Source organism: Streptomyces fructofermentans (assembly GCF_014651055.1).
Lineage (GTDB): Bacteria > Actinomycetota > Actinomycetes > Streptomycetales > Streptomycetaceae > Streptomyces > Streptomyces fructofermentans.
This window is the reverse complement of the sequence record NZ_BMWD01000034.1, coordinates 1-57,223: the sequence shown is the minus strand read 5'-3', so window position 1 is coordinate 57,223 and position 57,223 is coordinate 1. Positions and strand designations below refer to the sequence as shown.

The 57,223-nt window shown below is 72.4% G+C and carries 45 protein-coding genes, 10 tRNA genes, 1 other RNA gene, 1 pseudogene and 1 riboswitch (1 of these 58 cut by a window edge); of the genes and pseudogenes, 26 read left to right on the top strand and 31 right to left on the bottom strand.

The annotated features are described in order from the left end of the window. The 3 genes from lhgD to IE265_RS33405 all read left to right on the top strand — a co-directional run. On the top strand, positions 1–179 hold the 3' end of the coding sequence (lhgD, locus tag IE265_RS33415; protein WP_190039509.1) for an L-2-hydroxyglutarate dehydrogenase. It extends 1,033 nt beyond the left edge of the window; 179 of the gene's 1,212 nt are visible here — the last part of the coding sequence; the start codon falls outside the window, past its left edge; its stop codon occupies positions 177–179. A gap of 73 nt (positions 180–252) precedes the next feature. Next, positions 253–1,062 (top strand): tRNA (guanosine(46)-N7)-methyltransferase TrmB, encoded by an 810-nt coding sequence (gene trmB / locus IE265_RS33410; RefSeq protein ID WP_229916811.1) that lies wholly within the window; start codon positions 253–255, stop codon positions 1,060–1,062. A gap of 140 nt (positions 1,063–1,202) precedes the next feature. Beyond that, entirely contained in the window at positions 1,203–2,552 is a 1,350-nt protein-coding gene (locus tag IE265_RS33405; RefSeq protein ID WP_190039507.1) for a PrsW family intramembrane metalloprotease, read from the top strand. A gap of 31 nt (positions 2,553–2,583) precedes the next feature. Here IE265_RS33405 and IE265_RS33400 read toward each other — a convergent pair whose 3' ends face one another. The 5 genes from IE265_RS33400 to IE265_RS33380 all read right to left on the bottom strand — a co-directional run bounded on the left by IE265_RS33400 (position 2,584) and on the right by IE265_RS33380 (position 7,710). After that, positions 2,584–3,528, bottom strand: coding sequence for an aldo/keto reductase (locus tag IE265_RS33400; protein WP_190039506.1), 945 nt, complete (start codon positions 3,526–3,528; stop codon positions 2,584–2,586). A 62-nt stretch (positions 3,529–3,590) separates the two neighbouring features. Next, positions 3,591–4,625 carry a M23 family metallopeptidase gene (locus tag IE265_RS33395; RefSeq protein ID WP_190039505.1) on the bottom strand — a complete coding sequence of 345 codons (1,035 nt, stop codon included), beginning with the start codon at positions 4,623–4,625 and terminating at the stop codon, positions 3,591–3,593. A 10-nt stretch (positions 4,626–4,635) separates the two neighbouring features. Further along, positions 4,636–4,792: riboswitch (cyclic di-AMP (ydaO/yuaA leader) on the bottom strand. Between the two features lie 253 nt (positions 4,793–5,045). Beyond that, positions 5,046–6,161 (bottom strand): PP2C family protein-serine/threonine phosphatase, encoded by a 1,116-nt coding sequence (locus IE265_RS33390; RefSeq protein WP_190039504.1) that lies wholly within the window; start codon positions 6,159–6,161, stop codon positions 5,046–5,048. 203 nt (positions 6,162–6,364) lie between these two features. Next, a tRNA-Met gene (locus IE265_RS33385) sits at positions 6,365–6,438 on the bottom strand. 120 nt (positions 6,439–6,558) lie between these two features. Continuing rightward, positions 6,559–7,710 (bottom strand): dihydrofolate reductase family protein, encoded by a 1,152-nt coding sequence (locus IE265_RS33380; protein ID WP_190039503.1) that lies wholly within the window; start codon positions 7,708–7,710, stop codon positions 6,559–6,561. Positions 7,711–7,871: 161 nt separating this feature from the next. On the opposite strand from IE265_RS33380, the gene IE265_RS33375 reads away from it, so the two are divergent. Next, positions 7,872–8,387 carry a MarR family winged helix-turn-helix transcriptional regulator gene (locus IE265_RS33375; RefSeq protein ID WP_190039502.1) on the top strand — a complete coding sequence of 172 codons (516 nt, stop codon included), beginning with the start codon at positions 7,872–7,874 and terminating at the stop codon, positions 8,385–8,387. Positions 8,388–8,579: 192 nt separating this feature from the next. After that, on the top strand, positions 8,580–9,206 hold the full coding sequence (locus IE265_RS33370) for a GTP cyclohydrolase II (protein WP_190039501.1): 627 nt from the start codon (positions 8,580–8,582) through the stop codon (positions 9,204–9,206). Between the two features lie 36 nt (positions 9,207–9,242). Here IE265_RS33370 and IE265_RS33365 read toward each other — a convergent pair whose 3' ends face one another. From IE265_RS33365 to IE265_RS33355, 3 genes are all read right to left on the bottom strand, one after another. After that, the gene (locus IE265_RS33365) at positions 9,243–9,473 is read right to left on the bottom strand and encodes a hypothetical protein (RefSeq protein WP_190039500.1); all 231 of its coding nucleotides are present in this window, start codon (positions 9,471–9,473) and stop codon (positions 9,243–9,245) included. Between the two features lie 78 nt (positions 9,474–9,551). Continuing rightward, a complete protein-coding gene (locus tag IE265_RS33360; protein ID WP_190039499.1) occupies positions 9,552–9,908 on the bottom strand; it encodes a hypothetical protein in 357 nt (118 codons plus the stop codon). Positions 9,909–10,087: 179 nt separating this feature from the next. Further along, complete coding sequence (locus IE265_RS33355; protein ID WP_190039498.1) at positions 10,088–10,333, bottom strand: GntR family transcriptional regulator; 246 nt, start codon at positions 10,331–10,333, stop codon at positions 10,088–10,090. A 152-nt stretch (positions 10,334–10,485) separates the two neighbouring features. Between IE265_RS33355 and IE265_RS33350 the strand changes: the two genes are divergently transcribed. Together IE265_RS33350 and IE265_RS33345 are read left to right on the top strand one after the other, a co-directional pair. Further along, on the top strand, positions 10,486–10,677 hold the full coding sequence (locus IE265_RS33350; protein ID WP_190039497.1) for a hypothetical protein: 192 nt from the start codon (positions 10,486–10,488) through the stop codon (positions 10,675–10,677). A gap of 108 nt (positions 10,678–10,785) precedes the next feature. Continuing rightward, entirely contained in the window at positions 10,786–11,007 is a 222-nt protein-coding gene (locus IE265_RS33345; RefSeq protein WP_190039496.1) for a hypothetical protein, read from the top strand. Positions 11,008–11,146: 139 nt separating this feature from the next. Here the strand turns inward: IE265_RS33345 and IE265_RS33340 are convergent, their stop codons facing one another. The 7 genes from IE265_RS33340 to IE265_RS33310 all read right to left on the bottom strand — a co-directional run bounded on the left by IE265_RS33340 (position 11,147) and on the right by IE265_RS33310 (position 18,795). Beyond that, a complete protein-coding gene (locus IE265_RS33340; protein ID WP_190039495.1) occupies positions 11,147–12,511 on the bottom strand; it encodes an outer membrane protein assembly factor BamB family protein in 1,365 nt (454 codons plus the stop codon). Next, positions 12,508–13,059, bottom strand: a complete 552-nt coding sequence (locus IE265_RS33335; RefSeq protein WP_190039494.1) for a SigE family RNA polymerase sigma factor — start codon at positions 13,057–13,059, stop codon at positions 12,508–12,510. Before IE265_RS33335 ends, IE265_RS33340 begins: the two co-directional genes overlap by 4 nt. A gap of 287 nt (positions 13,060–13,346) precedes the next feature. Then, positions 13,347–13,422 (bottom strand) — tRNA-Lys (locus tag IE265_RS33330). 120 nt (positions 13,423–13,542) lie between these two features. Next, positions 13,543–15,078: an amino acid permease gene (locus IE265_RS33325; RefSeq protein ID WP_190039493.1), complete on the bottom strand. Its 1,536-nt coding sequence runs from the start codon at positions 15,076–15,078 to the stop codon at positions 13,543–13,545. Positions 15,079–15,312: 234 nt separating this feature from the next. Next, positions 15,313–17,517, bottom strand: a complete 2,205-nt coding sequence (locus IE265_RS33320; RefSeq protein WP_190039492.1) for a DEAD/DEAH box helicase — start codon at positions 17,515–17,517, stop codon at positions 15,313–15,315. Positions 17,518–17,758: 241 nt separating this feature from the next. Next, a complete protein-coding gene (locus IE265_RS33315; protein WP_190039491.1) occupies positions 17,759–18,298 on the bottom strand; it encodes a hypothetical protein in 540 nt (179 codons plus the stop codon). Positions 18,299–18,444: 146 nt separating this feature from the next. Beyond that, positions 18,445–18,795, bottom strand: a complete 351-nt coding sequence (locus tag IE265_RS33310) for a metallopeptidase family protein (protein WP_190039490.1) — start codon at positions 18,793–18,795, stop codon at positions 18,445–18,447. 263 nt (positions 18,796–19,058) lie between these two features. Between IE265_RS33310 and IE265_RS33305 the strand changes: the two genes are divergently transcribed. From IE265_RS33305 to IE265_RS33275, 7 genes are all read left to right on the top strand, one after another. Next, complete coding sequence (locus IE265_RS33305) at positions 19,059–20,615, top strand: metallophosphoesterase family protein (RefSeq protein WP_190039489.1); 1,557 nt, start codon at positions 19,059–19,061, stop codon at positions 20,613–20,615. Between the two features lie 80 nt (positions 20,616–20,695). Beyond that, a tRNA-Glu gene (locus IE265_RS33300) sits at positions 20,696–20,768 on the top strand. Between the two features lie 39 nt (positions 20,769–20,807). Further along, positions 20,808–20,882 (top strand) — tRNA-Asp (locus IE265_RS33295). Between the two features lie 22 nt (positions 20,883–20,904). Then, positions 20,905–20,978: transfer RNA gene (locus tag IE265_RS33290), tRNA-Phe, on the top strand. Between the two features lie 312 nt (positions 20,979–21,290). Next, complete coding sequence (hrpA, locus tag IE265_RS33285) at positions 21,291–25,277, top strand: ATP-dependent RNA helicase HrpA (RefSeq protein WP_190039488.1); 3,987 nt, start codon at positions 21,291–21,293, stop codon at positions 25,275–25,277. Positions 25,278–25,370: 93 nt separating this feature from the next. Beyond that, positions 25,371–25,445: transfer RNA gene (locus IE265_RS33280), tRNA-Asp, on the top strand. Between the two features lie 335 nt (positions 25,446–25,780). Further along, the gene (locus IE265_RS33275) at positions 25,781–25,981 is read left to right on the top strand and encodes a DUF6274 family protein (protein WP_190039487.1); all 201 of its coding nucleotides are present in this window, start codon (positions 25,781–25,783) and stop codon (positions 25,979–25,981) included. A 453-nt stretch (positions 25,982–26,434) separates the two neighbouring features. On the opposite strand, the gene bldC is transcribed toward IE265_RS33275, so the two are convergent. Together bldC and IE265_RS33265 are read right to left on the bottom strand one after the other, a co-directional pair. Beyond that, positions 26,435–26,641 carry a developmental transcriptional regulator BldC gene (gene bldC / locus IE265_RS33270; RefSeq protein WP_003949541.1) on the bottom strand — a complete coding sequence of 69 codons (207 nt, stop codon included), beginning with the start codon at positions 26,639–26,641 and terminating at the stop codon, positions 26,435–26,437. Between the two features lie 535 nt (positions 26,642–27,176). Then, positions 27,177–28,031 carry a DUF8083 family protein gene (locus IE265_RS33265; RefSeq protein ID WP_190039486.1) on the bottom strand — a complete coding sequence of 285 codons (855 nt, stop codon included), beginning with the start codon at positions 28,029–28,031 and terminating at the stop codon, positions 27,177–27,179. A gap of 231 nt (positions 28,032–28,262) precedes the next feature. Here IE265_RS33265 and IE265_RS33260 point away from each other — a divergent pair, with 231 nt between their 5' ends. Together IE265_RS33260 and IE265_RS33255 are read left to right on the top strand one after the other, a co-directional pair. Further along, a complete protein-coding gene (locus tag IE265_RS33260; protein WP_190039485.1) occupies positions 28,263–29,345 on the top strand; it encodes a Leu/Phe/Val dehydrogenase in 1,083 nt (360 codons plus the stop codon). A 290-nt stretch (positions 29,346–29,635) separates the two neighbouring features. After that, complete coding sequence (locus IE265_RS33255) at positions 29,636–29,887, top strand: DUF3073 domain-containing protein (RefSeq protein WP_055613827.1); 252 nt, start codon at positions 29,636–29,638, stop codon at positions 29,885–29,887. Positions 29,888–29,994: 107 nt separating this feature from the next. Here the strand turns inward: IE265_RS33255 and purM are convergent, their stop codons facing one another. The 7 genes from purM to purS all read right to left on the bottom strand — a co-directional run bounded on the left by purM (position 29,995) and on the right by purS (position 38,262). Then, positions 29,995–31,092 carry a phosphoribosylformylglycinamidine cyclo-ligase gene (gene purM, locus IE265_RS33250; RefSeq protein ID WP_190039484.1) on the bottom strand — a complete coding sequence of 366 codons (1,098 nt, stop codon included), beginning with the start codon at positions 31,090–31,092 and terminating at the stop codon, positions 29,995–29,997. 37 nt (positions 31,093–31,129) lie between these two features. Beyond that, positions 31,130–32,656 carry an amidophosphoribosyltransferase gene (gene purF, locus IE265_RS33245; RefSeq protein WP_190039483.1) on the bottom strand — a complete coding sequence of 509 codons (1,527 nt, stop codon included), beginning with the start codon at positions 32,654–32,656 and terminating at the stop codon, positions 31,130–31,132. Positions 32,657–32,717: 61 nt separating this feature from the next. Further along, on the bottom strand, positions 32,718–33,560 hold the full coding sequence (locus IE265_RS33240; protein ID WP_190039482.1) for an META domain-containing protein: 843 nt from the start codon (positions 33,558–33,560) through the stop codon (positions 32,718–32,720). A gap of 72 nt (positions 33,561–33,632) precedes the next feature. Continuing rightward, positions 33,633–34,430: a maleylpyruvate isomerase family mycothiol-dependent enzyme gene (locus tag IE265_RS33235; protein WP_190039481.1), complete on the bottom strand. Its 798-nt coding sequence runs from the start codon at positions 34,428–34,430 to the stop codon at positions 33,633–33,635. Positions 34,431–35,063: 633 nt separating this feature from the next. Continuing rightward, entirely contained in the window at positions 35,064–37,322 is a 2,259-nt protein-coding gene (gene purL, locus IE265_RS33230) for a phosphoribosylformylglycinamidine synthase subunit PurL (protein ID WP_190039480.1), read from the bottom strand. Then, positions 37,319–37,999 carry a phosphoribosylformylglycinamidine synthase subunit PurQ gene (gene purQ / locus IE265_RS33225; RefSeq protein WP_190039479.1) on the bottom strand — a complete coding sequence of 227 codons (681 nt, stop codon included), beginning with the start codon at positions 37,997–37,999 and terminating at the stop codon, positions 37,319–37,321. Before purQ ends, purL begins: the two co-directional genes overlap by 4 nt. Continuing rightward, positions 37,996–38,262, bottom strand: a complete 267-nt coding sequence (purS, locus tag IE265_RS33220; RefSeq protein WP_190039478.1) for a phosphoribosylformylglycinamidine synthase subunit PurS — start codon at positions 38,260–38,262, stop codon at positions 37,996–37,998. The genes purQ and purS overlap by 4 nt, the downstream gene beginning before the upstream one ends. A gap of 359 nt (positions 38,263–38,621) precedes the next feature. Here purS and IE265_RS33215 point away from each other — a divergent pair, with 359 nt between their 5' ends. The 8 genes and pseudogenes from IE265_RS33215 to IE265_RS33180 all read left to right on the top strand — a co-directional run bounded on the left by IE265_RS33215 (position 38,622) and on the right by IE265_RS33180 (position 44,190). After that, a complete protein-coding gene (locus IE265_RS33215; protein ID WP_190039477.1) occupies positions 38,622–38,939 on the top strand; it encodes a histone-like nucleoid-structuring protein Lsr2 in 318 nt (105 codons plus the stop codon). 497 nt (positions 38,940–39,436) lie between these two features. Next, a tRNA-Gly gene (locus IE265_RS33210) sits at positions 39,437–39,508 on the top strand. An 81-nt stretch (positions 39,509–39,589) separates the two neighbouring features. Continuing rightward, positions 39,590–39,665 (top strand) — tRNA-Gly (locus IE265_RS33205). A 248-nt stretch (positions 39,666–39,913) separates the two neighbouring features. Beyond that, complete coding sequence (locus IE265_RS33200; RefSeq protein ID WP_190039476.1) at positions 39,914–40,876, top strand: ABC transporter ATP-binding protein; 963 nt, start codon at positions 39,914–39,916, stop codon at positions 40,874–40,876. Further along, positions 40,873–41,682, top strand: coding sequence for an ABC transporter permease (locus tag IE265_RS33195; protein WP_190039475.1), 810 nt, complete (start codon positions 40,873–40,875; stop codon positions 41,680–41,682). Before IE265_RS33200 ends, IE265_RS33195 begins: the two co-directional genes overlap by 4 nt. Positions 41,683–41,885: 203 nt before the next feature. After that, a pseudogene (locus IE265_RS33190) lies at positions 41,886–43,112 on the top strand (sensor histidine kinase); the annotation flags it as partial. Between the two features lie 317 nt (positions 43,113–43,429). Beyond that, positions 43,430–44,095, top strand: coding sequence for a response regulator transcription factor (locus IE265_RS33185; protein WP_190039473.1), 666 nt, complete (start codon positions 43,430–43,432; stop codon positions 44,093–44,095). A 22-nt stretch (positions 44,096–44,117) separates the two neighbouring features. Further along, positions 44,118–44,190: transfer RNA gene (locus IE265_RS33180), tRNA-Gly, on the top strand. Positions 44,191–44,277: 87 nt separating this feature from the next. Here IE265_RS33180 and IE265_RS33175 read toward each other — a convergent pair. Together IE265_RS33175 and IE265_RS33170 are read right to left on the bottom strand one after the other, a co-directional pair. Next, positions 44,278–45,177 carry a phosphoribosylaminoimidazolesuccinocarboxamide synthase gene (locus IE265_RS33175; RefSeq protein ID WP_190039472.1) on the bottom strand — a complete coding sequence of 300 codons (900 nt, stop codon included), beginning with the start codon at positions 45,175–45,177 and terminating at the stop codon, positions 44,278–44,280. 73 nt (positions 45,178–45,250) lie between these two features. Beyond that, positions 45,251–46,786, bottom strand: a complete 1,536-nt coding sequence (locus IE265_RS33170) for a N,N-dimethylformamidase beta subunit family domain-containing protein (RefSeq protein WP_190039471.1) — start codon at positions 46,784–46,786, stop codon at positions 45,251–45,253. Between the two features lie 317 nt (positions 46,787–47,103). On the opposite strand from IE265_RS33170, the gene IE265_RS33165 reads away from it, so the two are divergent. Then, on the top strand, positions 47,104–49,155 hold the full coding sequence (locus tag IE265_RS33165) for a cell wall-binding repeat-containing protein (protein WP_190039470.1): 2,052 nt from the start codon (positions 47,104–47,106) through the stop codon (positions 49,153–49,155). Positions 49,156–50,011: 856 nt separating this feature from the next. On the opposite strand, the gene IE265_RS33160 is transcribed toward IE265_RS33165, so the two are convergent. From IE265_RS33160 to ffs, 4 genes are all read right to left on the bottom strand, one after another. After that, complete coding sequence (locus IE265_RS33160; protein ID WP_190039469.1) at positions 50,012–51,946, bottom strand: M48 family metalloprotease; 1,935 nt, start codon at positions 51,944–51,946, stop codon at positions 50,012–50,014. Between the two features lie 316 nt (positions 51,947–52,262). After that, a complete protein-coding gene (gene purD, locus IE265_RS33155; protein ID WP_190039468.1) occupies positions 52,263–53,513 on the bottom strand; it encodes a phosphoribosylamine--glycine ligase in 1,251 nt (416 codons plus the stop codon). A gap of 330 nt (positions 53,514–53,843) precedes the next feature. Continuing rightward, positions 53,844–56,138, bottom strand: a complete 2,295-nt coding sequence (locus IE265_RS33150) for a DNA polymerase III subunit gamma and tau (RefSeq protein ID WP_190039467.1) — start codon at positions 56,136–56,138, stop codon at positions 53,844–53,846. Positions 56,139–56,268: 130 nt separating this feature from the next. Next, an RNA gene (ffs, locus tag IE265_RS33145) (signal recognition particle sRNA small type) lies at positions 56,269–56,367 on the bottom strand. Positions 56,368–56,439: 72 nt separating this feature from the next. On the opposite strand from ffs, the gene IE265_RS33140 reads away from it, so the two are divergent. Then, a tRNA-Ser gene (locus IE265_RS33140) sits at positions 56,440–56,527 on the top strand. A gap of 118 nt (positions 56,528–56,645) precedes the next feature. Here the strand turns inward: IE265_RS33140 and IE265_RS33135 are convergent. Continuing rightward, complete coding sequence (locus IE265_RS33135; RefSeq protein ID WP_229916808.1) at positions 56,646–57,143, bottom strand: YfbM family protein; 498 nt, start codon at positions 57,141–57,143, stop codon at positions 56,646–56,648. Positions 57,144–57,223 lie beyond the last annotated feature (80 nt).

Sequence of the window (57,223 nt, the reverse complement as noted above, 5' to 3'; positions counted from 1 at the left end):
CCGCCGGGGTCCGCGCCCAGGCGGTGCTGCGCGACGGCACTCTGGTCGACGACTTCCTCATCAAGGAGGCGCCGCGCACGGTCCACGTGCTGAACGCCCCCTCTCCCGCGGCGACCGCGTCCCTGCCGATCGGCCGCGAGGTGGCCCGGCGGGCCCTCGCGATGCTCTCGCGCCCCTGACCGCGCCGGCACCCGTAGCGCCCGTGGGACCCGTGGGACCCGTAAAATCGCACGCACTGTGTCTGAGTCGCCCATCACCCCCGATGCCCGCCGCCGCCCCGACGACGCCTCCCCCGGTGCGTCCACGGCCTCCCGCCCCAAGGGCGAACCCCGCTTCCCGGACGGCCCTCGTCCCGATCCGGCCGGTTCGCACTTCGAGCGGCGGATCCGCAGCTTCCAGCCGCGGCGCAGCCGGGTGACCCAGGGCCAGTCGGACGCGCTCCGGCGCCTGTGGCCCAAGTGGGGGCTGGACATCGACGGGCAGCGCCCCCTCGACCTGGCCGAGTTGTTCGGTGCCGACGTCCCGGTCGTCCTGGAGATCGGGTTCGGCATGGGCGAGGCGACCGCGCAGATGGCCGCCGAGGACCCGGGCACGGGGATCCTCGCCGTCGACGTGCACACGCCCGGCCAGGGAAACCTGCTGAACCTCGCGGAGCGCGGCGGCCTGGCCAACATCCGCGTCGCCAACGGGGACGCGATCATCCTGCTGCGCGAGATGCTCGCCCCGGACTCCCTGTCCGGCCTGCGGGTCTACTTCCCGGACCCCTGGCCCAAGAAGCGCCACCACAAGCGGCGGCTGATCCAGCCGGAGTTCCTCACGCTCGCCGCGAGCCGCCTCGCACCCGGCGCGGTGCTGCACTGCGCGACGGACTGGGAGGAGTACGCCGAGGTCATGCTCGAAGTCCTCACCGCGCACCCCGACTTCGAGAACACGGTGCCGGACGGCGGCTATGCCCCGCGCCCGGCGTTCCGTCCCCTGACGCGTTTCGAGGGCCAGGGACTGGACAAGGGACACGTGGTGAACGATCTCCTGTTCCGCCGCGTACCCCACAGCGCCCCCTGAGGGCACGGGGAACCGCGGTCGCCCGGACGGGCGTTCGCACGCACCCGACCACGCGTGACACCCCCCACGTCGTCCCCGGACCGCGCGGAGCGCCGACGCACCGTCGCGGGCCGAACCCCTCCCTCGTTAGGGTCATTGCCATGGCCACCGGTCCCCCGTATCCACCACCCCCCGGCATACCCGCCGCAGGCGCGGCGCACTGGTGGCGGCGCAGGTGGGTGCGCTACGGCGCGCTGGTCACCCTGCTCGCCCTCTCCGGCCTGGTCATCCTCGCGATGGTCCGCGAACAGACCGGTACCGAGGGCTTCCTGGTGGGCCTCGGCCTCGCCGTACTGCCCGTGCCGCTGCTCGTCGCCGCGTTCCGCTGGCTGGACCGCGTCGAGCCGGGCCCCTGGCGCAACCTCGTCTTCGCCTTCGCGTGGGGCGCCTGCGCCGCCGCGCTGATAGCCATCGTCGCCAACAGCTTCGCGACCCGCTGGATAGCGACGGCCACGGCCGACCCGTCGGGCGCCGACACCCTCGGTGCGACCGTCATCGCCCCCGTGGTCGAGGAGTCGGCGAAGGCGGCCGCGATCCTGCTGGTCTTCCTGTTCCGCAGACGGGACTTCACCGGCGTCCTCGACGGCGTGGTGATCGCGGGCGTCACCGCCACCGGTTTCGCGTTCACCGAGAACATCCTCTACCTCGGCACCGCGTTCGGCACGGACCAGCTCACCGGCGACAGCGGCATCGCCTCGGTCACCGCCGCGACCTTCTTCGTCCGCGTGATCATGTCGCCCTTCGCGCACCCGCTGTTCACGGTGCTGACCGGCATCGGCTTCGGTGTCGCGGCACTCTGCGCGGACCGCCAGCACGTGCGGCGCGTCCTGCTCCCGTTCACCGGGCTGCTGCTCGCGATGGGCATGCACGCGATGTGGAACGGCTCGTCGACCTTCGGCGACTTCGGCTTCTTCGCCGTCTACGCGGTCTTCATGGTCCCGGCCTTCGGGCTGCTGACCTGGCTCGTGGTGTGGACCCGCCAGCGCGAACTGGGCACGATCCGCTCCGAACTGCCCGCCTACGCCGTCGCCGGCTGGCTGACGCCGCCCGAGCCGTACGTCCTCGGTTCGATGAAGGCGCGGCGGCTGGCCCGGGAGTACGCCAGGCACCACGGCGGGCGGGCGGCGGGCCGTGCCGTCGCCGAGTACGAGGCGTACGCGACCTCCCTGGCCTTCCTGCGCCACCGGGGCAGCCGCGGTCGCGCGAACGCGGACTTCACCGTCCGTGAACAGGAGTTGCTGCACGAGCTGTGGGCCCGCCGCGCGGCGGCCCGTCCGGCCCTCGCGTACGCGGCCCGGGCGACGGCCCCGGTGCGGATGCCGCCGCCGTGGCCGGTCCCGGCCCAGCCGTACGCACCGCCGCACGGCTACCCGTTCGGCCCTCCCCAGGGTCAGCCGGTCCCGTATCCGGCGACGGCGCCCCATCCCGCGTACAACCCGTACCGCACCTAGGCTCCCGGGCCCCCGGGGCCCGGCGGGTGTGTCAGGCGGAGGCGGCCGTCAGCTTCGCGAGGTCTGCGTCCGTGAGGGTCAGGTCCGCCACGGCGAGCAGCGCCGGGAGCTGCTCCACCGTGCGGGCGCTGGCGATCGGCGCGGCCACCGTGGGGCGCGCCGCGAGCCAGGCCAGGGCCACGGTCGCGATCTCGGCACCCCGCTCCTGGGCGACCTCGTCCAGGGCCGCGAGGACGCGCGGTCCGCGCTCGGTCTCCAGGAAGGCCCCTGCCGCCGTGGCGCGGGCGCTGTCCACGATGACTCCGGGGCGGTACTTGCCGGTGAGGAAGCCCTTTGCCAGCCCCCAGTAGGGCACGGCCGCCAGCCCGCCGCGCGAGGCGATGTCCCGGAGGGGCCCCTCGTAAGTGTCGCGGGAGACCAGGTTGTAGTGGGGCTGGAGCGCGACGTACCGCGCGAGTCCGGCGCGGTCGGAGAAGTCGAGGGACTCGTGGAGCCGCTCGGGGGAGATGTTGGACGCGGCGATCGCCCGGACCTTGCCGGAGCGCACGAGCCCGTCCAGGGCGCTGATGATCTCCTCGACGGGCACGGAGGGGTCGTCGAAGTGGGTGTAGTACAGGTCGATGCGGTCGGTCCGCAGCCGCCGCAGCGAGGCGTCCGCGGCCGCCCTGATGTTCTCGCCCGACAGGCCCTTGTACCGGGGGTGCGCGCCGACCTTGGTCGCGACGAGGACGTCGTCGCGGTTGCCGCGTGCCGCCAGCCACTCGCCGATCACGGTCTCGGACTCGCCGCCCTCGTTGCCCGGCGCCCAGGCCGAGTAGGAGTCGGCGGTGTCCACGAAGTTCCCGCCCGCGGCGGCGTACGCGTCGAGCACGGCGAAGGACTGCGCCTTGTCGGCGGTCCAGCCGAAGACGTTGCCGCCGAGGGCGAGCGGGAAGACTTCCAGATCGGACGGGCCCAGCTTGCGAAGAGAGGTCATGGGTACGTCAACGGCCTTGTCGGACAGCCGTATTCCGGACGTACCCGGTCGCCCCGCGGGACCTACGGGTTGAGGCCCTTGCCGCGCAGCCACGCCATCGGGTCGATGTCGCCGCCGCCGCTGGTGTGGACCTCCAGGTGGAGGTGCGCCCCGGTGACGTTGCCGGTCGCGCCCACGCGGCCGATGACATCGCCCGTGGCGACCTTCTGGCCGACGCTGACGCTGATCGAGGACTGGTGGGCGAACCACAGCTCCGTGCCGTCGTCGAGCGTGAGCACCGTGCGGTAGCCGTACGACCCGTCCCAGCCGGCCTGCGTGATCGTGCCGCTGTGGATCGCCTTGATCGGCGTACCCGTGGGGGCCGCGAAGTCCAGGCCCGTGTGGTAGCCGGAGGACCACAGCGCGCCGGCCTGACCGAAGGTCGAGGTGATCGTGTACGAGGAGGTCGGCAGCGTGTACTGCTTCGCCAGCTCGGCCAGGCGCGCGGCCTCCGCCTTCGCCTTGGCCTCGTCCTCCGCCTTCTTCTTGGCGGCGGCGGCCTTGGTCTCGGCCGCCTCCTTCTCCTTGGCGGCGAGCGTGGCGGCCTTCTTGGCGGCGGCGGCCTCGGCGGACGCCTGGGCCTCGCGGTCCACCTGGTCCTGCTGCTGCTCGGCCTGGAGCATGATGCGGGCTCGCAGGGCCTCACCGGCGTCCGCGTTGCCCTCCTCGGCGTCCGCGGAGGTCAGGCCCACGGCGGTGAGCGGAGTGCTGGATCCCTGGGGCTCGGTGTCGTCCGAGATCAGCGAGCCGACGTTGGGCAGGTCGGGCATCGAGATCGACACCGGCGGCTTGCCGGTCTGCGCGGTGGCCATGCCGCCCGCGCCGACGGCGGCTATGACACCGACGCCGAGAACGGTCGAGCTACGGGCGAGTCCTCCGCCGCGCTGCTTGGACACGCGGTGCTTGCCGCGGACGGGACGGATGGAGTCCTCGGTGGGATTCCAGGGCTCCCAGCTCTCCTCGTTCCGGGCGATGCCGTAGCCGAACGTGTCGGGCTTGTCGTCCGACTGCTCGCTCGGCGCGAACGAGGTCGTGGGTGCAGGCCGGTTGGACGCCACGTAGGCGCACTCCTTTCCTTCCTCTCGCCTACCGGGTTAGCTGACGGGTTCGGAGCAGGAAGGTCTCCTACGCGCGTCAACCGCGGTGTCATACACCGCGACGGACTTGCGATTCACCCCAAGTAGTGGTTCCCCGGTTCCCTTGCGGGATTCGACGCGTGCGCACGGAGCCGTCTCTTGTGACGGCCGGGACGACCGCGCTGCGTTATCGAACGTTAATAGACCCGGGCACCGGATTCCAAGCCGTTCTTGATGATCGTTACGGCGGCCGGCTTGGACTTTCAGGTGATGAGCGGGGTAAATCGGGCGAGTTGATCGACATTCAGCGCGATCAATTCTGTTGACGGTGCGTCAGTTGTTATGCGGAGGGACGTCATTCGACTACCCCTGGTGACAGGGGGGTCCCGACGGCACCGCGCCTCACGGCCGCCGCACCGCGAGCAGCGCCATGTCGTCCGTCGTCCCGCCCCCGGTGTGGCGCCTGACGTCGTCCACGAGCGCGTCCAGCAGCGCCCCGGGCCCCGCGAAGACCCGCCCGGAGAGGTCCCGGGCCGGATCGAAGAAGACGTCCCGCGCGTCCCGTGCCTCCGACAGTCCGTCCGTGTGCACGAGCAGGGTGGCTCCGGGCGGGAACGCCTCCTCCTGGACGTCGTCCGGCCAGGAGGCCAGCTCGCCCATCCCGAGCGGAAGGGCCGGCCGCTCCGCGGCGAGCACGCGGACGCTTCCGTCGGCGTACAGCAGCAGGGGACCGGGGTGGCCGCGGTTGAGCAGCCGTACGACTCCGTCGCCGTGCGGGATCTCGGCGAGCAGCGCGGTGACGAAGCCCTCGACGGTCTCGACGCCCTCGCGCCGGGTCAGTTCACGGGCGAGGGCGTGCTCCAACCGCTGGACGACCGCCTCCAGGGTCGCCTCCTGGTCGGCGGCCTCCCGGAAGGCCCCGACGGCGACGGCGACGGCCCCGACCGCGCCCATCCCCTTGCCGCGCACGTCGCCCACGATGAGCCGTACGCCGTGCGGGGTGTCCTGGGCCGCGTAGAGGTCGCCGCCGATCAGCGCGTCCGCCTGCGCCGCCTCGTACCGTGCCGCGACCCACAGGGTGCCGATCCGCTCGGCGGGTTCGGGAAGTACGGCCCGCTGGACGGCCTCGGCGATCCCGCGGGCGGAGGCGAGCCGTGCGTGGGCGCGGCTCACCAGCCGGTTGATGAGGACGGCCAGTACGGCGACCGTCGCCACGGTGGCGACCTCGGTGATCGCGACCGCGTCGAGTGCGTACCTGATGTGCACGCCTGCGGTCGCCGCGATCGCCGCGATCCCCGTGCGCAGGGTGACGCCGAACGGGAAGAGCGGCGCGGCCACCAGGGGCGCGGCGGCGAAGAAGGGGGCGCCGGTGAGGTCCTGCGGGGTGCACAGCTCGTACACCACCCCCGCGACGATCAGCAGCGCGGGCAGCAGGCGGACGAGGACGCCTGCGGTACGGGCGGAGCGCCGCGGATGCCCGGCGGGCGTCCCCTCGTGAGCCTCCAGGAGCCCCACCACTCGTTCTCCTGCCCTTCGCCGACCCTGCGTACAGGCTGTCCGGAGCCGGGTCCCGGGGCGAGCCCACGGGGGCCGGGCGGGTGAGGCGGCCGGACGCGGCGATGCGGGAGCGCGGGATCGTCGAGGCCGGGCGGGGCGGCGCCGGGCGGGCGCGGAAACACCGGAGGCCGGAACCCTTTCGAGTTCCGGCCTCCGGCCTTCAGTAGCGGGGACAGGATTTGAACCTGCGACCTCTGGGTTATGAGCCCAGCGAGCTACCGAGCTGCTCCACCCCGCGTCGTTGAGACCAGTGTACGCCATCCGCGGGACCCGGGGCGCACACGCCGCGGCCACCCGCCCGCGACCGGACCGCGCGCGACCGGACCGCGCGCGGGGCGGGCGGCATCCCGGCCGGCCGTCAGTCGAGCAGGTGGCGGTTGGGGGCGGTGGCCCGCTCCTCGTACTCCGGCAGTACGACGACGCAGGCGCCCCCGGCCGCGAGCAGCCCGCTGCCGTCCGCCCCGGTCACGAAGGTGTCCGGCTCCCGCCACGCGGTCACGACCCGGCGCACGCCCGCGTCGAGGATCAGCCGGGCGCAGGGCGTGGGCCGCGAGGAGCGGCGGGCGCAGGGCTCCAGGCTGCTGTAGACCGTGGCGCCCGCGAGGCGGGGGTCGTCCGCCGCGATCCTGGCGAGCGCCGCCTCCTCGGCGTGGTCCGCGGGGTCGGTCTCGCGGGAGTGGCCGCGGGCCAGTTCGGTGCCGTCGGCCGCGACGACGACCGCGCCCACGCTGAAGGCGGTCCGGGAGGGCGGGCAGGCGGCGGCCAGTTCGCAGGCGAGCGCGAGCCACCGGTGGTCGGCGGCGACGGCGGCGGTTCCGGAGCCGGGGGCCGTCGGCACGTACCGCATGAGGACGACGTCGCCGACGGCACGCGTCCCAAGCAGCCGCATCCGGTTGCGCGGTCCGCCCGGGTACCCGCCGGGCCCGAAGAGCCGGGGCGCGTCCGGCTCCCCGACGACCAGGGGGGCGAGGGCGAGCTGGAGTTCGTCCGCGAGGCCCTCCCGCAGGAGCTGGGTGTGGACCCGCCCGCCGCCCTCGACCATCAGGCGCCGTACTCCGCGCACGTCGTGGAGGTGGGTGAGGACGGCCCGCCAGTCGATCTCGGGGCCGACGGGGACCACCTCGATGCCGTGGTCCGGGAGTCCGCCGAGCGCGGCCCTGGCACGCGGGGCGCCGCCGTCGGAGGTGTAGACGACCTTCTCGCCGCCCGTGGGCCAGAAGTTGGCGGCGGGGTCGAGGTCGCCGCTCCCGCTGACGGCGACCTTCAGCGGGTACTCGGACCGTCCGGCGGCGAGCCGGGCCGCGCGCCGCTCGGCGGAGTTGACGAGCAGCCGCGGATTGTCGGCGCGCAGGGTGCCGGCGCCGACCAGGATCGCGTCGGACTCGGCCCGCACCTCGTCGACCCGGTCGAAGTCCGCCGGCCCGGAGAGCAGCAGCCGCTCGGGGCCGGTGTCGTCCAGGTAGCCGTCCAGGGACACGGCGGCGGACAACAGGACGTGGGGGTACGGCATGGACGCGCTCTCTTTCGGACTCTCACGGAAGGCGGGCCCGGGCAGCCGGGGACGGTTCCGGACGGTCGGCGTGGTGCGGGGTGCGGTGGTGTGGCGGCGCGGTCCCGGCGGGAGGCACCGCCGGACTTGGTTCAAGTTTGAAGCAAACCTACACTGGGGGAATGACGACCCGCTGGCTCACCCCCGAGGAGCAGCGCGCCTGGCGCGCGTACATCGCAGCCTCGCACCTCCTGGAGGACGCGATCGACCGGCAGCTCCAGCAGGACGCCGGTATGCCGCACCTCTACTACTCCATCCTCGCCAACCTCTCCGAGGCGCCGGAACGCCGCCTGCGCATGACCGACCTCGCCGAGCGGACGAAGATCACCCGCAGCCGGCTCACCTACGCGGTGACCCGCCTGGAGAAGGACGGAGCGGTACGCCGCGAGGGGTGCCCCGAGGACCGGCGGGGCAGCACCGCGGTCCTGACGGACGAGGGCACGGCCCTGCTGGAACGCACGGCTCCCGGCCATGTCGAGACGGTCCGCGCCACCCTCTTCGACCATCTCACCCCGGAGCAGGTGGGACAGCTGGAGGAGATCTGCGCGGGTGTCGCCCGCGGCATCCAGGGCGACGGTCCGCGGACCGCGGGTGACGACGTCCCCTGGCTCCGCCGCTCGTCCACACCCTGCTCGTGAGCCGCGGGAACTCATTGCTTCAACTTTAAAGCATGGGGTAGTGTCTCGATCCGAGCCCTTGCTTCAAATCTGAAGCAGAACGTCCCGGGACGGGCCCGTGCGACCCCGTACGACTCCGCACGGACCCGGTACGCCCCGAGGGGGGAACCCGGGCTCGCGAAGCCGATCAGCACCCGGACCGGGAGAAACCGCATGCCCGACCACCCCGCCGCCACCCCGCGCTCGCGCGTCGGGGTCCCACTGCGCTTCCACGACGGCTACGGCGTCGACGCCGAACTGGTCACCTTCCACGGCCTGGCCGACGGCCGTGAGCACGTGGCGATCGTCCTCGGCGAACCCACCGCCACCCCGCTGGTCCGCCTCCACTCCGAGTGCCTGACGGGCGACGTCCTCGGCTCGTCCCGCTGCGACTGCGGCCCCCAGCTGCGCGAGGCCGTCGAGCGGATCGCGGAACAGGGCGGCGTGCTGCTCTACCTCCGCCAGGAGGGCCGCGGCATAGGCCTCTACAACAAGCTCGACGCGTACGCCCTCCAGGACGAGGGACTCGACACGTACGCCGCCAACACGGCCCTGGGCCTGCCGGAGGACGCCCGGGACTACACGGCGGCGGCACAGATGCTCGCCGCCCTCGGCATCACGGACCTGGACCTCCTGTCGAACAACCCCGACAAGGCGGAGCAGCTCAGCGAGCTGGGCATCACCGTGCGCCACCGCGTCCCGACGGGCGTCTTCGCCACGGACCACAACGTCCGCTACCTGCGCGCGAAGGTCGTCCACACCCAGCACACGCTCCCCCTCCAGGAACTGACGGCGGGCTGAGCACGGCGCGGCACCGCGCTGCGCGTGGCGGGCGCTTCAGTCGTCCTCGGCGGCCGTGAGCCGACCCAGGTGCCGCAGGAGGTCGCCGGCGCCGTTCCGGTCCTCGCCGAAGTTGACCCTCAGGCTGAAGCCCGCCTGCGTCTGCGTGACCACGAAGTCGTGGCCCTGCGCACGGGCGTCGCCGATCAGCGTCTCGATGTCCGCCGCCGTGGCGTCCGTGCCGGCCAACTCGACCTGGCAGGTCACGGTCCGCTTCGTCACCCTCATGGCGCCTCCACTGCTCCGGGCGGCCGCCGTCGCCGTCGGCCGCCCCGCTTTCCGTGCCGGCAGCGGACCGTGCCGGTCTCAATGCTGGTGGCCGGTCGGACCGTGCAGGTGTCGACGAGGGATCGTCCGGGCCTGGCCCCACCGCGGATCGGGGCCGGACTGATCGAGTGGTTGTGTCAGCGCCGACCGATCCGTTCGCCGCCGGGCGGCCTTGAGCTCGGCGTAGCTGGTGACGAGCCCTCCCACGGCGGTGACCGCGGTGACCCCGAGTCCCGCCCAGGCCAGGACGTTGGACTCGGCGTCGTCCCCGTCCGCGCCGAGGGAGGCGCCGTCGAGGTAGTAGCTCGACGCCAGGAGTACGACGCCCACCAGGAAGAGGAGGATCCAGACCGCCATCCGCTGCCTGTAGGTCTTGTCGTCGGGTGGTTTCCGCATGCGAGGCCTCCCACATGGACCTCTTCCCATGGTGCGTCGCGATCCCACCGGGTGCCATTCCTGGCCGGGCCTCCTGGGAGGTACCCAGGACTTCCCTCGCCGGTGCGGTCGCCCCGTGCGCCGGATGACAGCGGCCCCGCTCTCCTTCGGGAGGGCGGGGCCGTTTTCGTCGTCCGGAGTCAGGCGCCGTCGGACGGGTCCGTGACGAACGAGCCGAGGCCGCGCACCGTGTAGATGGCGCCCTCCTCGCGCAGGTTCGCCAGCACCTTCTGCGCGGTGTCGACCGCGACGCCCGTCTCGGTGACGATCTGCTGCACGGACGGGACGCGCGACCGCGCGGGGTAGGTGCCGTCGGCGATCCGGGCGCGGATCACCTCGGCGATCTGCTCCCACTTCGGCCGGTCCTCTGCCCACTCGTCGATCATGAGGCACCGTAGGCATGCACCCACATCCCCCGCGATGGGTAGAACCTTGCGGCATACGAGGGTGTACTACCCAGCACTAGGGTATTTTCAGGACATGGATGCCCCCGCGCCGTGCGACCGGCCGGGGGCCTGGACGACTGGTTGGAGTCGACATGTCGGAGCCTGGCCACGCCCCAACCCCCGGCACCGACAAGGACCGGCCCGGCGGCTGGTGCCACTGGCACGAGGGCCCGTCCGGAACCGCGCTCCTCGTGGGTGCGCACGAGCGGAACTCCGGCCCGCCGTTCGCCCTGTACGCCTGCGCACCCTGCCGTGAGCAGCGCGGCCTCACCCCGCTCGCGTGACCTGGCGGCCGGGACGGCCGGCGCCCACGATCCGGACGTCCAGGTCCACGAGTGCGGACCCCGCTGCCCGACGCGTCCGCGACACCCCTCACAGCAAGGAGACACCGAGTGATCTGCGCACGCTGCGACCAGCCCATCGAGCCCGTCCAGGCGTTCGAGACCTTCCCCGTCGACTCGGGGTCGGCCGCCCGCGACGACGTGACCCTGCACGCCCGCCTGTGCGACGCGCCCGCACACCGGACCGCGCCGGACCCGACCCGCGCTCGGCAGCGGCGGGAGCCGCCGGCCGCGCACGCGGCGGGCGACCGGTACGCACCGCCCGCCCGGTAGACCGCCCGCCCCGCACCCCCTCGCCGGACGGCCGCCGTCACCGCCGGCCCCCTTGCTTCGGGCCGGCTACGGGAGGGCACGATCAGGCCGCCGGCCGCGCGGGCGCCGGAGCCCGCGCGGCCTCGCCGCATCCCGACCGTCAACCTCCTTGGGACAGTTGGGGCTCGATCCTGAAGAGTTCGCCGCCGATCTGGCCGATGAGGCCGTGTTCGTAACTCATGAGCTCGGGAGCGATTCCAGCCAGCACCGGACTGTTCCGCAGCGGCACCCGGCCGCGCCAGCGCGTCGCGCCACTGTCCAGGTCCAGGCCCACCAAGTGCCCGGACGGGACGAGGTAGTACGCGACCCGGTCGACGAGGTCCACCGCGGCGGCGGAGGGCAGCTCCCTCGTCGTGGGATCGCCTGCCTCGTTGCGCAGCGTCAGCCCGAGGTCGCGCGACCACAGCCGCTCGCCGCTGTCGGCGGAGTACGCGGCGGCGGTGCCGTTGCCGCCGGCGGACAGGATGAGGCCGTCCGCGACCACACCCGTCGGCAGGTCGTCGACGCGGTGCTGCGCCACAGAGCCTGAACGGGTGTCGACGCGGGTCAGGGTGGCGGGACCGGGGTCGCTGAAGAACTTCTGTCCGCCGGCCATGCCGCCCAGCAGCACGGTGTTCCCGTCCGTACCGATGTACGTGGTCGGGCCCTTGACGGTCGCCACCGTCCTCGACGTGCCCGTCGCCGGGTCGAGGCGGACGACGGTGCTCCGTCGCGGTGACTTCGCGCTGCTCGACGAGCACGTCAGGTACGGGACGCCGTCGATCACGGCCCGGTCGCAGTCGGCGTTCTTCCATTTGTACGTCCACAGGGTGCGGCCCGTCGTGCCGTCCAGCGCGACCACGCTCTTGAAGGTCGGGGCGTTGGCGAGGATCCCGCCGTCGAACAGGACGGCGGAGGTCCGGCCACGGCTGTCGTCGGCCAGCTCGTGCTTCCACAGCACCCGCCGGCCGGCGATGTCGAGGGCGACGAGGTCCGTGCCGGCCCTGGGCGCGCCCGGGGCGTGATCGGCGTAGGTGTACAGCACCCCGTCCCGGACGCCGGGCATCGATCCCGCCGGGGCGCTTTGGCCGTCGGCGCCCTTGGCCTTCCGCTGCCATTCGACCTTCCCGGTACCGGCGTCCACAGCGATGGCGTCGTGCTGCATCCCCCGGCAGTACACGGAGCCGGTGCCGGCACCGGTGGCGCAGGCGTCCCACTGCGCACCGGGCAACGGGGTGTGCCACAGCAGCCTGCTCTTCTCACTCACCCGCGTGGCCGGCCGGGCAGTCCCGTTGTCGCCGGTGACGAGGGCGACGCCCACGGTGACGCCGGCCAGCCCGAGGGCGGCTCCGGTGACCCGCAGGAGGTTCCGCCGCCGACGGCGGCGCACGATGCGGTCGGCGATGCCCGCGGGAGCGCCGGGGCTGTCGGGGGTCCAGGCGTGCAGGACGTCCCGGACCACGCGGTCCAGCTGGTCGGCGTTCATGTGCGGGCTCCCTTCAGGGGGTTGCGGTTCGGGGTGGTGGTCACGGTCCGCGCGGGGGAACCCAGCTCCGGCGCGAGCGCGCGCAGCCGGGCCAGCGACCGGTGGGTGGTGCTGCGTACGGTCCCCACCGAGCAGCCCAGCACGCCGGCGACCTCCGTCTCGGACAGATCCTCGAAGTAGCGCAGCACCAGTACAGTGCGTTGCCGCGACGTCAGTCGGGCCAGGGCATGGCTCACGGTGATCCGCAGGTCGGCGGCGGATGTGCCATCGGTGACACCGAAGCTCTCGGGCGGCGCGGCGAAGGTCGCCTCGCGGTGCGGCCGACGCAGCCGCCAGCGGCTGATCTGATGCCGGTACATCACCTTGCGCACATAGCCCTCCGGATCCTCGATGTGCCGCCAGCGGCCCAGCACTTTCGTCAGGGCGGTCTGCACCAGGTCTTCGGCCTCGTGGCGGTCACCGCCGGTGAGCAGGTTCGCCAAGCGCAGCAGGGCGCTCCACCGGGTATCGACGAAATCCCGGAATCTCTCGTGGTCCTGCGGGTCCATGGGCCCTCCCGTTTCTCAACGCCCACAAGGACGCGCGAACCGCGGGGAATCTATGTCTGCCGTTGCGGGACTCTTCCGAGCAGGCCACCGTGCCCGTGCCCGTGCTGCGTGGCCGGGCACCCCGGCGTCTCCTTCGGAAGGCCCGAGTCCGCGTCCGGCGAGGACCCGCGCCATCGACCCCGACGAGGTCACGGTCGGCGGCCCGCCGCGCCCCGGCGACGTCACGGGGCGGGAAACGACGGAACCCCCGCCGACCGGGTCGGCGGGGGTTCCTGCCCCGAAGGGGTTGGTAGACCCTGTGGGACTCGAACCCACAACCAATGGATTAAAAGTCCACTGCTCTGCCAATTGAGCTAAGGGTCCGCGCACCGGCCGGAACCGGTGCACGCGCCGGCCGGAGCCGATGCAGGAACGAGCATAGCCGGACGGGGCCGGGACTCCGATCGGGTATCGGCGACCCGGCCGCGCCGGACGGGCGGAACGCTACGGATCGAGGGGTTCCAGGGCACCCGAGCGCAGCGCCTCACGGGCACGCGTGCGTTCGTGGTCCGGGTTGAGGAACCAGTGGCGCGCCGAGGCGAACCACCAGGCCGCGGCGAAGCCGAGCACGACCAGCACCGCGATGGAGGCGTAGTTGAAGGTCTCCCACGTCACGGGCGAGACCTGGGGCAGCATGAAGAGGACCGTGATGACGCCCACCCAGACGACCGCCACGACACCGATCGGGCGCGACCACCGGCCGAGGTGCCACGGCCCGCGTTCGAAGTCGTCGCCCTTGCGCAGCCGCAGCAACGTCGGGATCACGTACGCGATGTAGAGCCCGATGACGGCGATGGACGTCACCGCCGCGTACGCCGTGACGTTGATGAGGTACGGCAGACCCAGCACCAGCGCCCCGAGCGCCGCCAGCCACACCGCCGCGACGGGCGTGCGCGTGCGCGGGCTCACCGTGTGCCACACGTGCGAGAACGGCAGCGCCCCGTCCCGCGAGAAGGCGTAGATCATGCGGGAGTTGGCGGTCACGGACGCCATGCCGCAGAACAGCTGGGCACCGATCACCACCAGCAGCAGGAGCTTGCCCGCCGTCGCGCCCAGCGCGTCCAGCAGGATCTGGGCCGGCGGCACCCCGGTCGGCGAGCCGAGGGCGCCCTCGTACGACTGGATCGCGAAGGTGAAGCCGAGGAGCAGCACGAAGCCGGCTATCCAGGAGGTCCAGATGGACTGGACGATGCCCTTGGGGCCGGCCGTGGAGGCGTCGTGGGTCTCCTCCGTCATATGGGCGGAGGCGTCGTACCCGGTGAAGGTGTACTGGGCCATCAGCAGGCCGAGCAGGACGACGTACAGCCCGCTGCCCCACCCGGTGTTGTTCACGAACTCGGTGAACACGAAGGACGCCGACTGGTGGTGGTCCGGCACGAAGGCGAGCGCGCCCACGATGACTCCGACGCCCACCACGTGCCACCAGACGCTGATGCTGTTGAGCAGTCCGACGATCCCCACACCGAACGTGTTCAGCAGCCCGTGCAGGACCAGGATGCCGGCGAACAGCAGGATCGTACGGCCGGGTGTCACCTCGAAGCCGAACTGGAGGTTCAGGTAGGCGCCCAGGAACGAGGCGGCCCCGAAGTCGATGCCCGCGGTCACCGCGACCTGCCCGAGCACGTTGAACCATCCCGTGAACCAGGCCCAGGCGGCGGCCGTACGGGGCGGCGCCAGCCGGTGCGCCCAGAAGTACAGCCCCGCCGAGGTCGGGTACGCGGAGCAGATCTCGGCCATCGCGAGCCCGACGATCAGCGTCATGAGTCCGACGCCGACCCAGCCCCAGGTGATCACGGCCGGCCCGCCGGTGTTCATGCCGAACAGGTACAGCGTCAGGCACCCCGAGAGCACCGAGATGATCGTGAAGGAGACCGCGTAGTTGGAGAACGCCGACATGCGGCGGGCGAGAACCTGCGTGTATCCGAGCTGGGCCAGCCGCTCTTCGTCCGACGGCCCACTCGCTCTGGCGTCATCTGTCATGCCCCCAGCAATTCCCTCGCCGTGGGTACGACATGCGCCACGGAGCCGCCCACTTGGCCGGAAAGAATTCCCTCCGCGCCCCGGCCGCCGCCGACCGCCGGGGCTCGACGGGGGCCCGGGCCCGGCGCCTTGCGGCCCCCCGGGCGCCCGGCCGCGCCGCGGAACGCCGAAGGGCCCGGCCGACCGAAGTCGTCCGGGCCCCTCAGGGAGTGCTCAGTGGCTGTTCAGGCCACGTCAGCCGTTGCGCTTCCAGCGCGGCTTGTCGTCACGGCGGCCGAAAAACGGGCCGGAGCCCGAACCCGAGCCGGAGCCGGCGCCGCGGTGGTCGTCACGACGGCCGTACGGGCGGTCGTGGCCGCCGGCGCGGAAGCCGCCCGAGGGACGGTCGCCCTGACGGTCGCGGTTGAACGGGCGGTCGCTGCCCCGGTGGCCGGCGGGACGGTCGTCCCGGCGGAAGCCGCCGGACGGGCGGTCGCCGTCACGGCGGTCGCGGTTGAAGCCACCGGACGGACGGTCGTTGTCACGGCGGAAGCCACCGCGGTCGCCACCGCGCTCACCGTCACGACGGTCGTCACGACGGAAGCCGCCGGACGGACGGTCGTTGTCGCGACGGAAGCCACCGCGGTCGTTGTCGCGGTTGAAGCCGCCGGACGGGCGGTCGCCGTCACGGCGGTCGCGGTTGAAGCCACCGGACGGACGGTCGTTGTCACGGCGGAAGCCACCGCGGTCGCCACCGCGCTCACCGTCACGACGGTCGTCACGACGGAAGCCGCCGGACGGACGGTCGTTGTCGCGACGGAAGCCACCGCGGTCGCCGCCACGGTCGCCGTCACGACGGTCGTCCCGGCGGAAACCGCCGGAGGGACGGTCGTCACGACGGTCACGGCGCTCGTAGTTGCCCCGGTCGTCGCGGCGCTGACGCGGCTCCTCGCGCACCGGCTCGTCGGCGAACTGCGCCGGCTCCTCGGCCACGGCCGCCGCGGCGGCCTCGACGACGGCGGCGGCCTCGGCCAGCGCCGCCTCCGGGTCCTCGCCGCGCTCACGCGCGGCACGGGCGATCAGCCGGTCGGACTCCTCGCGGAGCTCGGCGGCACGCCGCTGCGCGCGCTCCAGCTGCTGGGTGAGCTGCGACACCTCGCGCTCGGCCTGCTGGGCCGCGTTGCCGGCCGACTCGGCCTGCACCTCGGTCATGGACCGGGCGCCGGTGATCTCGGCCACCTCGGGGTCGAAGGCCGCGCCGCCCTGGATGATGTGGCGCGAGGCGTCGACGCCCGCGTCCTCCATCAGGCGGAAGATCTGGCGGCGCTGGTGCGGCAGGGACAGCGACACGACGGTGCCGGAGCGGCCCGCGCGGGCGGTACGGCCGGAGCGGTGCAGGTAGTCCTTGTGGTCGCCGGCCGGGTCCACGTTCAGGACCAGGTCGATGCCGTCCACGTGGATGCCGCGTGCCGCCACGTCGGTCGCGACGAGCGCGTTGACGTAGCCCTTCTTGAAGTCCTCGAGGACGCGGGTGCGCGCACCCTGCGTCATTCCGCCGTGCAGCGCGTCGGCCTTCACACCGGAGTCGCAGAGCTGCTCGGCGATGCGGTCGGCGCCCAGCTGGGTGCGGACGAAGATGATCGTGCGGCCCTTGCGGGAGGCGATCGCGGCGGTGACCGGCGCCTTGTCCTTCGGCTTCACGATGAGGATGTGGTGCGACATGGTCGTGACGTTGCCCTGGGCGCTGTCGACCTCGTGCGTGACCGGGTTGCTCAGGTAGCGCTTGACCAGCGTGGAGATCTCGTTCTCCATCGTGGCCGAGAACAGCATGCGCTGGCCGCCGCCGGGGATCTGGTCGAGCAGCTCGGTGACCTCGGGCAGGAAGCCCAGGTCGGACATCTGGTCGGCCTCGTCGAGCACCGCGACCTGGACGTTCTCCAGGGAGCAGGCGCCGCGGTTGATGAGGTCGCGCAGCCGGCCCGGGGTGGCGACGAGGACGTCGACGCCGCGCTCCAGGGCGTAGATCTGGTTGCTCATCGACGTACCGCCGCAGACGACCTTCATCTTCAGGCCGAGCACGTCGCCGTACGGCTGGAGGGCGTCGGCGACCTGCATCGCGAGCTCACGCGTCGGCGTCAGGATGATGCCGCGCGGCTTCTTCTTGTCGGTCTGGCCGGCGGACAGCTGGGTCAGCAGCGGCAGACCGAAGGAGAGGGTCTTGCCGGAGCCGGTGCGGCCGCGGCCGAGGATGTCCTTGCCGGCCAGGGCGTCCGGGATGGTCGCCGCCTGGATCGGGAAGGGGGTGGTCACGCCGTTCTGCGCGAGCTTGCGGACGACGCCCTCGGGCAGGCCCAGGTCGCCGAAGGTGACCTCGGGAGTCGTGGGAGCCGCGGTCTCGTCGACCGTGTCGGTCGCCTCGTTCTCGGGCAGGACGATGTGATCAGAACTGGAAATGGACATGCGAATGCGAAACCTTCCGGAGTCTCGTCGGCACGCGCCCGTCAACTCCGTGATTTCGCAAACGACCGCCTCAATGCGGTCAGCCACGGCAAGGGAGAGTACGCGCCACGCGGCGCGCTCTGCATTGGCGCCGGGCAAATGGGATCAAACGATCTACCACCATACGCACCCACCACCCCTGAAGGCAAACCGGGCCCGTCGGCCCCCTCCCCCTCCGGGCCCCGGAACCGTCCGGAACAGGTCAGATCTCCACGCCCGCCCGGGGTGCGGGCTCCCGCTCGGCGAGCTGCGGAGCGGGATCCGGATGGGCCGAGGACGAGGGCTCCGCGGCCGGCGGGGAGGGCGGCTGCGGGCTCTCGCCGGTGGGCGTCGGATCGGGTTCCGGGCGGTCGGACGTGGGCTGTTCCCTGGTCGGTGTGGGCTCTCCGGGCCCGGGGTCCCGCCCGTCGCCGCCCTCGTCGCGGCCCTTCCCGTCCCGGCCGTCCCGGCCCGCCTTCCCGGCGCTCGGCGACCCGCTGTCCCCGGCCGACGGCGAGGCGGACCCGGACGCGGCGGACCGGCGCCCCGCCCCACCGTGTTCTCCGTCACTCGCGCCGCGGTGTCCCGTGCCGCCGCCGGACACCGCCGGACCGCCGCCGGCCTTCTCACCGTCCCGGTGCCCCGCCGAGTGCGAGGGTTTCGCCCGGTCGCCCGCGTCGTCGCCCACACTCATGCAGCCGGCGGACGCGGCGACGGCCAGGGCGGCCGCGGCCAGACGGACGGGTACGTACAGGGCGCGCACGGGCAGCCACCTCCGGTAGGGGTCTCCCCCGCTGGAACGCGGCGCGAGCCCGGGGAAGGACTCGGGGAGTCCCCCTGACCAACTCCCGGCGCCCGCCGTAGGACACGCGCCCCGCGCCGCCGGGCCGTCCCCGCCCCGCGCGGCGGTCAGCCGTAGCCGAGAGCGTGCAGCCGGGCGTCGTCGATCCCGAAGTGGTGGGCGATCTCGTGCACCACCGTGACCTCCGTCTCGGCCACGACGTCCTCGCGCGACTCGCACATGCGCAGCGTGGGCCCCCGGTAGATCGTGATCCGGTCCGGCAGCACCCCGGCGTACCACTCGCCGCGGTCGGTCAGCGGGGTCCCCTCGTACAGTCCGAGCAGCTCGGGGTCGTCCGCGGGCGGCTCGTCCTCGACGAACACCGCCACGTTGTCCATCAGCCGCGTCAGCTCCGGGGGAATCCGGTCCAACGACTCGGCGACCAGTTCCTCGAACTCCTCGCGCGTCATCTCCAGCACAGGGCCATTGTCCGGCACGGACGCCCGGCCGGTGCGGTCGCGGGCCGACGAGTGTCCGCCGTACGCACGCGCACGGCCCCCGGAGCGGACGTACCGGCTCCGGAACCGCCGCCCGGACCCGCCCGCCAAGACCCGGCCCCGGCGGGCCCGCCGGGGCCCGGCAGCGCCCCGGGAGCACCCCGGCAGCACCCGGAAGGCCGTCCGGCGCGCACCGGCGGAGGCCCCACCGCATATCCGCCCCGGCCCCCGGGCATACGCGCCCAATGGTCCGTGTCCCCGCTGCCGCCACCGCCCTGCGCCGTGCGCGAGGGGCACCCCGCGCCCTGGTCCGCCACTACCGCGCCCGCCGCGTCCGCCCCACCGTCGAACTCGTCCACCAGCCGCACCCGTACACCCGGGCCCTGGGCCTGGTCGCCGTCGTCCTCGTCGGGGCGTGGCTGGGGCTGCTGATCGTCGGCAACGTCCGGGCGCCGGTCGGCCCCATGGACACCACCATGACCCTGCGCCCCTCCCTCACCGGCGGCACGAAGATCAACGTGTCCCCCCTGGGGGCGCTCGAACTGCGCAGCCACACCGCCCCCCTCCGCCTCGACGTGGACGTCGACCAGCTCGACCCGGTGCGATCCGAGGCCCTCGTCAACCACCCCGAGCGCCTCTCGGGCCTCCAGGACGAGGTGGCCCGCGACGTCGCCCACGGCACGCTGGACCTCGCCGTGCGCTCCGGCGTCGCCGTCGTCTCCGGCGCCACGGCGCTCGGCCTCGCGGTCTACCGGCGCCCCCGCAGGGCGCTGGCCGCCGGCGGTCTCGCGCTGGCGCTCCTGGCCGCCTGCGGCGCGACGGCCTTCGCGACCTGGAACCCCAAGTCGGTGCTCGAACCGAAGTTCTCGGGCCTGCTCTCGTCCGCCCCGTCGGTCGTCGGCAACGCCCGCAGCATCGTCAGCGAGTTCGACGTCTACCAGAAGGAGTTGGCCCGCCTGGTGACGAACGTGACCAAGCTGTACGACGCCACCTCCACCCTCCCCGTGTACGCCCCCGATCCGACGACCATCCGGGTCCTGCACGTCTCCGACATCCACCTCAACCCCGCGAGCTGGAAGATCATCGCCTCGCTGGTCGAGCAGTACGACATCGACGTCATCGTGGACTCCGGCGACACCATGGACCACGGGACGGCCGCGGAGAACGGCTTCCTCGACCCGGTCGCCGACCTCGGCGCCCCCTACGTCTGGGTGCGCGGCAACCACGACTCGCGGACCACCCAGGACTACCTGGAGCGGATGAGGAACGTGCACGTCCTGGACGAGGGTCGGGCCGTCTCGGTGGCGGGCCTGCGCTTCGCGGGCACCGGGGACCCGCAGTACACCCCCGACCGCTCGGTGAAGGCGGCCGGGGATCCCGCCGAGGTGCTGGCGGGCGACCGTCTGGCGTCCGCCCTGCGCGACCAGCGGGCCGCGGGCACCCCGGTGGACATCGCCGTGGCGCACAACCCGTCGGCCGCGCGCCAGACCGACGGCGAGGTGCCCCTGGTCCTGGCGGGCCACGTCCACCGCCAGGAGACGGACGTCATGAAGTACGGCACGCGGCTGCGCATCGAGGGCTCCACGGGCGGCAGCGGGCTGCGGGCGCTGGAGGGCCGGGACCCCGACCCCATCGAGACGTCGATCCTCTACCTCGACCGGGACTCGCGCCGCCTGCAGGCCTGGGACGAGATCAGGCTGGGCGGCCTCGGCCTGACGACGGCCGAGGTCAGCCGCCACCTCCCGGAGGAGAACCGACCGGGCGCGACCGCTCCCGCGGGCCCCTCCTCCCCCACCCCGTAAACCGTTTTGGCGATCCCTCCCGACATCCCATATGCTTCTCACGTCCCCGACGCGCTGAGAAGCGCCCAGGCGGGCCGATAGCCCTCATCGTCTAGCGGCCTAGGACGCCGCCCTTTCAAGGCGGTAGCACGGGTTCGAATCCCGTTGGGGGCACGCAACACCGTGTGCGACACTGTTCGCACACAACAGCTTGGTCCTGTGGAGCAGTTTGGAGTGCTCGCCACCCTGTCAAGGTGGAGGCCGCGGGTTCAAATCCCGTCAGGACCGCTGGAGTTCCTCGGAACTCCGTGGCTGGGTAGCTCAGTTGGTACGAGCGATCGCCTGAAAAGCGATAGGTCGCCGGTTCGACCCCGGCCCCAGCCACAACAAGGACCCCGATCCTCGGATCGGGGTCTTTTTCGTGCCCGCCGCACGGGGTGCGGTACGTCGCCGACCTGCCCGGCGGAACCCCACCGCGCGCCCCGCCCCCGCATGACCGTCACGGCCGTCACGGCCGTCGCGGCCGAGGCAGCCGGTGCGGCCGCGCCCGGGGGGACGGCTCCCGGGAACGGCCCCGGACGGCGGCTCGGCAACGGTTCGCAGCCGGTGCGGGAGGCCCGTCCGGAGGGGGCCCGGACGGGCCGCGCGCAAAAGCGTTCGCCCCTCGTTTGCCCGAGGTGAGATCCTGGACCGCGTATGTCTACGCATCCTGCCCCCGCCCTCGGCGATCTCGCCCCCCGTCTGGCCGAGCTGTCCCTGCGCGACGCGCACCGGCTCGGGCGCAGGCTCGAGGGCGCGCGCCGGATCCGCAAGCCCGAGGCCCGGGCCGCCGTCACCGCCGAGATCGGGGCGGAGATCGCCAAGGCCGAGGCCCGGTTGGCCGAGCGGCGCACCCGTGTGCCCGCCGTCAGCTATCCGGAACAGCTCCCGGTCAGCCAGAAGAAGGACGTGATCGCGGAGGCCATCCGCGATCACCAGGTCGTCATCGTCGCCGGTGAGACCGGCTCCGGGAAGACGACGCAGATCCCGAAGATCTGCCTGGAGCTGGGCCGCGGCGTCCGCGGCATGATCGGGCACACCCAGCCCCGCCGGATCGCCGCCCGCACGGTCGCCGAGCGGGTCGCCGACGAGCTGGACACCCCGCTGGGCGAGGCCGTGGGCTGGAAGGTCCGGTTCACCGACCAGGTCAACCAGGACGGCACCTTCGTCAAGCTGATGACGGACGGCATCCTGCTCGCCGAGATCCAGACGGACCGCGAGCTGCGCGCCTACGACACGATCATCATCGACGAGGCCCACGAGCGTTCGCTGAACATCGACTTCCTGCTGGGCTACCTCGCCCAGCTGCTGCCGAAGCGGCCCGACCTGAAGGTCGTCATCACCTCGGCGACCATCGATCCGCAGCGGTTCTCCCGGCACTTCTCGGACGCCCCGGTCGTCGAGGTGAGCGGACGCACCTACCCCGTCGAGGTCCGCTACCGGCCCCTCCTCGAGGAGGAGGGCGACGACTCCGACCGCGACCAGATCACCGCGATCTGCGACGCCGTGGAGGAGCTCCAGGCCGAGGGCAAGGGCGACATCCTCGTCTTCCTGTCCGGCGAGCGGGAGATCCGGGACACCGCGGACGCGCTCGTCAAGAAGAACTACCGCTTCACCGAGGTGCTCCCGCTGTACGCCCGACTCTCGCACGCCGAGCAGCACCGGGTGTTCCAGGCCCACACCGGGCGCAGGATCGTTCTGGCGACCAACGTCGCCGAGACCTCCCTGACCGTGCCGGGCATCAAGTACGTGATCGACCCGGGCACCGCCCGCATCTCCCGGTACAGCCACCGCACGAAGGTGCAGCGGCTGCCCATCGAGGCGGTCTCGCAGGCCAGCGCCAACCAGCGCAAGGGCCGCTGCGGCCGGACCAGCGACGGCATCTGCATCCGGCTCTACTCGGAGGACGACTTCCTCTCCCGGCCGGAGTTCACCGACGCCGAGATCCTGCGTACGAACCTGGCCTCGGTCATCCTCCAGATGACCGCGGCCGGGCTGGGCGACATCGAGAAGTTCCCGTTCATCGATCCGCCGGACCACCGCAACATCCGTGACGGCGTCCAGCTCCTCCAGGAACTGGGCGCGCTCGACCCGTCCCAGAAGGACGTGCGCAAGCGGCTCACGGAGACGGGCCGCAAGCTGGCGCAGCTGCCCGTGGACCCGCGGCTGGCCCGGATGGTGCTGGAGGCCGACCGCAACGGCTGCGTGCGCGAGGTCATGGTGATCGCCGCCGCGCTGTCCATCCAGGACCCGCGGGAGCGCCCGGCCGAGAAGCAGGCGCAGGCGGACCAGCAGCACGCCCGCTTCCGCGACGAGAACTCCGACTTCCTGGCGTTCCTCAACCTCTGGCGGTACGTGCGTGAGCAGCAGCGGGAGCGCGGCTCGTCGTCCTTCCGCCGCATGTGCAAGCAGGAGTACCTCAACTTCCTGCGCATCCGCGAATGGCAGGACATCTACACGCAGTTGCGGACCGTCGCCAAGCAGATGGGCATCCACCTCAACGAGGACGACGCGGCCGAGCAGAGCGTGCACGTCTCCCTGCTCGCCGGACTGCTCTCCCACATCGGCATGAAGGACGTGAAGGAGACCGGCGGGGAGAGCGGGCGCTCCTCGGGCAAGAACGAGTACCTGGGCGCGCGCGGCGCGAAGTTCGCGGTCTTCCCGGGCTCCGCGCTCTTCAAGAAGCCCCCGCGCTTCGTGATGTCCGCCGAGCTGGTGGAGACGTCCCGCCTCTGGGCCCGGGTCAACGCGCGCATCGAGCCCGAGTGGGTGGAACCGCTCGCCGGGCACCTGCTGAAGCGCACGTACAGCGAGCCGCACTGGGAGAAGGACCAGGCCGCGGTGATGGCGTACGAGAAGGTCACGCTGTACGGCGTGCCTCTCGTGGCGCAGCGCAAGGTGAACTACGGGCGCATCGACCCCGAGGTGAGCCGCGAGTTGTTCATCCGCAGTGCCCTCGTCGAGGGCGACTGGCGGACGCACCACAAGTTCTTCGCCGACAACCGCCGGCTGCTCACCGAGGTGGAGGAGCTGGAGCACCGGGCGCGGCGCCGGGACATCCTGGTGGACGACGAGACGCTGTTCGACTTCTACGACCAGCGGGTGCCCGAGCACGTCGTGTCGGGCGCGCACTTCGACTCCTGGTGGAAGCAGAAGCGGACGGCCGAGGGCAGGGAGCCCGAACTGCTCGACTTCGAGCGGTCGATGCTCATCAACGAGCGTGCCGGGGACGTCAGCAAGGACGACTACCCGGACCTCTGGCGCCAGGGCCCGCTGACGTTCCGCGTGACGTACCAGTTCGAGCCGGGCGCGGACGCGGACGGCGTCACCGTCCACGTGCCCCTCCAGGTGCTCAACCAGGTCACGGACGAGGGATTCGACTGGCAGATCCCCGGGCTGCGCGAGCAGGTCGTGACCGAGCTGATCCGGTCGCTGCCGAAGCCCATCCGGCGCAACTACGTGCCGGCGCCCAACGTCGCGCAGCGGTTCCTGCAGCGGGCGGTGCCCCTCCAGGAGCCCCTGACCACGACGATGGCGCGTGAGCTGAAGCAAATGGTCGGAGTGCCGCTGACGGCCGACGACTTCGACTGGTCCCGGGTCCCCGACCATCTGAAGGTCACCTTCCGGATCGTCGACGAGCGGCGGCGCAAGCTGGCCGAGGACAAGGACCTCGAAGCCCTGCGACTGCGCCTCAGACCGAAGGCACGGCAGGCGATCTCGCAGGCCGCTGCGGCCACGGCCGAGCGGCAGGGCGGGGAGTCCCTGGAGCGTTCCGGCCTCACGGACTGGACGATCGGCTCCCTCGTGCGCGTCTTCGAGACGCGCCGGGCGGGTCAGCCGGTGAAGGCGTACCCGGCACTCGTCGACGACGGGCCGACGGCGAACACCGTCTCCGTCCGCCTCTTCGACACCGAGGCCGAGCAGCAGCAGGCGATGTGGACGGGCACCCGGCGCCTCATCCTGCGCAACATCCCGGTCAACCCCGCGAAGTTCGCCTCGGACCGGCTCACCAACGCCCAGAAGCTGGCCCTGTCGGCCAACCCGCACGGCTCCGTGCAGGCCCTGTTCGACGACTGCGCGACCGCTGCGGCCGACAAGCTGATCGCGGACTTCGGCGGCCCGGCCTGGGACGAGGAGTCGTTCAGGAAGCTGTACGAGCGGGTGCGGGCCGAGATCGTCGACACGACGGTCCGCACGGTCGACCAGGTGCAGCAGGTGCTGGCCGCCTGGCAGGCCTGTGAGCGCCGCCTGAAGGGCGTACGCAGCGCCGTGCTGCTGGCCAACCTCGCGGACGTACGGACGCAGCTGGACGCCCTGGTGAGGCCCGGCTTCGTGACGGCGACGGGTCTGCGCCGGCTGCCGGACCTGATGCGGTACCTGGTCGCGGCGGACCGCCGGCTCCAGCAGATGCCGACCAACGTCCAGCGGGACACGAGTCGCATGGAGAAGGTCCACGAGATGCGGGACGAGTACGCCTGGCTCCTGGAGCAACTGCCGCAGGGGCGCCCCGTCCCGTCGTCGGTCCTGGACATCCGCTGGATGATCGAGGAGCTGCGGGTCAGCTATTTCGCGCACGCGCTGGGCACGGCGTACCCGGTCTCCGACAAGCGGATCGTGAAGGCGATCGACGCCGCGGCACCGTAACGGGGCCCGCACGGTGGGTGAGTTCGCCCTGGGGCTCACCCTCCTGTACAGTCTCTTCTCGCAGCGCAACGCACGAATCGCACTGCGAAACCTGGTCCTGTGGAGCAGTTTGGAGTGCTCGCCACCCTGTCAAGGTGGAGGCCGCGGGTTCAAATCCCGTCAGGACCGCATCAACCGGCGGGCCCGCATCCGATGAGGATGCGGGCCCGCCGTCGTGCGTGCCCCAACACCCGCCGTCGCGGGGGCCCGAGAGCCCGCGCGCCCCGCGTCGGGGTCCCGCGAAGGGGCCCTGGCCGTCCGGCGTCCGGCCGCCGCGGCCGTCCCCGGCCCGGCCGCGCCCCGGCCGTCCCCCTCAGCGGGCGCCGGCGGGGCGGGAGGCTCCCCGCACCCGCCCCTTCCGTCCCCCCAGCCCCGCGAACCGGCGAGGCGCCCACGCGGGGTTGACGGCGTCACATTCCGCCAGTACCTAGAAACCAGGGCCAAAGACCGCACTGGAGGTGGCCATGGCGGCGTCCGCTCGGCATGAGACGCGAGCCCTGCTCCGCGCCCATCTGTCGGCGGCCTCCGGGCATCGCCACCTGACGCGGCACTGTCCGATCTGCCATCGGCTCCTGCGCCTGGCCTCGGAGGCCTCCTCCGACGTCCCTGAGAGCCCCGAGGCGCCCGAGGGCCAGGCCGGGGACGAGAGCCCCTCCCCGGCGTGAGCGGAGCCCCGCGCGCCAACTGCCCCTCGCGCGGCCCGAGATGTGCGCGGCTCCTCTAGCGCAGATATGCCACGCGCAACAAGGAGCCGGTCGTGTGACGGGTGTCACCGCATAAGTTTTCAAACCCACGGAACTTACCCCCCACCTACAACTGGTCAATTTAATATGTGCAATTGCACTATGCCCCCAGGTGCCCCACAGCTGATCGGACAGGGCTCCCCAGACTGCGACAAGGCCGCTCACAGACCGCCGCCGCACCCCATGACCAGGGCACAAAAAAGATCGCGCTGGACCCGGCGGAGTCCAGCGCGATCTACGACGCACCCTGTTGGCTTGTGGTTCTTGCTCGGGCGGGGACCCCGTTGGGGCGGGATCCGCGTCGGTCGGTGCTTGGGTTCGGGCCTGCCGACAAGTTGGGGGACTTGCCGGAATACCCCGCTATGAAGTTGTTGTTCAGGCTTCGCTGCGCTGCTGCGGAATGCCCGCAAGCAGGGCACGTACCTCGGCCTCGCGGTAACGGCGATGCCCGCCGAGCGTGCGGATCGAAGTGAGCTTGCCGGCCTTCGCCCACCGCGTGACCGTCTTCGGGTCCACGCGGAACATCGTGGCGACCTCAGCCGGGGTCAGCAGCGGCTCGGCATCAGGGGTGCGAGCGGTCATGAGCGGCCTCCTCGGGAGAACCGAACCTTCTCGGTTCTTTCCTCTAAATTCTGCACCTTGACCCGCGTTGCCCGAAATGGCGGACGCGGGTCGAGTCGGTTATAGGACGAACGGCTTGTCCTCGGCACTACAACTACACCATCTGTCCAGCCACGTCGGCCAAACCGATGGAATTGCCCTCCCAGGTGTTCATCAGCGACGGAAGCCGATGGACCATGCCATAGCGGACAGTCACGCCTCTGTGACGATCAGTCACAGGGCGATCAGGAGTCACGAGACCCCCCATAGCGCGCAATACCGAGATTCCGCCCACACGTGGGCAGATGGAGTCCTCCCCGGACTCCTTGTCCTATTTTGGCATGAGGGGTGGTGTTGGACGCAAGGTCCGCGTTAGTGCCGTCCGTCACGCTTACCCCGTAAGACCGGATAGGGACTTACGTCCTGTCAGATCCCGTGACACGAGGGAATCGTCGCCCCGAACGGGTGAGGTCTCGACACGGACGAGTGAACCACCGCATCAGGCGTCCCGCGACCCTCAATTCGCGGAGCGACGGTCCCTCACTGAGCGCCACCGCTCCACGAGCCGGCCGTACGCCTCGCCGGCCACGCTCCCGTCGCCCGCGCGCAGCGCCTCGATGCCCTCGGCCACGTCCGCGGCCGAGTGGTCGCCGTCGAGCTGCCCGGCGGTCAGGACGTGCACCAGCCCGCCGTAGTCCAGCTCCACCAGCGAGCGCGGGTGGAACTCCTCCAGCCAGCGGCCCACGTCCACCAGGCCGTCGATGAGCGGCCCCTCGTCGAGCGCCTCCCTGAGCGCCCGCAGGCCCCGGGCCACACGCCGCCGCGCCTGCACCATCGGCGTCCGGTAGCGGAGCACGGGAGCCCCCTCCGCGCCCCCGGAGCCGGTCCCCTTGTCGTACTCCCGCTCCTCGTCCGACACCAGCACGAACCAGTTCAGGGGTACGTGCCACGTCGAGGTGCGGATCCAGGGCCGGGCGTCGGGATTGCGGGCCAGCCAGCGCTCGTAGTCCTGCGCGGCCTGGTGGCGCACGACCTCGGGCAGCACGGCGTCCAGGACCGGCGCGGGAAGCTCCCCGCCCAGCCCCTCCAGGGCCTGCCAGCCGCGCAGCCGGGTCCGCCAGGGGCACACGCACAGCACGCCGTCCACGTCCGCGACGAAGGCGTCACCGCTCTCGTGCACCGGCACCGGGATCGGCGGGGTGGGCAGCAAGTCGGCCAGTGAACGGCGCAGTTCGTCCTGGTACGAGGGCCGCTCCGGCCTGCGCGCGTAACGGGCCCAGTGGCCGCGCTCCGGCTCGGGGAAGGCCGCGAGCGGTTCGTACACGCGGAGGTAGGACGCGTACGGGACGATCAGCGAGGACACCTTGGGCACGCTTGCTCCCTCCCCCGCCGACCTGACGGAAAACCACGAAACCGCACACCGGAGCACGGGAAACCCCGGCAAATCGTCCCACGCCCACCGGTGACCGTACTCCGTGGCGGGGTGATCCCGACCACTGCGCGGATGGCTGTCGCGGACAGGCTCTAATCTCATGCCACACGGACCTCCGCCACCCGTACGGAGGCCGTCCCGACCGCCGCTACGTACCCGGGAGTCACCACAGTGACCGAAGCAACCGACGGCGTCCTGCACACCCTGTTCCGCACGGACCAGGGTGGCCACGAGCAAGTCGTGCTCTGCCAGGACCGAGCCAGTGGCCTCAAGGCCGTCATCGCCATCCACTCCACCGCCCTGGGCCCGGCCCTCGGCGGCACGCGCTTCTACCCGTACGCGAGCGAGGAGGAGGCCGTCTCCGACGCGCTGAACCTCGCACGCGGGATGTCCTACAAGAACGCCATGGCCGGCCTCGACCACGGCGGCGGCAAGGCCGTGATCATCGGTGACCCCGAGCAGATCAAGACCGAGGAGCTGCTCCTCGCGTACGGCCGGTTCGTCGCCTCGCTCGGCGGGCGCTACGTGACCGCCTGCGACGTCGGCACCTACGTGGCCGACATGGACGTCGTGGCGCGCGAGTGCCGCTGGACGACCGGGCGCTCCCCCGAGAACGGCGGCGCGGGCGACTCGTCGGTCCTGACGGCCTTCGGCGTCTTCCAGGGCATGCGGGCCTCCGCCCAGCACCTGTGGGGCGACCCGTCGCTGCGCGGCCGCAAGGTCGGTGTCGCCGGGGTCGGCAAGGTCGGCCACCACCTGGTCGAGCACCTCCTGCAGGACGGTGCCGAGGTCGTCGTCACGGACGTCCGCGAGGAGTCCGTGCGGCGCGTCCTGGACCGGCACCCGGCCGTGACGGCCGTCCCCGACACGGACGCGCTGATCCGGGTCGAGGGTCTGGACATCTACGCGCCGTGCGCCCTGGGCGGCGCCCTCCACGACGAGTCCGTGCCGGTGCTCACGGCGAGGATCGTCTGCGGGGCGGCCAACAACCAGCTGGCGCACCCGGGCGTCGAGAAGGACCTCGCCGACCGCGGCATCCTCTACGCGCCGGACTACGTCGTGAACGCGGGCGGGGTCATCCAGGTCGCCGACGAGCTGCACGGCTTCGACTTCGAGCGGTGCAGGGCCAAGGCCGCGAAGATCTTCGACACCACCCTGGCGATATTCGCACGTGCGAAGGAGGACGGGATTCCGCCGGCCGCCGCGGCCGACCGGATCGCCGAGCACCGCATGGCGGAGGGCCGCCGCTCCTGACGGTCCCGGCCGTCCGCGGGGTACCCGTCGGCGGGTGTGGGAGAGAACTCTCACGTTCGTCGGCGGGTCGTTCGCCGAGAAGAGGTTAAAATCGCGGTTGACCAGCGGGTACAGGGCACCTCGCTGGTCCTGGGCACGGGCGCGTCCTGCGGGCGACGTACCGTATGGGCGCGGGCTCAGGTACCGTGGAAGCCCTACGGACCGGTCTCTTCGCGGAGAGCCCGTTCCAGATCATGAACGCGTGTCAAGACTCTGGGGCCGTCGAGCCCCGTATCCGAGGGGGTCGAGCCATGGGGCGCGGCCGGGCAAAGGCCAAGCAGACGAAGGTCGCCCGCCAGCTGAAGTACAGCAGCGGCGGGACTGACCTCTCGCGTCTGGCCAATGAGCTGGGCGCTTCGACTTCGCAACAGCCGCCGAATGGCGAGCCGTTCGAGGACGACGACGAGGAAGACGACCCGTACGCCCAGTACGCGGATCTCTACAACGACGACGAGGACGAGGACGACGAGTCCGGTCCCACGTCTCAACGCCGCGGCGCTTGACGCTCCAGCTGAGCTCGTCGATCTAGCTGCGCTTCACCCGGTCCGGGGCGATTTCGCGCCGGACCGGGTTTTGTGCTGCCCCGGCGTCAGCCGGGGCCTCAGGACGTCTACTTCGCGTAGGAACCGATCAGCTCGGCTCCCGTGGCGTGGTCGCCGCGGTCGGTGATCTCGCCCGCGACCCAGGCCTCCACGCCGCGGTCCGTCAGTGTGGCGAGCGCCACATCCGCGGACTCCTCGGGGACGATCGCGATCATGCCGACGCCCATGTTGAGCGTCTTCTCCAGCTCCAGGAGCTCGACCCGGCCGGTGGTGCCGACAAGATCGAAGACGGGTGCCGGGGTCCAGGTCTCGCGGTCCACGACGGCGTGCAGGCCGTCCGGGACGACCCGGGCCAGGTTGGCCGCCAGTCCGCCGCCCGTGACGTGCGAGAAGGCGTGCACATCGGTCGTACGGGTGAGGGCCAGGCAGTCCAGCGAGTAGATCTTGGTGGGCTCAAGGAGCTCCTCGCCGAGCGTGCGGCCGAACTCCGCGATGTGCTGGTCGAGCGTGAGCGAGGCCCGCTCGAAGAGGACGTGCCTCACGAGCGAGTACCCGTTCGAGTGAAGTCCGGAGGCCGCCATGGCGATCACGGCGTCACCCTTACGGATGCGATCCGCGCCGAGCAGCCGGTCGGCCTCGACGACACCCGTGCCCGCGCCGGCGACGTCGAAGTCGTCGGGACCCAGCAGGCCGGGGTGCTCGGCCGTCTCGCCGCCGACGAGGGCGCAGCCCGCGAGGACACAGCCCTCGGCGATGCCCTTCACGATCGCGGCCACACGCTCCGGGTGGACCTTGCCCACGCAGATGTAGTCGGTCATGAAGAGCGGCTCGGCGCCGCACACCACGATGTCGTCCATGACCATCGCGACCAGGTCGTGGCCGATGGTGTCGTAGACGCCCAGCTGCCGGGCCAGGTCGACCTTGGTGCCCACGCCGTCGGTGGCGGAGGCGAGCAGAGGCCGCTCGAACCGCTTCAGGGCGGACGCGTCGAAGAGGCCGGCGAAGCCGCCGATGCCGCCGAGGACCTCGGGGCGCCGCGTCTTCCTCACCCACTCCTTCATGAGCTCCACGGCGCGGTCGCCCGCTTCGATGTCGACGCCGGCGGCCGCGTAGGAAGCACCGGAGGGGCCCGTCGACGCAGTCGACTGATCAGGAACAGCAGACATTGCCTGGGATCTTTCGGGTTGGTGATACGTACGGGGCTTACGGACGACGGATCGCGTCGGCCGCCGCCGTGGCGGCGGGACCCGCCGCCAGCTCGGTCTCCAGGAGCTGCTTGCCCAGCAGCTCGGGGTCGGGCAGCTCCATCGGGTACTCGCCGTCGAAGCAGGCCCGGCAGAGGTTCGGCTTGTCGATGGCGGTGGCCTCGATCATCCCGTCGAGGGAGATGTACGAGAGGGAGTCGGCGCCCAGCGAGGTGCCGATCTCCTCGATGGTCATGCCGTTGGCGATCAGCTCGGCGCGGGTCGCGAAGTCGATGCCGAAGAAGCAGGGCCACTTCACGGGCGGCGACGAGATCCGGATGTGGACCTCGGCCGCGCCCGCCTCGCGGAGCATCCGGACCAGCGCGCGCTGGGTGTTGCCGCGCACGATCGAGTCGTCCACGACGACCAGGCGCTTGCCCTTGATGACTTCCTTGAGCGGGTTGAGCTTCAGCCGGATACCGAGCTGGCGGATCGTCTGCGAGGGCTGGATGAAGGTCCTGCCGACGTACGCGTTCTTCACCAGGCCGGCGCCGAAGGGGATGCCGGACGCCTCGGCGTAGCCGATCGCGGCGGGCGTGCCCGATTCCGGGGTCGCTATGACCAGATCGGCGTCGACGGGGGCTTCCTTGGCCAGGCGGCGGCCCATCTCCACCCGGGAGAGGTACACGTTCCGGCCGGCGATGTCCGTGTCGGGACGGGCCAGGTACACGTATTCGAAGACGCAGCCCTTGGGCTTCGCTTCCGCGAATCGCGAGGTGCGCAGACCGTTCTCGTCGATGGCGACGAACTCGCCCGGCTCGATCTCACGGACGTAGGCCGCACCGCAGATGTCGAGGGCGGCGGACTCGGAGGCGACGACCCAGCCGCGCTCCAGCCGGCCGAGGACCAGCGGACGGATGCCCTGCGGGTCGCGGGCCGCGTACAGCGTGTGCTCGTCCATGAAGACGAGCGAGAAGGCGCCCTGGACCTGCGGGAGGATTTTGGCGGAGGCCTCCTCGATGGTCAGCGGCTTGCCGTCGTCGCCGACCTGGGCGGCGAGGAGCGCCGTCAGGAGGTCGGTGTCGTTGGTCGCCGCGACCCGGGGGGTGCGGCCCTCCTGCTTGGGGAGGTCGGCCACCATCCCGGCGAGCTCGGCCGTGTTGACCAGGTTGCCGTTGTGTCCGAGGGCGATGGAACCGTGCGCGGTGGCACGGAACGTGGGCTGGGCGTTCTCCCAGACCGAGGCACCCGTCGTCGAGTAGCGGGCGTGACCGACCGCGATGTGACCCTGGAGGGAACCGAGAGAGGTCTCGTCGAAGACCTGGGACACGAGGCCCATGTCCTTGAAGACGAGGATCTGGGAGCCGTTGCTGACCGCGATTCCCGCGGATTCCTGACCCCGATGCTGGAGGGCGTAGAGCCCGAAGTAAGTGAGCTTGGCGACCTCTTCACCGGGAGCCCAGACCCCGAAGACGCCGCAAGCGTCCTGAGGGCCTTTCTCGCCGGGGAGCAGATCATGACTGAGTCGACCGTCACCACGTGGCACGCAACCGAGTGTAGGCGAGATCGACCACTGGTCCGAATTGGGGATGCGGGCCCCGGATGGATCACCGGGCGGCGGCCGCTTCGAGCCCCGTCCCGTTTTCGCTGGTCAGAGTCAGGGTGCGGTGCTTCACCTGGTACTTCACCGTGCCGTCGAACAGCTTGAGCAGGGCCCGCTCGGTCTCCATGAGTGAGGGGGAGCACATTTTGCGGGTGGTGGCCGCCCTGCCCAGAGCGATGCTGTCGTCGCCCACCGTCGCCTCGGCGGTCACCCTGTTGCAGCCGAGCCGGCCGCGGACCGTGCCGTCCTTTCCGAATGTGAGTTCGACGTCGTCCTTGGCCTCCTCGGTCAGCGGCACGGCCGAACCGCTCTTGACCCTGGAGGTGACGTTCCACCGGGTGCCGACCAGCTCGGCCGGCTTCTCCTCCTCCAGGTTCACGGTGCTCCCGTCCGGCGCGGTGAGTGTCAGTCCGTCGCCGTCGGCCTCCGCCTTGAGCGTGCTGCCGGAGACCGCGCTCCCGAGCCGGTTCTCGAATGCCATCGCCGCCGCGTCCGTGCAGGCCATCTCCGTCTTGAAGGCGTCACCGATCCTGATCGTGTCGCCCTTGATCCGGACGTCGGCACCGAAGTGGTTGCAGCCGTAGTTGCCGCCCACCGTGCCGTCCTCGGCGAACCGGATGTAGGCGCCGGCGGGGGCGTCGTGCTCCTTGCCGTCGACTGTCACGCTCCGCACGCTCCAGTACTTGCCGGTGATCGGCGCGGCCTTGCGGGTCCCGACGGAGTCGGAGCCCGGGGAGGAGCGGTCGTCGCCGCTCTGCGTTCCGCAGGCGGCGGTGGCGAGCAGCCCGGTGACGGCCAGGACACCGAGGCTGCTTCGGACGCTGAGGGTTCGACGCTGCGTGTGCATGCCGCTTTGACGGGACGGGTGGGGTGGTTGGTTCCCTCACCGGGTAACGGCCGGGCAACGGCACAGCCGGGGTCAGCCCATGATCGGCAGCAGTCCGCCCAGGTCGGCGCGCTCCCCGCTGGCCCTGACGGCCGCATCGTCGAGCGCCGCCCGCCAGCTCGTACGGCCGGTCGCGAGCCGGATCCACGTCAGGGCGTCCGTCTCGACGACGTTGGGCGGGGTGCCGCGGGTGTGCCGGGGTCCCGCCACGCACTGCACCACCGCGAACGGCGGCACGCGCACCTCGGTCGAGGCCCCGGGGGCCTTCACCGCGAGCGCGTCGGCGAGGAGCCGGGTGCAGGCGGCGAGCGCCTGGCGGTCGTACGGGACGTCGAGTCCCGGCAGCGCCGCGTTGAGGTCGTCCGTGTGGACGACCAGCTCCACGGTCCGGGTGACGAGCTGGTCGGCGAGGGTCATCGCCCCGACCCGCGTGGCCACCGGCCGTCCGTCCGCGGCGCCGGCCAGCCGGGCGGTGATCCGTTCGTGGGCGCGCGCGTACAGCGCGTCGAGATCCGGTTCGGTAGCGGCGAGCGAGTGCACGTCCTCGTCCACCTCACCGGCCCGTTCGGCGGTGGCGAACGGCCAGTCCAGCAGGGCCACCCCGGGGCCGGCGGGCTCGGCCGCGTCCAGCCCGCGGCTCACGCTCTCCACCGCCATCGACAGGTGGACGGCCAGCTCCCGTACGGTCCAGTCGCCGAGGCGGGTGGGCCGGGCGAGGCTGTCGCCGTCGAGTGTGCGTACGGCCTCCCGTACGTTCCCGAACTGCGCGAGGACCGCCGCGCGGATCCTCGCCGGGTCGTAGCTGCGGGTGCGCTTCTTGGCCGGAGGCATGGCGGCGAGCCTAGGCGATGCCGCTCGGGACGTCCGCAGCCGGCCGCCACCGTCGCCGACGCGGGGCGGGACGCGATGCGCCGCCTCGGCCTCCCCGCGACCTCGTGCCGTCCTCCCGGCGGGCACCGGTGGGCCGGGGGCGCCGGGGGAACGGGTGGAGGCGGTGCCGCCTGCCGCCGGGCCCGGGCTCACCGCCTCGGCGGCGAGGGCGGGTATGCAGGGGGCGGGGGTCTCCGTGGCATGCGCTCGTCAGTGACGGGCGGTCCCCCGGAGGGAGACCGGGGCAGGCCTTCGGTGGGGCGGCCCCGTGCGCCGTGGCGGTTTCGGTATCGGTCCGGGGGACCGGTACCGGCAGCGACGGCGGCGGGTCCGGTGGTCCCGTGTCCCGGTGACCCCCGCGGTCCCGCGCGGACCTCGGCGAAGGCGGCCGGTGAGGGGACTCGTCGCACCGGCCGCGTACCGCACCGCGCGACGGTGTGACGGTGTGACGGTGTGACGAGGTGCCACCGCGTCGTGGAATCCGCCGGGTTCGGCGGTGGCGGTACCGGGCCGGGAGGGCCGGCGGGTGGGCGACAGGCCGGAGGCCCGGTCCTGGGTGCGGACCGGGCCTCCGGCGTCTGCCGATGCGACGCCCTACGCGAGCAGCGCCGGGATCGTCCCCTCGTGCGCCGTGCGCAGTTCGGCCAGGGGGAGGGTGAACTCGCCCTGGACCTCCACCGCGTCACCGTCCACGACACCGATGCGGGTGACGGGGAGGCCCCGCGCACCGCACATGTCGTTGAAGCGGAGCTCCTCCGAACGCGGGACGGCGACGACCGCGCGGCCCGCAGACTCCGAGAACAGGAAGGTGAACGCGTCGAGACCGTCGGGCACGACCAGCCGCGCGCCCTTGCCGCCGAGCAGCGCCGACTCGACCACGGCCTGGACCAGACCGCCGTCGGACAGGTCGTGCGCGGAGTCGACCATGCCGTCGCGGGACGCCGAGATGAGGATCTCGGCGAGCAGCCGCTCCCGCTCCAGGTCGACCTTCGGCGGCAGACCGCCCAGGTGGTCGTGCACGACCTGCGACCAGGCCGAGCCGCCGAACTCCTCGCGGGTGTCACCGAGCAGGTAGAGGAGCTGGCCCTCCTCCTGGAAGGCGACCGGGGTGCGGCGGGCGACGTCGTCGATGACGCCCAGCACGGCCACGACCGGCGTCGGGTGGATCGCCGCCTCGCCCGTCTGGTTGTAGAGCGAGACGTTGCCGCCGGTCACCGGGGTGCCGAGCTGGAGGCATCCGTCGGCGAGACCGCGGATCGCCTCGGCGAACTGCCACATGACGGCCGGGTCCTCGGGCGAGCCGAAGTTCAGGCAGTCGGAGACGGCGAGCGGCTTGGCACCGGTCGTGGCGACGTTGCGGTACGCCTCGGCCAGGGCGAGCTGCGCGCCCGTGTACGGGTCGAGCTTGGTGTAGCGGCCGTTGCCGTCGGTGGCGATGGCGACGCCGAGCCCGGTCTCCTCGTCGATGCGGATCATGCCCGAGTCCTCGGGCTGCGCCAGCACCGTGTTGCCCTGCACGAAGTGGTCGTACTGGGAGGTGATCCAGGACTTGGAGGCCTGGTTCGGGGAGGAGACGAGCCGCAGGACCTGGTCCTTCAGCTCCTCGCCCGTCGCCGGACGGGGCAGCTTGTTCGCGTCGTCGGCCTGGAGCGCGTCCTGCCAGGACGGACGGGCGTACGGACGCTCGTAGACCGGGCCGTCGTGCGCGACCGTGCGCGGGTCGACGTCGACGATCTTGCCGCCGTGCCAGAAGATCTCCAGGCGGTCGCCGTCGGTGACCTCACCGATGACGGTCGCGATGACGTCCCACTTGTCGCAGATCTCCAGGAACCGGTCGACCTTCTCCGGCTCCACGACCGCGCACATGCGCTCCTGCGACTCGCTCATGAGGATTTCCTCGGGCGAGAGCGTGGAGTCGCGCAGCGGTACGTCGTCCAGGGTGACCCGCATGCCGCCGGAGCCGTTGGACGCCAGCTCGCTGGTGGCGCAGGACAGACCCGCCGCGCCGAGGTCCTGGATGCCGACGACCAGCTTCTCGGCGAAGGCCTCCAGGGTGCACTCGATGAGGAGCTTCTCCTGGAAGGGGTCGCCGACCTGGACGGCGGGACGCTTCGACGGCTTGGCGTCGTCGAAGGTCTCCGAGGCGAGGATCGACGCGCCGCCGATGCCGTCGCCGCCCGTGCGGGCCCCGTACAGGATGACCTTGTTGCCCGTGCCGGACGCCTTCGCGAGGTGGATGTCCTCGTGCCGCATGACGCCGATGGCACCGGCGTTGACCAGCGGGTTGCCCTGGTAGCAGGCGTCGAAGACGACCTCGCCGCCGATGTTCGGCAGGCCCAGGCAGTTGCCGTAGCCGCCGATGCCCGCGACGACGCCCGGCAGGACGCGCTTGGTGTCGGGGTGGTCCGCCGCGCCGAAGCGCAGCGGGTCCACGACCGCGACCGGGCGGGCGCCCATGGCGATGATGTCGCGCACGATGCCGCCGACGCCGGTGGCCGCGCCCTGGTAGGGCTCGACGTACGACGGGTGGTTGTGCGACTCGACCTTGAAGGTGACCGCGTAGCCCTGGCCGACGTCGACGACGCCGGCGTTCTCGCCGATGCCGACGAGCAGCGCGTCGGACTGCGGGGCCTTCTCACCGAACTGGCGGAGGTGGACCTTGGAGGACTTGTACGAGCAGTGCTCGGACCACATGACCGAGTACATGGCGAGTTCGGCGCCGGTGGGCCGGCGTCCGAGGATCTCCACGACCCGCTCGTACTCGTCCTTCTTCAGGCCAAGTTCGGCCCAGGGCAGCTCGACGTCGGGGGTCCCGGCCGCGTGCTCGACCGTGTCCAGAGGCGTGCGGCTCATGCGTTGACCAGCTTCTTGAGGATCGAGGTGAAGAAGGGGAGGCCGTCGGTGCGGCCACTGCCGATCAGCGGCTCGACCGCGTGCTCCGGGTGCGGCATCAGGCCGACCACGTTGCCCGCCTCGTTCGTGATGCCGGCGATGTCGCGCAGCGAGCCGTTCGGGTTGAAGTCCACGTAACGGAACGCGACCCGGCCCTCCGCCTCCAGCATGTCGAGGGTGCGCTCGTCGGCGACGTACCGCCCGTCCATGTTCTTCAGCGGGACGTGGATCTCCTGGCCGGACTCGTAGTCGGCGGTCCAGGCCGTCTCCGCGTTCTCGACCCGCAGCTTCTGGTCACGGCAGATGAAGTGGAGGTGGTTGTTGCCGAGCATCGCGCCCGGGAGCAGGTGCGCCTCGGTGAGGACCTGGAAGCCATTGCAGATACCGAGAACCGGCATTCCGGACTTCGCCTGCTCGATGACGGTCTCCATCACCGGCGAGAAGCGCGAGATGGCTCCGGCGCGCAGATAGTCGCCGTACGAGAATCCGCCCGGCAGCACCACGGCGTCGACCTGCTTGAGGTCCTTGTCCTTGTGCCAGAGGGCCACGGGTTCGGCACCGGCGAGCCTGATCGCGCGCTGGGTGTCCCGGTCGTCGAGGCTTCCGGGGAAAGTGACGACTCCAATACGAGCGGTCACTTCCCGGCCTCCGCCTTCACGTCCTCCACCTTCACGGTGAAGTCTTCGATCACGGTGTTGGCGAGGAAGGATTCTGCGAGTTCGTGGATGCGGGCGAGGGCGCTGTCGTCCACCGGTCCGTCCACTTCCAGTTCGAATCGCTTTCCCTGACGTACGTCGGAGACGCCCTCGAAACCAAGCCGCGGCAGTGCACGCTGCACCGCCTGGCCCTGGGGGTCGAGGATCTCCGGCTTGAGCATGACGTCGACTACGACGCGTGCCACTGGCACTCCCGGTGTGTGGTGCTGAGCAGGTTCCTTCAGACTACCCGCACAAAATTTCTACGCGGGTAGATTCGTAGGAATCTACGTGACGGCCATCACGATTCCGCATCGGGGGGCTATCCACCCGCCCCCTTCACGGAAAATCCTGGGAAAGATCCGGATCGAGACCCCGACCCCTATTGCACTGGGACACGCCAGGAGATTTAGTCGAGCTTCACAATGGATTGCCGAGCCCTGTACAAAGGAATTGGCAATAGCAGATACTTTGCCCAATCGCTCATAAAAGCAGCCGGACAGTCGGCATCTCCGCACGTCATCGCGCGTCGCGGGAGAGGTGCCGCACGAAGGGACCGATATTCGTGGCGCAGCGTGTCGTAGTCACTCTCTTCGACGACATCGACGGCTCGGAAGCGGCGGAAACGATCGCCTTCGGTCTGGACGGCAAGTCGTACGAGATCGACCTGAATCAAGCCAACGCCGAGAAACTGCGGACGGCCCTGGAGCCCTACCTGGAGGCCGGCCGCAAGCGGTCGCGTTCCGGCAAGGCCTACAAGCAGACGGCGGTCGCGCCCGACCCGGCGGCCGTCCGGGCCTGGGCCCAGTCCAACAAGATGGACGTGCCCGCCCGGGGACGCATCCCCAAGCGGGTCTACGAGGCGTTCGCCGCGGCCCAGTGAGCCCTGCGCGCCGGCGGCCCGGTCGCCCCTGACGCGGTGGGCACGGCGGACTCGGCGCGGTGGACCCGCGTGACGCGGCGTGGTGACGCGGCCCGGCACCGGAACTCCCGCGCCCGTCCATCGTTCCGGCGCCCCGCCCCCTCGGCACTTCGGTACTTCGGGTCTTCCGTCCCGGTCCCGCGGCTGCCCCGCCCGCTCCACGGCCTCCTGCCGTGTGGTCGCCCTGACTTCCCGTGCGCACGGGAAGTCAGGGCGCGCGGATTCCCGGCCGCGGAACGGGTCCGGCCGGGCCGTCACCCGTCGCGTGCCGGGCGGCGGACTCCGGTCCGCAGCCTCCGGGATGTCCGGCTGCGGCCCGCCCACCAGGCGCTCGGGGCCCGGTGGACGGACCGCGGCCGCACTCCCTCGGCAACCGACTTGCGCTGCACCCCGGCTGATCAGCTAGAGTCTGGAACACGCCGAGGGGCAAGGCCGAAAGGCCCGGCTCACGGAGTCACGCGGGTGTAGTTCAGTAGTAGAACATCCCCCTTCCAGGGGGAAGGCGCAGTGTGCAATTCCTGTCACCCGCTCTGCATCGCCAATCGGACCAGTCATCTGGATCAGGTAGGCTGATGCACGCGCCGATCGGTGAAAGCCGGTCGGATGCACATGCGGACGTAGCTCAGTTGGTAGAGCGCAACCTTGCCAAGGTTGAGGTCGCGAGTTCGAGCCTCGTCGTCCGCTCCAGAAAGTGAAGACCCCGGTCATGCGACCGGGGTCTTTCTCGTGTCTGCGCCGGAACGCCGCGACGCGCCTTCTCCGCCGCACTTTTCCGTCCGCGGCCCGGTGCCGGAGTCCGGGCCGGTGCCGGAGCCCTTCGGGTGTGCGGGCGGCGCCCGGTCCCCGCCGCCCGAGAGCCGGCATCTGACATTTGTCATGTGCGGCGATGACAGCGCGCACTGCCCGCGCGGCCCGGCGTCCGTGACGCTTGTTCCATGAACACGAACGAGCACGTGATTGAGGTCACGGATCTGCGACGCGTGTACGGGGGAGAGTTCGAGGCGGTCCGGGGGGTGACCTTCGCCGTGGGCCGCGGGGAGGTGTTCGCGCTGCTGGGGACCAACGGAGCGGGCAAGACCTCCACCGTCGAACTGCTGGAGGGCCTCGCGCCGCCGGCCGGCGGACGGGTCCGCGTCCTCGGCCACGACCCGTACACCGAACGCGCCGCGCTGCGTCCGCGCATCGGCGTCATGCTCCAGGAGGGCGGCTTCTCGTCCGAGCTGACCGTCGCGGAGACCGTACGCATGTGGGCGGGGTTCACAAGCGGGGCGCGGCCGGTGGACGAGGCGCTGGCCATGGTCGGCCTCGCCGGCCGGGCGGACGTACGGATCAAGCAGCTGTCCGGCGGTGAGAAGCGCCGCCTGGACCTGACGCTCGCGCTCCTCGGCCGCCCGGAGGTGCTGTTCCTGGACGAGCCGACCACCGGACTCGACGCCGAAGGGCGCAAGGAGACCTGGGAGTTGGTGCGCGGGCTGCGCGACACGGGCACGACCGTGCTGCTGACCACCCACTACCTGGAGGAGGCCGAGGGTCTCGCCGACCGGCTGGCGATCCTGCACGCCGGACGGATCGCGGCCTCCGGGACCCCGGCCGAGGTGACAGCCTCCCAGCCCTCCCGGATCTCCTTCGAACTGCCCGACGGCTACCTCCCCGGCGATCTGCCGCCGCTCGCCCCGCTCGGGATCACCGGGCACGACGTGGAGGGGCGGATGCTGCGACTGCGTACGAACGAACTCCAGCGGGCGGCCACCGGCCTGCTGGTGTGGGCCGAACGGTCCGGGGTCGAACTGCGGGGCCTGGACGTGCGCCAGGGGTCGTTGGAGGAGGCGTTCCTGCGGATCGCCCGTGACGTGGCCGTCTCCGGGGCGGCCGAGGCGGAGAAGGAGGTCGCGGCATGAGCACGCGGACCATCGCGGAGAGTCCCGCACCCGAGCGCACGACCGTGACCGGGGCACGCCGCATGGCGGCGCTCGCGCGGGCCGAGGTGACACTGCTCGGGCGAAGCAAGGGCACGCTCTTCACCGCGGCGTGCGTGCCTCTGGTGCTGCCGCTGAGCGTGCGCTCCGCCTTCGACGAGGCGGACCTGAAGGCCGCGGGCCTCACCTCGGGGGACGTGATGCTCCCGGCGGGCTTCGGCTTCTCCCTGGTCTTCGCCGTGTACGCGGCCCTGACCGGGATCTATGTGGCCCGCCGCGAGGAACTCGTCCTCAAGCGGCTGCGGACCGGTGAGCTGCGGGACACCGAGATCCTCGTCGGCGCGGCGCTGCCCGCCGTTGTCCTCGGCCTGGCGCAGTGCCTGCTGCTGGCGGTGGGCTGCGCCCTGCTCCTCGACGTGGGCGCGCCCGCGGCACCCCATCTCGCGGTCGCGGGACTGCTGTTCGGTGTGGTGCTGTGCGCGGCTGCGGGCGCGGTGACCGCGAGCTTCAGCAGGTCGGCCGAGAGCGCCCAGGTGACGGGCCTGCCGTTCATGTTCCTCTCCCTGATGGGATCGGGGATCGCAGTCCCGCTGGAGATGCTGCCCGACCGGCTCGCGTCCTTCTGCGAACTGCTGCCGCTCTCCCCCGCGATCACGCTGCTGCGCGGCGGCTGGACGGGGGACCTCGGCGCGTACGAGGCCCTGGGCGCCGTCGCGACGGCGCTGGCCTGGGCCGTCATCGCGGTGTTTGCTGTACGGCGGTGGTTCCGCTGGGAACCGCGGCACTGACCATGCCGGGCACACGGGTACGGGGCGGGGACATGACGGGCACGGAAGCCGGGGCGAACACGGACACCGGGGCGGGCACGGGGACGGACGAGGGGGCCGCCACGCCCGTGGAGGCGGGGAAGCCGGGCCGGCGCGTGCCGGGGCGGGCGAGGTCCGGTGGGCGGAGGCCCGCGGTGCCGGGTCCCGGTGCCGGGAGGCCGGGCATGCGGCGCAAGCCGGGTGTCTGGTGGCGCGGGAAGAGCACGCCGGCGAAGGTCGAGACGTACACCCGCTGGTCCTACCACTCCTTCGCCCTGATCGAGGTCGCGGTGATCGGGCTGCCCGTGTTCGGGCTCGTCGGGGTGCCGCTCGCGCTGTGGGTCTTCGTGCCGATCGTCGGCCACGCCCTGCTGTGCGGGGTGACGGCGTCCCGGGCGCTCGACTGGACGCGCGGCGGCCGAGGGCAGCCCGTACGCCTGCTCGTGGCACTGACCGTCGTCAGCGCGCTGCTGGGGACCGCCGCGCTCGTCGTGGCCCAGCACGGCCCCGGGGGCGACGACGGCGAGACGGCGGCGGCCTCGATGTTCGTGGGGGTGCTCGCCTTCGGGGCGGGCACGGTCACGCTCGGGATGCGCGAGCGGCGACGTGTGCCGGCCCTGGTCGGCGCCTTCGGGGCGGGGACCGCCGTCGTGGGGCTCGCGGCGGGCATGCCCGGGGCCGCGGCGCTGGCCACGGCCTTCGCCGTGCTGGTCTCCGCCGGGTTCGTCGCCTTCACGTCCGTCTTCTCGGTGTGGCTCCTCGACGCCGTGTACGAACTCGACGCGGCCCGCGAGACCCGCACCCGGCTGGCCGTCGCCGAGGAACGGCTCAGGTTCGGCCGCGATCTGCACGACGTGATGGGCCGCAACCTCGCGGTGATCGCGCTCAAGAGCGAGCTCGCCGTCCAGCTCGCCCGGCGCGAACGACCCGAGGCCGTGGACCAGATGATCGAGGTGCAGCGGATCGCCCAGGAGTCGCAGCGGGAGGTCCGCGAGGTCGTCCGCGGCTACCGCGAGGCGGACCTCGGCACCGAACTGCTGGGCGCCCGGGGAGTGTTGGCCGCGGCAGGGGTCGACTGCACGGTCAGCGGCTCCGCGGAGGGGCTGCCGCCCGCGGTCCAGTCGGCGCTGGGATGGGTGGTGCGCGAGGCCACGACGAACGTACTGCGGCACGGCGACGCGGCGCGGTGCCGCGTGGCGCTGACGGTGACCGGGGGCCGTGTGGTGCTCACCGTGGAGAACGACGGGGTGGAGGACCGCGGGACGGGGAGCGGCGGGGTGCCCGGGACGCGCGCGGGCGGCGGGTCCGGGCTCGCCGGGCTCCGCGAACGGCTGTCCGCGGTGGACGGGACCCTGGAGGCGGGATTCGCCGGGGCGGGCGTGTTCCGGCTGGTGGCCGAGGTACCTCTGCCGGGCACCCCGCCCGCGGTTCCGGCGGACGGGATGCCCGGCATCCCCGTACCGGGCCGCAGCGAGCCCGACACCGTCACGGGCACGGGCACCGGCACGGACACCGGGGGCGGCAACGTCACCGGCACGGGACCGGACACCGGGGGCGGTCCCGGCTCCCGCCCCAGGCCCGATCGCGATCCCGATCCCAATCCCAATCCCGCTCCCGGTCCCGACTTCGACGGCAGCGGGGGCGCGACGGCCGACGGCGGTGGTCCACCACCGGTCCGGGCGGCCGGTGCCGTCCCGTGCTCCGCGTCCCGTCCCGTGAATGAGGCCTCATGACATCGGTACCGCCGGTCCCGCCCGTGTCCGCCGTCCCGCCCCCGCGGCCCGCGCGTCCCGTACGGCTGCTGCTCGCGGACGACGAGCACCTGATCCGCGGGGCCCTCGCCGCGCTGCTCGGGCTGGAGGGGGATCTGCTCGTGGTGGCGGAGGCGGCGAGTGGGCCCGAGGCGCTCGCCATGGCACGCGCCCACGAACCCGACGTGGCCGTGCTGGACCTCCAGATGCCCGGTGCCGACGGTGTGAGGGTCGCCACATCACTGCGGGCCGAACTGCCGTCCTGCCGCGTACTGATCGTGACGAGCCACGGGCGCCCCGGGCACCTGAAGCGGGCGCTTGCTGCGGGTGTGCGCGGGTTCGTCCCGAAGACGGTCAGCGCGCAGCGGCTCGCCGAGATCATTCGTACGGTCCACGCCGGAAACCGTTACGTGGACCCGGAGTTGGCGGCCGACGCGATCTCCGCCGGGGACTCCCCGCTGACCGCGCGCGAGGCGGAGGTGCTGGAGCTGGCGGCCGACGGCGCGCCCGTCGCGGAGATCGCGGAGCGGGCCGCGCTCTCCCAGGGGACCGTGCGCAACTACCTGTCGTCGGCCGTCTCGAAGCTCGGGGCGGAGAACCGGCATGCGGCAGTGCGGCTCGCACGGGAGCGAGGTTGGGTATAGTGGCTCTCGCGCCACGGCGCATGCGGACGTAGCTCAGTTGGTAGAGCGCAACCTTGCCAAGGTTGAGGTCGCCAGTTCGAACCTGGTCGTCCGCTCAGACGAGGAAGCCCCCGGTCATCGCGACCGGGGGCTTCTTCGTGTCGTCATGGACGGTCGCCCCGGGGGTTGCCCGGGGCGCTCGCTCAGGCCCAGCCGGCACCCGTCAGGCGCTCGTAGGCCTCCACGTACTTGGCGCGGGTCGCGTCCACGACCTGCTGGGGCAGGGCGGGCGGCGGCTGCTCGCTCCGGCGGTCCCAGCCGGACTCGGCGGAGGTGAGCCAGTCGCGGACGAACTGCTTGTCGAACGAGGGCTGCGGACGGCCCGGCTCCCACTCGTCGGCGGGCCAGAAGCGGGAGGAGTCCGGGGTGAGCACCTCGTCGGCGATGACGAGGGTGTCGCCGTCGAAGCCGAACTCGAACTTCGTGTCCGCGAGGATGATCCCGCGCTCGCGCGCCACGTCCCGGCCCCGGCCGTAGACGGCGAGCGTGGCGCGACGCACCTCGGCCGCGGTCTCGGCGCCGACCTGCCGGGCGACCTCCTCGTACGAGACGTTCTCGTCGTGCTCGCCGACGGCGGCCTTGGTGGCCGGCGTGAAGATCGGGGCGGGCAGCTCCGAACCGTCGGTCAGGCCCTCGGGAAGGGGGAGGCCGCAGACCGTACGGGTCTCCCGGTACTCGACGAGGCCCGAGCCGGCGAGATAGCCGCGGGCCACGGCCTCGACCGGGACCATCCGCAGCGACTTGCAGACCAGCGTCCGGCCCCGCCACTCGGCGGGGGCGCCGGCCGGGAGTTCGGTGCTCAGGACGTGGTTCGGCATCAGATCCGCGAACTGGTCGAACCACCAGAGCGAGAGCTGCGTCAGGACGCGGCCCTTGTCGGGGATCTCCGTGGGGAGCACCCAGTCGTACGCGGAGATGCGGTCGCTGGCGACCATCACGAGGTCGCCCGCCTCGTTCTGGTACAGATCGCGCACCTTGCCGGTGTGCAGATGCACCAGACCCGGGACCTCTGGGGCCTCGGGCTTTTCGACGAATCCGGACACGGTTCCTCCCCGTGGTTCTGTATAAGTGGCTCGATTCTCCCGTATGCCGGGGGCCGGGAAGGACAGGGTCCGGTCAGTCGCGTTTGCAGATGCGGTCCAGGAGGTTCGCCGTGGCGCGCTGGACGCGGGCGTCGGTGTGCCCGGGGCGGTCCAGTGCCGGGGACCAGGCGAACGTGCCGGACGCGAAGACGAGGGCTCCCGAGGGCGCGCGGTACAGCGACGTCTCCTGGTGGCGGATCGCCCCCTCGGTGTCCCGGTAGGGCGAGTGGGACAGCAGGATGCGGCCCTGGTGCCCGGGCAGGGGGACGCGCGGGAAGTAACGGTCCGCCTCGCCGGCGACCATGCCCTCCAGTTCGTCGCCCTCGTGGGCCCCGGTCGCGTCCCAAAGCCAGTGGTCGGCGTTGCGGACGACCATGGGGTGCGCCTCCGGGACCCGGCCCGCGTACTGGATGCCGAGGAGTTCCTGCTCGGGGCGGTCGACCTCGCGCCACAACGCGGGCCTGCCGGGGCCGCGGCGCTTGCGGCAGGTCAGCAGCCGGTCGGGGACGCCCGACGGGGACCGGCCCAACTCGATCCGCCAGTACATGGTGTTGGCGGAGAGGAAGACGAGCGAGGTGCCGCTGTCGCGGGCCAGCTCCACCGTGCGCCGCATCGCCGCGGACCAGTACTCGTCGTGCCCGGGGAAGACGAGGCCGCGGTAGCGGGTCGGGTCGACGCGGCCCGCGTGCAGGTCGCGGGCGTCGGCGTACGCCACGTCGTAGCCGTAGCGCTCGGCCCAGCGGATGAAGTCGTAGGCGTGTCCGACGTGCAGGGGCAGGCCCGCGCCCGCGTACGGGCGGTCGAAGGAGACGGTCGTCGCGGCGTCGGCCTCGCCGAGCAGCCGGCCGTTCCCGTCCCACGCGTGGTAGAGGCTCGCGCCGGTCCTGCCGTCCTCCGGGTAGAGGTTGTACGCCTGCCAGGTGACGTCCGGCAGGAGCAGCAGCAGGTCGGCCGGGTGGTCGTGGCGGACGGTGAAGGGGATGTGCGAGCGGTGGCCGTCGTCGGTGGTCAGGACCGCCACGTACGCGCCGGCGTTCCAGTACGACGGGATCTGCAGCCGCCAGGAGAGCCACCAGTGGTGGCAGGACACCGTGCGGTCCGCGGTGAGCGGCGGGGGCTGGACGATCCCGGACAGCCGAGGGCTCGTGGTGATCTTCCCGGCGCCGTCGCCGCCGTAGTGGCCGATGCGGTAGATGTCCACGCCGAACTGCTGGGGCGGGTCGACGGTGATGTGGAAGTCGACGGCCTCGCCCGGGGCGACCGCTCCGGTGGAGGCGAAGCCCTTGATCTGGCGGCGGACGTCGTCGGCCGAGCGGGGGCCTCCGGTGGTGGAGCGGGGGGCGGGGATGCGGGGGGCGGTCGCGGTCCCGGGCCGGCCGTGGCCGGTCGCGCCCGGGGCGGTCGCACCGGGCGGCGGGGCGTGCTCCACGTACCAGGGGACGACCTGGCCGGTGTCGCCGAAGTACTGCTCGCTGCCGCGCAGCCAGGGGACCGGGCCCTGCCCGAAGGGGTCCGTGACGGCGTGCGCCATCGCGCCCGACTCCCATCGGCGGATCCGCTCCGAATCCATGCGCCGTCCCTCCTTCGTGCCCCCGTCGGCCCCGGCGGCCCTTGGCGCGTACGGCCGGCGCCCTGTCATCGAACGGTCCCAGCACATCACATTACGCACGCGGCCCGTCACCGTTCGTCGCTAATTGACGGGGCATCACCGGACCTCCGGCGGCGGGGCGGGGCCCGCCGGAAGGAGAGCAGACCGGTGACGTTCAAAGCTGTTCCTTTTTGATCACTTGTGCATATACAGTGGCGCAGCTGTCGCGGAGGAACGTGAGGTGTCCGTTCCGCGCCGGGGAGGCGAACGACAGCACTCCAACACTTCTGTGGGGGCACATGAACATGCGTAGAAGCCGCGTACTCGCGGCGCTCGGAACCGCCGTCGCCGTGGCGGCGGGCATGGCCGGGGCGCCGGGCGCCACGGCCGCGGAACCCGTGACCTGGCAGGCCACGGACGGCAGGCTGATGTACCTCAACGGTGCGCGCAACACGCTCCAGACGCACGAGGTCGGCACCGGCAGCTACACCGACTTCCTGGCGGACGCCACGCAGCCGTCCTGGTCGCCGGACGGCAGCCGGGTCGCGTACGTGAAGAACGGCCGGGTCGAGACCCGCCGGTACACCGGCTCCACCCTGGTCAAGATCCAGGAGCAGGGCTCCGTGAGCAGCGTCGGCGACCCGACGTTCCTGGGCCGGGGCGACACGATCGTCTACTCCGGCAGCGGCCGGCTGCGCTACGCGTCCTCGGACGGCTCCCGCTACGGCCAGCCGCTGTTCTCCACCTCGGAGGACGGCTGCGACCGCGAGCCGAGCGCGTCCGTCAACGGACTGATCGCCTTCGTTCGCACCGGCGACACCTGCGGCTCGCCGACCGGTTCGGCCGTCTGGATCCACGACATCAACACCGGCGGCTTCACCAAGCTGACCGATGTAGGCGACGACCCGGCGATCTCGCCCGACGGGACGCGGGTCGCCTTCGTCCGCGAGGCCGACGGCCTGCGCCGGCTGTTCGTCGTCAACGTCGACGGCACCGGCGAGCGCCAGCTCACCTTCGAGGACGGCGCCGAGATGCCGGCGTGGTCGCCCAGCGGCGACCGGATCGTCCTGACCAACGGGACCGACGAGGACGCGGCCGCTCCGCGCATCGTGGACGTCGCCACCGGCGAGGCCACCAGGATGCCGCTCCCGCCGGGCACCTCCTCCGTCACCAACATGGCCTGGCAGCCGCTGCGCAAGCAGGGGGCGGGCCGGGTCTGGGGCGCCGACTCGTACGGCACCAACATCGCGGCGTCCCGCTGGACGTGGAACACGGTCGGCCAGAGCGAGCCCGGCCTGATCGACGCCCGTTCGGCCGTCCTGATCAGCAAGGACAGCCCGTCCTACGCGCTGACCGGGCAGTCGCTCGCCGGCCAGAAGCTGGGCCCCCTGCTGATGACGTCGGAGACCTCGCTGTCGGCGAACGTGCAGGCGGAGCTGAAGCGCACGCTGAAGCCCGGCGCCACGGTGTACCTCGTCGGCGGCACCGACATCCTCTCCAGCTCCGTCGCCTCCAAGGTCGGCTCGCTCGGCTTCACGCCGAAGCGGCTGTCGGGGACCTCGCGCTACTCGACGTCCGTGGCGGTCGCCAAGGCCGTCACCAGCGCCCCGGACTACGTGTTCCTCGCCACCGGGACCGACTACCACTCGGCGATGTCGGCCTCCGCCGCGGCCGGTGCCCTCGGCTACGGCGGCAAGGGCACGGTCGTCCTCAACGAGGGCAACAAGCTGTCCTCGTCGGTGAAGTCGTACCTCAACACGCTCGACCCCGACCGCACCATGGTCGTCCCGGTCGGCGCCTCGGCGAAGTACGCGCTCACGCACACGTACCTCTCCAACTGGCCCGACTCGTGGTCGTACTACCCGATCAGCGGCAGCGGGCACGACGGCACCTCCGTCGCGCTCGCCGAGTTCTGGTGGAGCGCCCCGCAGGTCGCGGGCCTGGCCTGGTCGGACAGCTGGCGCGGTGGCGTCTCGGCCGGCGTCGGCATGCTCTCCTACGGCCCGGTGCTGTGGACCGACGAGAGCACGCTCTCGGAGACCAGCGCGTCCTACCTGCGCCGGCAGGCGGCGGGCGTCAACTCCGTCATCGCCTTCGGCGGGACGGGGTCGATCTCCGCGGCCGAACTGACCGCGGCGGGTTCCGCGATCAGCGCGGGCACCTCCCTGGTGGACTACCGGCCGTACTACAACGGCCTCGTCCCGGCGCAGCAGTCGGCGCTCGCGGACTCGCGCAGCCGGAGCGTCGGCGGCACGGACGCCGGTGCCGCCGGTGCCGGTGCCGGTGAGCTGCGGTCCGGTACGGCGACGGTCGCGCCCGACCTGGACTCGGTGCGGACCACCAACAAGTAACCGAGCACACCGTCACCCACCGGCCCCGGGCGCACTTCGCGCCCGGGGTCGGTGCGGTTGGGTGCCCGGGCCTTGGGTGCGGCCCGCTGGGGTTGGTGGGCTGGGCGACCGGGGGTGGGTGGGTGCGGCCCGCCTGGACGGGTGCCCGGGCGGTGTGTGCGGCCCGCAAGGGGTTGGTGGGCTGAGCGACCGGGGTCGGCGGGCTGAGCGCCCCGGGACGGGTGGGTGCACGCCTGGGCGGTGCGTGCGGCCGTCTGGGGTTGGTGGGCGCGTGCCCGGGTCGACGGGCTGAGCGCCCCCGGACGGATGTGGGTGCACGCCTGCGGCCGGTGTGTTGGGGTGCCCGGGGCGATCCGTGTGGCCGACTCGGGGTTGTGCTCCGGGCGTCCGAGCGGTGTGTGGTCCGCCCAGAGTTCGTGGGCTGCCCGCCCAAGCCCCATGGGCTGCCTGCCCCGGGGCGGTGCATCTGCGCATCCGGGGTCGGTGCGTACAGATCCTCGGGCCGGTGCGCGTATGCGTACGCGTCACCCGGGCCGGTGTGCCCCTGCCCAGGGCCGGAGTGCGTGCCCGCCCCGGGTCGGTGCCCGTGGCTCTGGGCCGGTACGCGCGTGTGGGACCGGATGTCCGGGACGCGGAACGCAAGATCCGGGGCACGGGAGCACGGCGATTCCGGCGCCCGGAGGGCTTGTCGGCGCCCCAGCGCGCAGACCGCACGAGCCCGGACCCGCGGGAGCCGTGACGGCGGCCGAAGGGCTGCCGCCCCGGGCCCGTAACACGTGTGCGTGTGCGTGTGCGCCACGAACGGCCCTGGCGGCGCGGCTCCTTCTGCGGGTGGTGGGGCAGCTCGGGAAGGGGGTCAGACGAGCCGGACGGGCTTCTCCGGGCGGATGCCGAGGCGGCGGAGCCAGGCGCGCAACGGGACGGGGTCGCCGTCCTCTATGAGGCTCAGGACCCGTGGGCCCAGATCGACGGACCGCTCGCCGTTGACGAGGAGGGACGGACCGTCGAGCCAGTCGAGGCCCGGCGTCGCGCCGGCCGTGTCCATGGCCGCGCAGCAGACCATCGCCGTCACGTGGTCGGCCAGCAGTTCCCGCCCGGTCCGCGGCGGCTGGAGGGGGAAGAGCGGCAGCAGGCCGTCGTCCCAGAAGGCCAGATCGGGGCCGGCCTGCCCGACGGAGCCCACCGTCGGAGCGGCCGGCTCGACGGGCAGGGCGGCCTCCTCGCGCGCCACCTCGGCACTGAGCCCGGCCGCCAGCGCCGCACTCCGCTCGTTCCCCGGGGTGTCGCCCTCGTCCTCGGCGAATCCCACGGACTCCTCCTCGGCCTGCGCCGGCACCGGCACGGGCCCATCGGTCCTGTGGGACTCCGCCGCGCCACTTGCCCCGGCCCCGGTGCCGGCACGCCGATCCGTCCCCGGCCCTTGCTTCCCCGGCCCCAGCTCCGGATCCGGCTCCGGCATCCCCGTGCCGCCCGCGTCGGCGGCCGCGAACTCCTCCAGGCTCAGGTGGTCCATCACGCGGGCCAGGGTGGGCCCGTCGCGGCCGGGGGAACCCGGACCGGCGGAACGGCTCACTCCCAGCGTGTCCAGGACCCGGTGCAGCCGCGCCGCGTCCGTCCGCCACTTCCGGTCGACCACCTCGTCCGGATACTCGTCCCAGGCGACCGGTGCCCAGTCGGGCCCGGTCTCGGCGGGCCCGCCGTGGAACAGCCGGGCCGCCAGCAGCGACGCGGCCTCGTCCATCGCGCCCGGTTCCTCCAGCAGGTCGCAGGCGGGCCGCTCGCCGAGCCGGGAGGCGAACCCCTCCGCGAGCCGATCACGCCGCGAGAGCTCGGTGAGCGCCGCGACCACGCCCGCGTCCAGCCGGGCGGGCCAGCGGCCCATCCGCCACGCGGGCAGCGCGACGCGGGTCAGCAGCCGGTCCCAGCCGGCGTACGCCAGCCCGACCTGCTCCTGGGCGACGATCCGCAGCCCGTAGTCCACGGCCTGCGCGCGCTCCGCCGCGGCGGCCGCGACACCCCGCTCCATCTCCGCCGCGTGCTCACGGCAGCCGCGCAGCAGCAGCCGGGTGACCCAGCCGATCCCTGCGAGCGGGACACGGACCAGGGGACCGCGCGAGGGTGCCGACGTGACCGCGACGGCCGCGTCCAGACCCCGTACGAAACGGCGGGCCGCGGCTATGTCGGGATGCGCCGAGGGCCCCGTGCCCGCGACGACCGGTGCGAGAACGGCCCGCAGCTCGCCGACCCGCATCCACCACAGGAACGGGGAGCCGATCACGAGCACCGGAGCGGCGGGCACGCGGCGGTGGCCCGACGGGAGGCCACGTACGCCCGGTACACCCGCTATCTCGTCCCGGTCCTCCGCGGGAGGCGGGGCGTGCGCCGGGTGGGTGCGGTCCTCCAGCCAGCTGTCGCAGTCCGGGGTGAGGGCTATCGCCGAGGGTGCGGGCACTTCCAGCCGGTCGGCCAGGTCCCGCACCATGCGGTACAGGTCGGGCGCCGACTCCTCGGCGATCGGGACCGTGGGGCTCACGGCGGGCCGGGCACGCGCGACGACCAGCGCGACACCGGCCGCTCCGAGGAGCACGAGGACGGCGAGGCCCGTCACGACCCGGCCGACGACGTCCCAGCCGCTGCCTCCGATGTGCCCGGTCGCACCGCCGACGAGCAGTACGACGGCGGCGGCCGCGGGCAGCAGGGCGACGGCCAGCGCCCTGCTGCGGACGCGCAGCACGGCGAGGGCCCGTGAGCGCGCGGCCTGCGCACCCAGCTCCACACCCATCCCGGACACGACCGGATTCACCCCCTATTGCCCGCCCGGCGCGTGCATACCCAGCCACCGCCGACGGACGTCCATGGCGTTGCTCACAACCCCACTGTGGCACCCGGCACCGACATCGCAATGCCGGTGGGCCAAGTGCCGGAACGCTTGCGCCGCACCATAGTTGGGGCCCCGGCCCTCGTCAGCCGGATGGGGGATCGGTCACTCGATGGAATGGCTTTGGGCAGAGGTGGCTGACGAAAGGGCCCCGGATCCTGTGCCGGATCCGGGGCCCGAAAAGGTCGTACGACGTGCGATCACGCAGATGACGGTGGGTAACCGAGGGTTACTCCCCGGCCACCTTCGCGGCGATGTCCGTGCGGTGCTGGGAGCCGTCGAGCCGGATGCGCCCGAGCGCCGCGTACGCACGGGAGCGGGCCGCGGTGAGGTCCTTGCCGCTCGCCGTGACGGAGAGCACCCGGCCGCCCGCGCTCACGATCGAACCGCCGACCCGCTTCGTACCGGCGTGCAGGACGTACGCGTGCGGGGCGTCCCGCTCGGCCACCTCGTCGAGGCCCTCGATGGGGTCGCCGGTGCGCGGGGTGTCCGGGTAGTTGTGCGAGGCGATGACCACGGTGACGGCGGCGTCGTCGCTCCACCGGAGCGGTTCGAGGTCCGCGAGCGTGCCGTTCGCCGACGCGAGGAGGACACCCGCGAGGGGCGTCTTCAGCCGGGCCAGGACGACCTGCGTCTCGGGGTCGCCGAAGCGGGCGTTGAACTCGATGACACGGACACCGCGCGAGGTGATCGCGAGGCCGGCGTAGAGCAGTCCGGAGAAGGGTGTGCCGCGGCGGCGCATCTCGTCGACCGTCGGCTGCAGGACGGTCTCCATGACCTCGTCGACCAGCTTCGGGTCGGCCCACGGGAGGGGCGAGTACGCGCCCATGCCGCCGGTGTTCGGGCCCTCGTCCCCGTCCAGCGCCCGCTTGAAGTCCTGGGCGGGCTGGAGCGGGACGACCGTCCGGCCGTCGGTGATCGCGAAGAGGCTGACCTCGGGCCCGTCGAGGAACTCCTCGACGACCACGCGGTCGCAGGCGTTGGCGTGGGCCGTGGCCACCGCCAGGTCGCTCGTCACGACGACGCCCTTGCCGGCCGCGAGACCGTCGTCCTTGACGACGTACGGGGCTCCGAACGCGTCCAGCGCCTCGTCGACCTCGGCCGGGTTCGTGCAGACGTACGAACGGGCGGTCGGTACGCCCGCGGCGGCCATGACGTCCTTGGCGAACGCCTTGGAGCCCTCCAGCTCGGCGGCCTCCTTCGAGGGGCCGAACACCGGGACACCTGCGGCGCGCACGGCGTCGGCGACCCCGGCCACGAGCGGTGCCTCCGGGCCGACGACCACCAGCTCGGCACCGAGTTCCGCGGCCAGCGCGGCCACGGCCCCGCCGTCGAGGGCGTCGACCGGGTGCAGCTCGGCCACCTCGGCGATGCCCGCGTTGCCTGGAGCACAGTGCAGCGCGGTGACGTCGGGGTCGAGGGACAAGGAGCGGCACAGGGCGTGTTCGCGGGCGCCGCCGCCGATGACAAGGACCTTCACGGGGGTCAGCCTAGCTGGCGGGAGTGGTGGCCTTGTGCGGGCTTCCGAAGGACGGACCGGCGCGGGCTCGTCGGATCCTACGAGCCGCAGCCCCTCGGAACCCGACGGCGATCGGGACGCACCGGGCGCCTGACAGCAGGCGGAACGCAGTCCGGCCGCCGCGGGCGAGCGGTACGGGGTCCGGCGGTACGGGGTCCGCCATGCCACGGAAATCAGTCAGGGCGGGTCCCGGCGTTCGCGCCGGTCGGTGACCGGTCGGCCCGTCCGGTCGGCCCGTCCGGCGGACGGTCCCGCGGGGGCGGCCGTGCAGACGCCGGGCCGTGCCCGGCGCTACTCGTTCGTGAATTCCTCGACCACGGTCGCCCCGAGCTCGCGCACGATCAGTTCGTGGCCCGACAGCGCCGACTCGTCCAGGTCCGGGTCGTCGTCCTCCGCGATGTCGTCCTCCGGCGAGATCGGCGGCGGCTCGGGGGCCGGCGGACGGGAGGCGGACGGGGCCGAGCCGGGCGCCGGGCCGGACGGGGACGCCGAGGCGGGCCGCGACGCCGGGGCGGCGGGCTGCTGCGGGGCGGGCCTGGGCGCGGCGGGTGCGGCGCCCCCAGAGCCGTAGCCGCCGCCGTACCCACCGCCGAAGCCGGGACCGGGTGCGGCCGGGGGCGCGGAGCCGCCTGACGGGTCGACGACCGCCTCGACCTTCCACTGCACGTTGAACAGCTCGGCCAGCGACTGGCGCAGTACGTCCTCGCTGCCGCTGCTCGCGAAGTTGTCCCGGGCGCCCGCGTTCACGAAGCCGATCTGGAGCGTCGTGCCGTCGAAGCCCGTCACCTGCGCGTTCTGGCTGAGCAGGATCCAGGTGAAGCGGCGGCGGTTCTTCACCGCCTCCAGGATGTTCGGCCAGAGCATGCGGGGATCGGGTCCGCCGGCGGGCGGGGCGGAGAACGCGGAGGGAGCCGACGGGGCCGCCGCCTGGGCGGCAGCCGCGCCGGCCGGGACGTCCTGCCCGTACGGCGGAGTGGGGGCGGCCGGCGGTCCGGACTGCGGGGACGCCGGGCGCCCGCCGCCCGCGGACGCTGGGGTGGGCCACCCGCCGGGCCGCCGCCCGCTGCCGACGGCCGTCGCGGCGGGCCATGCCCCGGGGGCGGGCTGGGCGGGAGCCGGCGGCTGCTCGGCGACGGGCGCGGGCTCCACCGGCGCGGGCGCCTGAATGGGGGCCGCGGCGGCGGGAGCCTGCTGCTGCGGAGCCTGCGGCGACGAGCTCTGCGGCGGCTGCGCTTGGGGCGTCGCGGCGTCGCCGTCGCCGCCGGGAGCACCCGCTCCCCGCACCGCCGCGCGGGCCGCCGCGGGACCCGCGCCGGGCGGCACGGCCTGGGCACTGCCCTGCACCGCGGCACGGGGGGCACCGCCGTGCGACTCGGGCCCGGGCACGTACCCCATGGCGGGCGCCTGCGCCGCGGCCCCCGCGAAGTTCACGCCGCGCTCGACGCGGTCGAGCCTCGCCATGAGGGACCGCTCGTCCCCGTACGCGGCGGGCAGCAGCACGCGGGCGCAGATCAGCTCCAGCTGGAGGCGGGGCGAGGTGGCGCCGCGCATCTCGGTGAGTCCCGCGTTGACCAGGTCGGCGGCACGGCTCAGCTCGGCCGCGCCGAACACCCCGGCCTGGGCCGTCATCCGCTCCACCACGTCGGCGGGGGCGTCGATGAGCCCCTTCTCCCCGGCGTCCGGCACGGCGGCGAGGATCACCAGGTCGCGCAGCCGCTCCAGCAGGTCGGCGACGAACCGCCGGGGGTCGTTGCCGCCCTCGATGACGCGGTCGACGACCTCGAAGGCCGCGGCTCCGTCGCCGGAGGCGAAGGCCTCGACGACCGAGTCGAGCAGCGACCCGTCCGTGTAGCCGAGGAGGGAGGTGGCCATGGCATACGTCACACCTTCCTCGCGGGCCCCGGCGAGGAGCTGGTCCATGACGGACATGGAGTCACGCACGGATCCCGCGCCGGAGCGGACGACGAGCGGCAGCACCCCGTCCTCGACGGGGATGCCCTCGCGGCCGCAGACCTCGCCCAGGTACTGCCGGAGGGTCCCGGGGGGCACGAGGCGGAACGGGTAGTGGTGCGTCCTCGACCGGATCGTCCCGATGACCTTCTCGGGCTCGGTGGTCGCGAAGATGAACTTGAGGTGCTCGGGCGGCTCCTCGACGACCTTCAGGAGGGCGTTGAAGCCGGCCGGCGTGACCATGTGGGCCTCGTCGATGATGTAGATCTTGTAACGACTGCTCGCGGGCCCGAAGAACGCCTTCTCGCGCAGGTCACGGGCGTCGTCGACACCACCGTGGGACGCGGCGTCGATCTCGATGACGTCGATGGAACCGGGGCCGTTGCGTGCCAGGTCGCGGCAGGACTGGCACTCGCCGCACGGGGTCGGCGTGGGTCCCTGCTCGCAGTTCAGGCAGCGGGCCAGGATGCGTGCGCTGGTCGTCTTCCCGCATCCGCGCGGCCCGCTGAACAGGTACGCGTGATTGACCCGGTTGTTCCGCAGCGCCTGCTGCAACGGGTCGGTGACATGCTCCTGCCCGATGACCTCGGCGAACGACTCCGGGCGATAACGGCGGTACAGCGCGAGAGACGACACGCTTACGAGGTTATAGGCGCGCACTGACATCAAGGACCGCGTGCGGGGCATCGCCGGAACGCCTGGCACCGGGGCCGCCGCGGCGTACCGCCCGGGGCCGCTCCAGCCGGGGCCCTCGGAACGGCTCGCGAACGCAAGCGCCCCCCACGCACCCGCCAGAGCCGACCTACCCTTGCTGCCTTCCGGCCCTGGGGGAGTTCAGTCAGATAGCGCCACGTGAGGGGCTCCGCACAGGGTACAGGATCCCGGGGGGTGGGAACGAGTTCGCGAGCACTCCTCAACGTCTTGTATTGTTTGCCGCGGAGGATTCGCCTAGTGGCCTAGGGCGCACGCTTGGAAAGCGTGTTGGGGGCAACCCCTCACGAGTTCGAATCTCGTATCCTCCGCCAGTGCCTCACCGGGCACTAACGTCGAAGGGCCCCACCGCGAGGTGGGGCCCTTCGACGTTGTCGGGTCCAGAGCACTCCGGATTTCGGGGCCGGGGCGCCTCCGGACCGGCCCGGTGCGTCAGTCGAGCCAGACCAGGACCGCGTCGTCCGCCTCGGCGGCGGACTCGAAGAACCGTGTCATGCCGTCGTACCAGGGCCGCGCCCAGTCGAGGTCCACGGAGCCGCCGCGCCCCCACGGATACAGCTCGGCCTCCGCCGGTCCGGCCGGGTCCACCCCGTCGATCAGCCCGTCGTAGGGCAGGGCGCGCAGCAGCCGGGCCGCGAGCCGGACGCGCTCGGGCCGCAGGTACCCCGGAGGCCCGTACCCCCAGTCCTCGCTCTCGCAGAGGACCTCCTCGCCCTGGATCACGTTCACGGGGAACCCGGTGCGCGCCAGCAGGAAGCGGAGCAGGTCCCAGGTCTTGTACGTGCTGAAGAGGCGGGCCCCGGCCGGCGGCTCCGAGTCCTCCTCGGCGTCCCGGAGCCCGTCCACGAGGTCCAGGGCCCAGCCGGGGTCCCGGAGCGCGCGGTCGAGTTCGGCGGGCGTCACACGCAGGTACTCACCGATCATGCTCATGGCCGGAGGCTAGGGCGGGGCACTGACATTGATGCTGATACTCAGGGTCCCGGTGGTCGTGGCTCTGGCACTGACTGACG

Excerpts from the sequence above, each read along its gene's own strand:
- IE265_RS33405 (WP_190039507.1), top strand. The coding sequence starts at position 1,203 with ATGGCCACCGGTCCCCCGTATCCACCACCCCCCGGCATACCCGCCGCA.
- IE265_RS33400 (WP_190039506.1), bottom strand. The coding sequence starts at position 3,528 with ATGACCTCTCTTCGCAAGCTGGGCCCGTCCGATCTGGAAGTCTTCCCG.
- IE265_RS33380 (WP_190039503.1), bottom strand. The coding sequence starts at position 7,710 with ATGCCGTACCCCCACGTCCTGTTGTCCGCCGCCGTGTCCCTGGACGGC.
- IE265_RS33375 (WP_190039502.1), top strand. The coding sequence starts at position 7,872 with ATGACGACCCGCTGGCTCACCCCCGAGGAGCAGCGCGCCTGGCGCGCG.
- IE265_RS33370 (WP_190039501.1), top strand. The coding sequence starts at position 8,580 with ATGCCCGACCACCCCGCCGCCACCCCGCGCTCGCGCGTCGGGGTCCCA.
- IE265_RS33365 (WP_190039500.1), bottom strand. The coding sequence starts at position 9,473 with ATGAGGGTGACGAAGCGGACCGTGACCTGCCAGGTCGAGTTGGCCGGC.
- IE265_RS33360 (WP_190039499.1), bottom strand. The coding sequence starts at position 9,908 with ATGCGGAAACCACCCGACGACAAGACCTACAGGCAGCGGATGGCGGTC.
- IE265_RS33355 (WP_190039498.1), bottom strand. The coding sequence starts at position 10,333 with ATGATCGACGAGTGGGCAGAGGACCGGCCGAAGTGGGAGCAGATCGCC.
- IE265_RS33350 (WP_190039497.1), top strand. The coding sequence starts at position 10,486 with ATGTCGGAGCCTGGCCACGCCCCAACCCCCGGCACCGACAAGGACCGG.
- IE265_RS33340 (WP_190039495.1), bottom strand. The coding sequence starts at position 12,511 with ATGAACGCCGACCAGCTGGACCGCGTGGTCCGGGACGTCCTGCACGCC.
- IE265_RS33335 (WP_190039494.1), bottom strand. The coding sequence starts at position 13,059 with ATGGACCCGCAGGACCACGAGAGATTCCGGGATTTCGTCGATACCCGG.
- IE265_RS33325 (WP_190039493.1), bottom strand. The coding sequence starts at position 15,078 with ATGACAGATGACGCCAGAGCGAGTGGGCCGTCGGACGAAGAGCGGCTG.
- IE265_RS33320 (WP_190039492.1), bottom strand. The coding sequence starts at position 17,517 with ATGTCCATTTCCAGTTCTGATCACATCGTCCTGCCCGAGAACGAGGCG.
- IE265_RS33305 (WP_190039489.1), top strand. The coding sequence starts at position 19,059 with ATGGTCCGTGTCCCCGCTGCCGCCACCGCCCTGCGCCGTGCGCGAGGG.
- hrpA (WP_190039488.1), top strand. The coding sequence starts at position 21,291 with ATGTCTACGCATCCTGCCCCCGCCCTCGGCGATCTCGCCCCCCGTCTG.
- IE265_RS33275 (WP_190039487.1), top strand. The coding sequence starts at position 25,781 with ATGGCGGCGTCCGCTCGGCATGAGACGCGAGCCCTGCTCCGCGCCCAT.
- bldC (WP_003949541.1), bottom strand. The coding sequence starts at position 26,641 with ATGACCGCTCGCACCCCTGATGCCGAGCCGCTGCTGACCCCGGCTGAG.
- IE265_RS33255 (WP_055613827.1), top strand. The coding sequence starts at position 29,636 with ATGGGGCGCGGCCGGGCAAAGGCCAAGCAGACGAAGGTCGCCCGCCAG.
- purM (WP_190039484.1), bottom strand. The coding sequence starts at position 31,092 with ATGTCTGCTGTTCCTGATCAGTCGACTGCGTCGACGGGCCCCTCCGGT.
- IE265_RS33240 (WP_190039482.1), bottom strand. The coding sequence starts at position 33,560 with ATGCACACGCAGCGTCGAACCCTCAGCGTCCGAAGCAGCCTCGGTGTC.
- IE265_RS33235 (WP_190039481.1), bottom strand. The coding sequence starts at position 34,430 with ATGCCTCCGGCCAAGAAGCGCACCCGCAGCTACGACCCGGCGAGGATC.
- purL (WP_190039480.1), bottom strand. The coding sequence starts at position 37,322 with ATGAGCCGCACGCCTCTGGACACGGTCGAGCACGCGGCCGGGACCCCC.
- IE265_RS33200 (WP_190039476.1), top strand. The coding sequence starts at position 39,914 with ATGAACACGAACGAGCACGTGATTGAGGTCACGGATCTGCGACGCGTG.
- IE265_RS33195 (WP_190039475.1), top strand. The coding sequence starts at position 40,873 with ATGAGCACGCGGACCATCGCGGAGAGTCCCGCACCCGAGCGCACGACC.
- IE265_RS33185 (WP_190039473.1), top strand. The coding sequence starts at position 43,430 with ATGACATCGGTACCGCCGGTCCCGCCCGTGTCCGCCGTCCCGCCCCCG.
- IE265_RS33170 (WP_190039471.1), bottom strand. The coding sequence starts at position 46,786 with ATGGATTCGGAGCGGATCCGCCGATGGGAGTCGGGCGCGATGGCGCAC.
- IE265_RS33165 (WP_190039470.1), top strand. The coding sequence starts at position 47,104 with ATGAACATGCGTAGAAGCCGCGTACTCGCGGCGCTCGGAACCGCCGTC.
- IE265_RS33135 (WP_229916808.1), bottom strand. The coding sequence starts at position 57,143 with ATGAGCATGATCGGTGAGTACCTGCGTGTGACGCCCGCCGAACTCGAC.